The 57,671-nt window shown below is 44.4% G+C and carries 55 protein-coding genes, 1 riboswitch and 1 other annotated feature (2 of these 57 only partly in view); of the genes, 46 read left to right on the forward strand and 9 right to left on the reverse strand.

Annotation, left to right across the window (positions count from 1 at the left end; all coding sequences use genetic code 11):
- The 12 genes from ENLAB_RS11015 to ENLAB_RS11070 all read left to right on the forward strand — a co-directional run.
- Positions 1 to 4,388, forward strand: the 3' portion of a protein-coding gene (locus ENLAB_RS11015; RefSeq protein ID WP_244351119.1) for a WxL domain-containing protein. 496 nt of this gene lie to the left of the window's left edge; only the last 4,388 of its 4,884 coding nucleotides appear in the window; the start codon falls outside the window, past its left edge; the stop codon is at positions 4,386 to 4,388.
- A gap of 14 nt (positions 4,389 to 4,402) precedes the next feature.
- Entirely contained in the window at positions 4,403 to 4,771 is a 369-nt protein-coding gene (locus tag ENLAB_RS11020) for an EF2685/EF0750 family sortase-dependent surface protein (protein ID WP_077453992.1), read from the forward strand.
- Positions 4,704 to 5,426 (forward strand): WxL domain-containing protein, encoded by a 723-nt coding sequence (locus tag ENLAB_RS11025; RefSeq protein ID WP_081118260.1) that lies wholly within the window; start codon positions 4,704 to 4,706, stop codon positions 5,424 to 5,426. The genes ENLAB_RS11020 and ENLAB_RS11025 overlap by 68 nt, the downstream gene beginning before the upstream one ends.
- Before the next feature lie 37 nt (positions 5,427 to 5,463).
- Positions 5,464 to 6,264, forward strand: a complete 801-nt coding sequence (locus ENLAB_RS11030) for a WxL domain-containing protein (protein ID WP_096742140.1) — start codon at positions 5,464 to 5,466, stop codon at positions 6,262 to 6,264.
- 11 nt (positions 6,265 to 6,275) lie between these two features.
- On the forward strand, positions 6,276 to 7,016 hold the full coding sequence (locus ENLAB_RS11035; protein ID WP_244351122.1) for a WxL domain-containing protein: 741 nt from the start codon (positions 6,276 to 6,278) through the stop codon (positions 7,014 to 7,016).
- Between the two features lie 67 nt (positions 7,017 to 7,083).
- Positions 7,084 to 8,166 (forward strand): WxLIP family cell surface protein, encoded by a 1,083-nt coding sequence (locus ENLAB_RS11040; RefSeq protein WP_244351125.1) that lies wholly within the window; start codon positions 7,084 to 7,086, stop codon positions 8,164 to 8,166.
- Positions 8,156 to 8,950 carry a class A sortase gene (locus tag ENLAB_RS11045; protein ID WP_244353423.1) on the forward strand — a complete coding sequence of 265 codons (795 nt, stop codon included), beginning with the start codon at positions 8,156 to 8,158 and terminating at the stop codon, positions 8,948 to 8,950. The genes ENLAB_RS11040 and ENLAB_RS11045 overlap by 11 nt, the downstream gene beginning before the upstream one ends.
- 43 nt (positions 8,951 to 8,993) lie before the next feature.
- Complete coding sequence (locus ENLAB_RS11050; protein ID WP_077453987.1) at positions 8,994 to 9,485, forward strand: hypothetical protein; 492 nt, start codon at positions 8,994 to 8,996, stop codon at positions 9,483 to 9,485.
- Positions 9,463 to 10,923 (forward strand): AcpB/EbpR/MafR family transcriptional regulator, encoded by a 1,461-nt coding sequence (locus tag ENLAB_RS11055; RefSeq protein ID WP_086293836.1) that lies wholly within the window; start codon positions 9,463 to 9,465, stop codon positions 10,921 to 10,923. Before ENLAB_RS11050 ends, ENLAB_RS11055 begins: the two co-directional genes overlap by 23 nt.
- A gap of 209 nt (positions 10,924 to 11,132) precedes the next feature.
- Complete coding sequence (locus ENLAB_RS11060) at positions 11,133 to 11,702, forward strand: TetR/AcrR family transcriptional regulator (RefSeq protein ID WP_077453985.1); 570 nt, start codon at positions 11,133 to 11,135, stop codon at positions 11,700 to 11,702.
- 3 nt (positions 11,703 to 11,705) lie between these two features.
- Positions 11,706 to 12,164 (forward strand): low molecular weight protein-tyrosine-phosphatase, encoded by a 459-nt coding sequence (locus ENLAB_RS11065; protein ID WP_200125853.1) that lies wholly within the window; start codon positions 11,706 to 11,708, stop codon positions 12,162 to 12,164.
- A 106-nt stretch (positions 12,165 to 12,270) separates the two neighbouring features.
- Positions 12,271 to 12,624 carry a hypothetical protein gene (locus tag ENLAB_RS11070; RefSeq protein ID WP_077453983.1) on the forward strand — a complete coding sequence of 118 codons (354 nt, stop codon included), beginning with the start codon at positions 12,271 to 12,273 and terminating at the stop codon, positions 12,622 to 12,624.
- Positions 12,625 to 12,688: 64 nt separating this feature from the next.
- Here the strand turns inward: ENLAB_RS11070 and ENLAB_RS11075 are convergent, their stop codons facing one another.
- From ENLAB_RS11075 to ENLAB_RS11100, 6 genes are all read right to left on the reverse strand, one after another.
- Entirely contained in the window at positions 12,689 to 13,048 is a 360-nt protein-coding gene (locus ENLAB_RS11075; protein WP_200125855.1) for an iron chaperone, read from the reverse strand.
- A 360-nt stretch (positions 13,049 to 13,408) separates the two neighbouring features.
- Positions 13,409 to 14,914 carry a helix-turn-helix domain-containing protein gene (locus ENLAB_RS11080; protein ID WP_140965123.1) on the reverse strand — a complete coding sequence of 502 codons (1,506 nt, stop codon included), beginning with the start codon at positions 14,912 to 14,914 and terminating at the stop codon, positions 13,409 to 13,411.
- Between the two features lie 118 nt (positions 14,915 to 15,032).
- Positions 15,033 to 16,385 carry a branched-chain amino acid transport system II carrier protein gene (brnQ, locus tag ENLAB_RS11085; protein ID WP_200125857.1) on the reverse strand — a complete coding sequence of 451 codons (1,353 nt, stop codon included), beginning with the start codon at positions 16,383 to 16,385 and terminating at the stop codon, positions 15,033 to 15,035.
- 204 nt (positions 16,386 to 16,589) lie between these two features.
- Positions 16,590 to 17,324: an amino acid ABC transporter ATP-binding protein gene (locus ENLAB_RS11090; protein WP_005227196.1), complete on the reverse strand. Its 735-nt coding sequence runs from the start codon at positions 17,322 to 17,324 to the stop codon at positions 16,590 to 16,592.
- A gap of 11 nt (positions 17,325 to 17,335) precedes the next feature.
- Positions 17,336 to 18,925, reverse strand: coding sequence for an ABC transporter permease subunit (locus tag ENLAB_RS11095; protein ID WP_244351128.1), 1,590 nt, complete (start codon positions 18,923 to 18,925; stop codon positions 17,336 to 17,338).
- Positions 18,926 to 19,040: 115 nt separating this feature from the next.
- Positions 19,041 to 19,214: riboswitch (Lysine riboswitch) on the reverse strand.
- Positions 19,215 to 19,361: 147 nt separating this feature from the next.
- Complete coding sequence (locus ENLAB_RS11100) at positions 19,362 to 19,664, reverse strand: hypothetical protein (protein ID WP_005227198.1); 303 nt, start codon at positions 19,662 to 19,664, stop codon at positions 19,362 to 19,364.
- 318 nt (positions 19,665 to 19,982) lie between these two features.
- Here ENLAB_RS11100 and ENLAB_RS11105 point away from each other — a divergent pair, with 318 nt between their 5' ends.
- Together ENLAB_RS11105 and ENLAB_RS11110 are read left to right on the forward strand one after the other, a co-directional pair.
- Positions 19,983 to 20,900 (forward strand): ABC transporter ATP-binding protein, encoded by a 918-nt coding sequence (locus ENLAB_RS11105; protein ID WP_244351130.1) that lies wholly within the window; start codon positions 19,983 to 19,985, stop codon positions 20,898 to 20,900.
- Between the two features lies 1 nt (position 20,901).
- A complete protein-coding gene (locus ENLAB_RS11110; RefSeq protein ID WP_200125861.1) occupies positions 20,902 to 21,663 on the forward strand; it encodes a DUF2705 family protein in 762 nt (253 codons plus the stop codon).
- Positions 21,664 to 21,736: 73 nt separating this feature from the next.
- On the opposite strand, the gene ENLAB_RS11115 is transcribed toward ENLAB_RS11110, so the two are convergent.
- On the reverse strand, positions 21,737 to 22,642 hold the full coding sequence (locus tag ENLAB_RS11115) for a sensor histidine kinase (protein ID WP_200125862.1): 906 nt from the start codon (positions 22,640 to 22,642) through the stop codon (positions 21,737 to 21,739).
- A gap of 14 nt (positions 22,643 to 22,656) precedes the next feature.
- Positions 22,657 to 23,325, reverse strand: coding sequence for a response regulator transcription factor (locus ENLAB_RS11120; protein ID WP_200125864.1), 669 nt, complete (start codon positions 23,323 to 23,325; stop codon positions 22,657 to 22,659).
- Positions 23,326 to 23,482: 157 nt separating this feature from the next.
- Between ENLAB_RS11120 and ENLAB_RS11125 the strand changes: the two genes are divergently transcribed.
- The 7 genes from ENLAB_RS11125 (at position 23,483) to ENLAB_RS11155 (ending at position 30,193) form a co-directional block, all read left to right on the forward strand.
- A complete protein-coding gene (locus ENLAB_RS11125; protein WP_140965120.1) occupies positions 23,483 to 24,175 on the forward strand; it encodes an NAD-dependent protein deacylase in 693 nt (230 codons plus the stop codon).
- 13 nt (positions 24,176 to 24,188) lie between these two features.
- Complete coding sequence (locus ENLAB_RS11130; protein ID WP_081118266.1) at positions 24,189 to 25,037, forward strand: chorismate mutase; 849 nt, start codon at positions 24,189 to 24,191, stop codon at positions 25,035 to 25,037.
- Complete coding sequence (locus tag ENLAB_RS11135) at positions 25,034 to 25,558, forward strand: transcription repressor NadR (RefSeq protein ID WP_200125866.1); 525 nt, start codon at positions 25,034 to 25,036, stop codon at positions 25,556 to 25,558. The genes ENLAB_RS11130 and ENLAB_RS11135 overlap by 4 nt, the downstream gene beginning before the upstream one ends.
- Positions 25,559 to 25,678: 120 nt before the next feature.
- Positions 25,679 to 25,917, forward strand: a binding site (T-box leader).
- Between the two features lie 359 nt (positions 25,918 to 26,276).
- Positions 26,277 to 27,353 carry a methionine ABC transporter ATP-binding protein gene (locus tag ENLAB_RS11140; RefSeq protein WP_086293864.1) on the forward strand — a complete coding sequence of 359 codons (1,077 nt, stop codon included), beginning with the start codon at positions 26,277 to 26,279 and terminating at the stop codon, positions 27,351 to 27,353.
- Complete coding sequence (locus ENLAB_RS11145; RefSeq protein WP_010748680.1) at positions 27,354 to 28,034, forward strand: methionine ABC transporter permease; 681 nt, start codon at positions 27,354 to 27,356, stop codon at positions 28,032 to 28,034.
- A 52-nt stretch (positions 28,035 to 28,086) separates the two neighbouring features.
- A complete protein-coding gene (locus ENLAB_RS11150; RefSeq protein ID WP_081118269.1) occupies positions 28,087 to 28,926 on the forward strand; it encodes a MetQ/NlpA family ABC transporter substrate-binding protein in 840 nt (279 codons plus the stop codon).
- A 58-nt stretch (positions 28,927 to 28,984) separates the two neighbouring features.
- Positions 28,985 to 30,193 carry a M20 family metallopeptidase gene (locus ENLAB_RS11155; RefSeq protein WP_081118270.1) on the forward strand — a complete coding sequence of 403 codons (1,209 nt, stop codon included), beginning with the start codon at positions 28,985 to 28,987 and terminating at the stop codon, positions 30,191 to 30,193.
- Between the two features lie 92 nt (positions 30,194 to 30,285).
- On the opposite strand, the gene def is transcribed toward ENLAB_RS11155, so the two are convergent.
- Complete coding sequence (gene def, locus ENLAB_RS11160) at positions 30,286 to 30,849, reverse strand: peptide deformylase (protein ID WP_005227211.1); 564 nt, start codon at positions 30,847 to 30,849, stop codon at positions 30,286 to 30,288.
- A 246-nt stretch (positions 30,850 to 31,095) separates the two neighbouring features.
- Between def and ENLAB_RS11165 the strand changes: the two genes are divergently transcribed.
- From ENLAB_RS11165 to ENLAB_RS11285, 25 genes are all read left to right on the forward strand, one after another.
- Complete coding sequence (locus ENLAB_RS11165; RefSeq protein ID WP_244351132.1) at positions 31,096 to 32,160, forward strand: DUF871 domain-containing protein; 1,065 nt, start codon at positions 31,096 to 31,098, stop codon at positions 32,158 to 32,160.
- Complete coding sequence (murQ, locus tag ENLAB_RS11170) at positions 32,153 to 33,061, forward strand: N-acetylmuramic acid 6-phosphate etherase (RefSeq protein ID WP_244351134.1); 909 nt, start codon at positions 32,153 to 32,155, stop codon at positions 33,059 to 33,061. The genes ENLAB_RS11165 and murQ overlap by 8 nt, the downstream gene beginning before the upstream one ends.
- Positions 33,061 to 35,076: a glucose PTS transporter subunit IIA gene (locus tag ENLAB_RS11175; protein ID WP_244351136.1), complete on the forward strand. Its 2,016-nt coding sequence runs from the start codon at positions 33,061 to 33,063 to the stop codon at positions 35,074 to 35,076. Before murQ ends, ENLAB_RS11175 begins: the two co-directional genes overlap by 1 nt.
- A gap of 128 nt (positions 35,077 to 35,204) precedes the next feature.
- Positions 35,205 to 36,236 (forward strand): LPXTG cell wall anchor domain-containing protein, encoded by a 1,032-nt coding sequence (locus ENLAB_RS11180; RefSeq protein WP_077453959.1) that lies wholly within the window; start codon positions 35,205 to 35,207, stop codon positions 36,234 to 36,236.
- A 265-nt stretch (positions 36,237 to 36,501) separates the two neighbouring features.
- Positions 36,502 to 37,170 carry a TetR/AcrR family transcriptional regulator gene (locus ENLAB_RS11185; protein ID WP_077453958.1) on the forward strand — a complete coding sequence of 223 codons (669 nt, stop codon included), beginning with the start codon at positions 36,502 to 36,504 and terminating at the stop codon, positions 37,168 to 37,170.
- Complete coding sequence (locus ENLAB_RS11190; protein WP_200125873.1) at positions 37,163 to 38,890, forward strand: ABC transporter ATP-binding protein; 1,728 nt, start codon at positions 37,163 to 37,165, stop codon at positions 38,888 to 38,890. Before ENLAB_RS11185 ends, ENLAB_RS11190 begins: the two co-directional genes overlap by 8 nt.
- A complete protein-coding gene (locus ENLAB_RS11195) occupies positions 38,887 to 40,767 on the forward strand; it encodes an ABC transporter ATP-binding protein (protein ID WP_200125875.1) in 1,881 nt (626 codons plus the stop codon). Before ENLAB_RS11190 ends, ENLAB_RS11195 begins: the two co-directional genes overlap by 4 nt.
- Positions 40,768 to 40,971: 204 nt before the next feature.
- Entirely contained in the window at positions 40,972 to 42,117 is a 1,146-nt protein-coding gene (gene argD, locus ENLAB_RS11200; RefSeq protein WP_200125877.1) for an acetylornithine transaminase, read from the forward strand.
- 146 nt (positions 42,118 to 42,263) lie between these two features.
- Positions 42,264 to 43,286, forward strand: a complete 1,023-nt coding sequence (gene argC / locus ENLAB_RS11205) for an N-acetyl-gamma-glutamyl-phosphate reductase (RefSeq protein WP_200125878.1) — start codon at positions 42,264 to 42,266, stop codon at positions 43,284 to 43,286.
- Positions 43,287 to 43,364: 78 nt separating this feature from the next.
- Complete coding sequence (argJ, locus tag ENLAB_RS11210) at positions 43,365 to 44,555, forward strand: bifunctional glutamate N-acetyltransferase/amino-acid acetyltransferase ArgJ (RefSeq protein WP_200125880.1); 1,191 nt, start codon at positions 43,365 to 43,367, stop codon at positions 44,553 to 44,555.
- Positions 44,556 to 44,590: 35 nt separating this feature from the next.
- A complete protein-coding gene (gene argB, locus ENLAB_RS11215) occupies positions 44,591 to 45,352 on the forward strand; it encodes an acetylglutamate kinase (protein ID WP_200125881.1) in 762 nt (253 codons plus the stop codon).
- Positions 45,353 to 45,527: 175 nt separating this feature from the next.
- A complete protein-coding gene (locus ENLAB_RS11220) occupies positions 45,528 to 46,349 on the forward strand; it encodes a VOC family protein (protein ID WP_086293878.1) in 822 nt (273 codons plus the stop codon).
- A 410-nt stretch (positions 46,350 to 46,759) separates the two neighbouring features.
- The gene (locus tag ENLAB_RS11225; protein WP_081118282.1) at positions 46,760 to 47,674 is read left to right on the forward strand and encodes an ABC transporter permease; all 915 of its coding nucleotides are present in this window, start codon (positions 46,760 to 46,762) and stop codon (positions 47,672 to 47,674) included.
- 22 nt (positions 47,675 to 47,696) lie between these two features.
- A complete protein-coding gene (locus ENLAB_RS11230) occupies positions 47,697 to 48,590 on the forward strand; it encodes a carbohydrate ABC transporter permease (protein WP_081118283.1) in 894 nt (297 codons plus the stop codon).
- A 62-nt stretch (positions 48,591 to 48,652) separates the two neighbouring features.
- Entirely contained in the window at positions 48,653 to 50,284 is a 1,632-nt protein-coding gene (locus ENLAB_RS11235) for an extracellular solute-binding protein (RefSeq protein WP_096742161.1), read from the forward strand.
- Positions 50,285 to 50,321: 37 nt separating this feature from the next.
- The gene (locus ENLAB_RS11240) at positions 50,322 to 51,023 is read left to right on the forward strand and encodes a YesL family protein (protein ID WP_200125885.1); all 702 of its coding nucleotides are present in this window, start codon (positions 50,322 to 50,324) and stop codon (positions 51,021 to 51,023) included.
- Between the two features lie 119 nt (positions 51,024 to 51,142).
- Positions 51,143 to 52,159, forward strand: coding sequence for a serine hydrolase domain-containing protein (locus ENLAB_RS11245; RefSeq protein ID WP_200125887.1), 1,017 nt, complete (start codon positions 51,143 to 51,145; stop codon positions 52,157 to 52,159).
- A gap of 45 nt (positions 52,160 to 52,204) precedes the next feature.
- Complete coding sequence (manA, locus tag ENLAB_RS11250; RefSeq protein ID WP_170920124.1) at positions 52,205 to 53,158, forward strand: mannose-6-phosphate isomerase, class I; 954 nt, start codon at positions 52,205 to 52,207, stop codon at positions 53,156 to 53,158.
- 199 nt (positions 53,159 to 53,357) lie between these two features.
- The gene (locus tag ENLAB_RS11255) at positions 53,358 to 54,497 is read left to right on the forward strand and encodes a cysteine desulfurase family protein (RefSeq protein WP_244351138.1); all 1,140 of its coding nucleotides are present in this window, start codon (positions 53,358 to 53,360) and stop codon (positions 54,495 to 54,497) included.
- A 68-nt stretch (positions 54,498 to 54,565) separates the two neighbouring features.
- Complete coding sequence (locus ENLAB_RS11260) at positions 54,566 to 54,907, forward strand: DUF1831 domain-containing protein (protein WP_005232263.1); 342 nt, start codon at positions 54,566 to 54,568, stop codon at positions 54,905 to 54,907.
- A 177-nt stretch (positions 54,908 to 55,084) separates the two neighbouring features.
- The gene (locus ENLAB_RS11265) at positions 55,085 to 55,930 is read left to right on the forward strand and encodes an aldo/keto reductase (protein WP_244351140.1); all 846 of its coding nucleotides are present in this window, start codon (positions 55,085 to 55,087) and stop codon (positions 55,928 to 55,930) included.
- A 41-nt stretch (positions 55,931 to 55,971) separates the two neighbouring features.
- Positions 55,972 to 56,577 carry a metallophosphoesterase gene (locus ENLAB_RS11270; RefSeq protein WP_081118289.1) on the forward strand — a complete coding sequence of 202 codons (606 nt, stop codon included), beginning with the start codon at positions 55,972 to 55,974 and terminating at the stop codon, positions 56,575 to 56,577.
- Positions 56,578 to 56,782: 205 nt separating this feature from the next.
- Positions 56,783 to 57,346, forward strand: coding sequence for an alkaline shock response membrane anchor protein AmaP (gene amaP, locus ENLAB_RS11275; protein WP_005232260.1), 564 nt, complete (start codon positions 56,783 to 56,785; stop codon positions 57,344 to 57,346).
- 11 nt (positions 57,347 to 57,357) lie between these two features.
- Positions 57,358 to 57,552: a DUF2273 domain-containing protein gene (locus ENLAB_RS11280; RefSeq protein ID WP_005232259.1), complete on the forward strand. Its 195-nt coding sequence runs from the start codon at positions 57,358 to 57,360 to the stop codon at positions 57,550 to 57,552.
- Between the two features lie 56 nt (positions 57,553 to 57,608).
- Positions 57,609 to 57,671 carry the 5' end (the start) of an Asp23/Gls24 family envelope stress response protein gene (locus ENLAB_RS11285; protein WP_005232258.1) on the forward strand. 456 nt of this gene lie beyond the right edge of the window, so the window shows 63 of its 519 coding nt (coding positions 1–63); the start codon lies at positions 57,609 to 57,611; its stop codon lies off the right edge, out of view.

Genomic DNA, 57,671 nt, shown 5'->3' on the forward strand with positions numbered 1-57,671 from the left:
TTTTTAAACCGACTGTTAAGGCAAGAGCAGCGAACATCACGTTAGCAGAACAATCGATCAAAGAGATCATTGCAGAAGCCGATAAAACGAAAGTGATCGCTGTACCAAGTCCAGCTGGAGATGGTTTAGCATATGCGGAATATACCAATAGTGCTGAAGGGATTCGTCAAGCGTTGTTTGATATGTATCAAAACGGCAATGGCCAAGAATTTGCTTTGTATGTCGGCTCTGGCTCAGCTTTAGCGACTTTGCCAACAAATCTGACTTCAAAAACGATTCCAGCCACAGTCGATAATACAAACATGACTTTTTATGCACTACAAGGAAAAATCAGTCGCTTGATCATCACAGGACATAGTGATGATCCCATCACAGATGCAACAACGTTGACTTCGGGTAGTCGAGCAGTCGCACTTGGCACGGACATCTACTTCGGTTCTGATGTAGTGATTCGAAACCTCAACTATACGGGGACGAGAATGTACATGAATGGGCATAGTCTTTCCTTGAACGGTGGTTCCACCGGGGATGGCCTTGCTATTTATGGGGGAAGCAACAATGGCGACCTTACTGGAAATCCGACGATCACTGTAAATGCGACAGGTTCAGGAACTTGGAGCATCTATGGTGGGAATCAAAGCGGTGGTACATTGACTGGGAATACAGCGATTGTCGTAAATAATACGGTGGGCGGCATCAGTACGATTGCAGGAGGTGCCAGTATCGGTACGATTGATGGGAATACCAATGTTACCATCAATCGACTAAATGGCACATTGACCGATTATTATGGGGGCGGTGTCGGAACCACTACTTCAAATACAGCCAATGTTACCGGTAATGTCGCAACAGTCTTTCAAACAACGAACACCAATTTCCGTTTAGGAACCTATTATGGCGGTGTTCAATACGGGAACATTGGTGGAACAGTCCACAATACTCTCACAGGAGTGGGGGGTTGGACCGGCACAGGATTGAATTATTATGGTGGTTCCAGAGAAGGAAATATTGGACAGACACGAGAGCAAACAGCGATTACGAACCAAGTAGACACTAGCACCTATTCTACAGGAGCAGCCTATTTTATTGGTGCCAATCGAACCAATGGAACGATTACTGGGAGTATTGAAAATACGATTAAAGCAGGTGACTACAATCAAGGGTCATTCAATCGTGTCGATGGCGGAGCAGGAATGGACGTGAGTGTTACAAGTTTGCAAACTGGATCCGATAGTGTGTATGATGCGATGACACCGGCTGATCGCCGAGCTTACGCTGAAACCACTGCTCGCTTTAAAGTATACGGCGATATTACGACGAAAATCCTAGAAGGCTGTGTCAGTTATGGAGGAGACAACTTATCCTATACGCGGGCAGCTGGGTATGGTGGCTTTATTGACGGTAGCACAACTGTCGAGGTCGGCGTATTAAATGATTCTCGCACGGTCGGTGGTTCTGGTTTCGTCTACAGTTATGGGGGACGATCTTATAAAGATGGTATTCCCTATTCAAATAGCTTGAATTCACGAGCAAATGGTGTCGGAACGTTTGATATCGTAGGCGGAGGCGGTACCAATGGTGTGCAAGCAACCAACCTTTATATTTATGGAGATACCAAAACAGTCCTAAACAATGTAGTCGCTCGTTGGACCTATGGTGGTGGTTTTTCAGGAATCATCGAGGGAAACACGGCAAACATCTTGAATGGCGGGATCGTTGATACGTTGGAAGGTGCAGGATATACCGGTAAACGTGTATTCGGTGATTCACATGCTGAAGTAAATTACGGTCAAGTCGACTGGTTTCTCAGTGGCGGCGGTTGGGGGGATGCCAAAATTACTGGGGACGTTTCAGTGACTGTTCATGATGGTATCATCAACGCCTCCATGGGGGCCTCATATGGATATTTTTCAGGACACACGATCAATGGAAATTCTGATAATCGAATTTACGGCGGAGATTTTTCTGGAGCACCTCGGACAGGTCCAAGTGCTTTTTCTGGAGGAATCACGAATGCAGGTTCGCTGCTAGGAGATGCCCAATTAACAATCGACCTAAGGGACTATGAAGGGGAATTTAAGCTTCCTTCTGGAACAAACATCTCAGGCGGCAATCCATTTAACAGTACGAATATCGTTGGGACCGATAGCTCCAATACGATTACATTGAACATATACACAAAACCAGGGTCAGATGCGCTGAATGGGGCAACGATCTATGGCGATGGTGGACGGACTGCTAGCAATACGAGAAGCGGCAAAATTTATATGAATATCCAAGCGGAAGGATCAAGTATCGGAAATTTATACACCACGTACTATTCCAATATTTCTTCCAGTCAAATTTTAAGAGATGTCGAGATGCGGGTTCAAGGAGCCAAAAGTATCAATGGGATCTCAGGCGGAAACGCGTCAGATAACTTTACGAACACGATCGTAGCCAACAGCAGTAATCAAGTGAAGATGAACTTTGGTGAAAATGTCGATGGGACAGCTTCTTATCAAACTGATCCGATCGCTGTGACGGGTCTGGGGATCGTCAACTTTACCGAATTGAACGTGACAAACGGCATCAAGCTAATGGCCAATGGGGGAGACATCAAAAATGGTCGTTCAGCTACTGCTGCCAATCACGCAACGACCTATCATCAGTTCGGTGATATCCATCTTTCTAAAAATGCCGGTATCGGTATTTCTTCCGCAACGAATTTGATTTCAGGCGCGAAGTTAACGGTGGAAGACGAAGGGACTATCGAATCGCCGCCGGGAACGGGGCGAATCAATCTCTCAGATTTCGCAACACCAGATACGGATAAAGATCACTTAACGTGGCTGAAAACGACGACCAATGATGCAGGTTCTCGAGTCAATAGTCAAGGAACGTGGTTTGGTGCGGTTAGTGCTTACCAAGTGTTGACCATAAATCCAACTGCTGCTAATGCGGCAGCGATCACCCCAATCAATTTCAGTGGGATCGAAAAAGCGACTGGGAAAACCTTCATTGGGGACAACGATGTGACCAATGCAGCCAACGGGTACGGTATTGCGATACCAGGGTCGATCATTAACTACGAAGTTGAAACACCGGGAGTCGCGAACGGGATCGGGGCTATTAGTCACAATGTAACAGCAGTCAAAGAGAACAATACACCGCTGACCTTGCAAGCCTGGGGGACGGAGCAAGCAGGGACACAAGTGCAAAAAGGGCGTTTATTGATTCCTTATACGGTCACAGAATTGCCAACATTGACGTTTACACCAGAAACCCAAACGTCCGGTTCATGGTTATATGCCGGTCAAATCAAATCCAGCAAGCTAGATAGCACGGATCAGCAGTTGACGGAACAACCAGATTCAGAACCAGTTGATTGGACGAGTCCTGATGGGGAATATAGTTACGATATCAGCGTACGCTACTCAAATAAGGCGGAAGTTCAAGCCCGCAATGTGATCCTTACAGAACAAGAGGCACAATCGCTGACCAAAGAACAAGCCGTGACATATCTCGAAGCCAGCGGGCGTCCTTTCTTTAAGGACACGCTGACAGAAGAGGTCTTAGCTGCAATTCAAGAACCGTTAGAAACAGCGGTCTATCGCAAACAAGCGATCACTTTCTCGGTAGGTGAAAACGATCAGAATCAGGCAGAAACCACCGTTAATTTGGTGGTGGTCAAAAATGAGAGTGTCATTTCTGACGACCGGCAATTTGCCGTCTATGCAAAAGATGTCCGTTTGACCTTACCGGAAGCAACGGCGCTGACCGATGAAGCAGCTCTGGCAGACTATACCCAAGCAACCACGATTTTTGCAGATAATCGCGAAAATGTACCACCGACTGTCGATCCGCAAGCTTTTACCGCGATCCAACAAGCAACGGAAGATGAGTTGTTGAAAAATGTGTCAACGGCTTACCATTATGAAGCAGGCAGTCAACGGGCAGAAAAAGTCGTCAACGTCGCAGTTGCCGGCGAGCTTGTTTTAAGCAGTGTGCCGACAGCCTTTGATTTTGGGCAGCAAAAAGTTGCCACAGAAACACAAGATTATTGGCCAACGATCACAGGAGAACTAGCGGTGAAAGATACCAGAGGATCCGAACGAAGTCCATGGCGCTTGACGGTCAAAGAGCAACAGCCATTAACGGATGGAACAGATCAATTAACCGATGTCTTCCGCTTTGTGAAAAACGGTCAAGAACAGATGATAACTAGTGGGGAAATGATCATCGAGGAAACGGAATTGACAGAAAATGGCACTTACGTCGTGAATCAGCACTGGGGCGAAAGTGAAAATGAAGGCATCAAACTTACTGTTCCAGTCGAACAGCAAAAAGTTGGGGACTATCAAGGAACCTTGAGCTGGCAGCTGGTTTCGGCACCTGGCAACCCATAAAGGCAGGAAAACAAATGAAAAAAATCATGATCGGTGTTATTACTGGCTATCTATTATTGTTCCCTCAACTCGTTTCAGCAGCTGAAGCAGGTGCCTATGACAGCAATGGTGTCACTTCCTTTTTCGGCGTCTATGAAGAACCCGTTGAGGAGCCAGAAGAGCCCATAAAAGAACAGCCAGGGAATAAACAAGTTAATCAAAAAGGCAACAATATTTTGCCAGCAACAGGGTCAGATCACTTTAATCGCTATCAAAGCAGTGGTCTTGTCGTTTTGTTGGCAGTAGGAATCATTTTAATCAAAAGGAGAACAAAAAATGAAAAAACTTTTCTTGACGGCAGGCATTCTATTGATGAGCACTGCTCTGTTACCAACAACCGTTAATGCCGCTGAATACACCTCAAATGGAGCAATCACTTTTGAAGCGGACCCGAATCCAACCAATCCAGTTGATCCGACCGATCCAGAAAAACCAGTGGATCCCGTCGATCCAACCGATCCCGATGGACCAAACCCTGGAACAGCTGGACCATTATCGATTGATTTTGCTTCAAGTTTTCAATTTGGCAACCAACTGATCACTTCTGAAACAAAAGATTATTACGCACAGCTACAAGAGTTCACAGCTGGCGCTGCTGGACCAAACTATGTGCAAGTAACTGATAAACGAGGAACACAAGAAGGTTGGTCATTGAGCGTTGTGCAAAATGGACAATTCAAAACGGCTGATGACGAAGAACTGGTAGGCGCTTCATTATCGATCGCCTCTGGCGCTACAACTTCGGTTACCGATATGCAATACGCACCAACGGTTACGACAAGTCATACCTTTGTACCAGATAGTGAAGTCACATTGGTCAACGCACCTGTTGGAAAAGGAATGGGTACTTGGATCTACAAGTTTGGGACCGATGCAACGGAAGGAGCAACGGCAGTAAAATTAAACGTGCCAGGTAGTTCTGTAAAATTAGCCAAAGAGTATCGGACGACATTGACTTGGAATTTAAAGAATGTCCCAGATAATATCGGTAGTAATTAAGAAACGATCTTTAAAATAAAAGGAGTGTTATATATTAATGAAAAAAACAGCGTGGGTCTTTGTAAGTCTTGCCGTATTGGCAGCAGCGAGTGCAGCAACCGAGGTTTCAGCAGCTGAAGCTGCTTCTTACACATCAAATGGGGCGGTTGATTTTATTCCGAATACTGATCCGACGAACCCAGTCAATCCAGAAAATCCAGATCCAGAAAATCCGGTCAATCCTGTGGATCCAACCGATCCCGATGGACCAAATCCTGGAACGAATGGCCCATTATCGATCGATTATGCCTCTAGCTTAGATTTTGGTGTCAATAAAATCTCAAATAAAAACGAAGTCTATTATGCACGAGCACAAGGATACTTGAATGACGATGACACAGCTTCTACATTAAAAACGGCCAATTATGTCCAAGTTACAGATAATCGCGGTAGTAATGCCGGTTGGCGGTTGTCTGTGAAACAAAATGGGCAGTTCAAAAATGAGTCAACGTTGAATCAAGAATTGACAGGTTCTGTCATCACCCTAACAAGTCCGACAGTTAGATCCAATGCGGTAGGTGTCACAGCTCCTGTGGCGGAAGCAACGATCACATTGGATGCAGCAGGTGCTGAATCAGTGGTGATGACTGCAGCAAATCAAACGGGGGCTGGAACATGGGTCAATGCTTGGGGAAGCGTTGAAACGGTCACTGAAATAGATAAAGATGGCCAAGAAGTACAAGCAGATGTTACCAAAGCGGTCGCACTTTCTGTACCTGGCAGCACACCAAAAGATGCCGTTAGCTACACGACTACACTAACTTGGGTATTATCAGATACACCAGGAACGGAAGGATAAGGAGTATAGATATGAAAAAGACACTAGCATTTCTCTCAGTATTAGGCTTAAGCCTAGCAGCACCAGTGCTGGCACAAGCAGCAGACAGTGCAGAATACAACTCAAATGGACAAATCACCTTTGAACCAAATACGGATCCAACCAATCCAATCAGCCCAACGGATCCAGATCCAGAAAATCCAATCAAACCAGTTGATCCAACAGACCCAGATGGACCAAATCCGGGAACCAACGGACCGCTATCGATTGATTTTGCTTCAAGCCTTTACTTTGGCACACAAAAAATCACCTCGAAAACAGAGATCTATCATGCGGAAACCCAAAAATACGTGGATTCAGCAAATGAAAATCAAGAAGGCCCCAACTTCGTCCAAGTAACAGACAATCGGGGAACAGAGAGCGGTTGGACATTGAATGTTCGCCAAAATGGCCAGTTCAAAACAGCGGAAGACCAAGAATTGACTGCTGCGCAAATTCGTTTGACAAAGGGAACTGTGGTAACACCGTCATTGTCACCAAAACCATCAAATGTGAGCACAACGATCACATTGAATCCAAACGGTGCCCAATCCTTAGTGATGAGTGCCCAAGATGGTGAAGGAGCAGGAACCTATCTAATGAGTTGGGGCGATAGTTTAGCCGCAGCCATGGATAGTATTGAGTTGGAAGTTCCAGGCTCAACGACGAAATATGCCAGCCAATACAACACCACGTTTACTTGGTTACTAACAGACACACCAACCAACCCATAAGTACCAGCTTTCTCCTTGAACCCTTTCGAGGTTCAAGGAGAATACATAGAAAGAAGGGACATCCATCATGAAAAAAATCAACCAGCTTTTGGCGCTCCTATTCGCGAGTATTTTCTTTTTCGTACCAACTATAGGAACCGCTTCTGAATTTAATTTTGCCGTCAATCCAGTGATTCCAGAGAACCAAATCGATAAAGAAAAGACTTATTTTGACTTGAAAATGGCACCGGGGACGGTCCAAACTGTGGAAGTCCAATTGCGTAATGATACCGATCAAGAGGTAGTCATCGCACCAGTGATCGCTTCAGCTACCACAAACCTAAATGGAGTCGTGGAATATGGCGAAAACGACATCGAAGCAGATGAAACATTGCCTTATGATATGGCTGACTTGATTGAAGTGGAGAAAGAAATCACGATCCCGAAACAATCCCAGATCACCTTGCCTTTAAAGATCACTATGCCTTCGGAATCCTTTGAAGGAGTCATCGCAGGTGGCTTGACCTTAAAAGAAACGACAGAGGAAAATGCTACGGCTGACAGTGAAAAAGACCAAGGCTTAGCCATCAAGAACGAGTATGCCTATGTCGTTGCGATTTTATTGCGTCAAAATACAGCAGAAGTTGCGCCGGATCTGAAACTACTAGATGTTGGACCGGGACAAGTCAATTCTCGTAACACCATCAATGTCACCCTCCAAAATCCTGAAGCAGCGTACTTGAATTCATTACGCCTGATCAATGAAGTGAAGAAAAAAGGCGATAGCGATGTTTTGTATTCTTCGGATACTTCCCGGATGCAAATGGCACCTAATTCCAACTTCTCGTACCCAATCTCATTAGAAGGGCAACGTTTAGAAGCCGGGACCTACGTGTTGACTTCCGTTGCCTATGGTGGGAAAAGTGAAGAAGGACAATACAAAGTTGAAAATGAAGAAGGCGAAGAAGAAAGCTATCTTTATAAGTGGACCTTTGAGAAAGAATTCACAGTGACTGGCGATGTCGCACGTGATCTGAACCAGAAAGATGTGACGATCGAAACAGATTACACGTGGCTTTACTTCTTGATCGGCGGTCTGTTGTTATTGCTCGCCTTCTTGCTGCTTTTATGGTACCGACGAAAGAAAAAAAATGAAACGGATGAAGCGTGAGCACCTTGAGAAATATTTGATCGATGGCTTGATCATCGCAGGTATCCTCTTGTTGGCACTTCCTTTTCTAAAAGAAAGCATCGTCAGTTGGCAATTACGCACAAGCGAATTGACGATAGCGACCCAGCTGCCGACAACGATTCCAGAAGAAGAAACCATTCAGATACCGACTCTGGAGGACGTCTTAGCGCCACAGCCAGCAACGATCACCGGGTACGGCTTTGTTGCAATTGAAGCGATCGAGTTCCAGCAGCCGCTATTGGTGGGGATAACCAATCAGCAGCTACTGAAAGGCGGTGTCGTGATGTTTCCTCAGCGTTTGTTAAAAAATAGCAATTTTGTCGTTTTAGGGCATCATCTCGGTAGACAAAGTTTGTTATTTGGTCAATTGCTAGAAGCACAGGTGGGGATGGAAGTGTCAGTGAGCTATCTCGAGGAAAATCAACAGTATATCATCATCGATAAAAAAATCGTGGAGGAAACAGACTTGTCGGTTTTAGCGGATGACCAAGGGCCAAGGCTGACCTTGATCACTTGTCCAACACCAACGCGAACGGACGAACGTTTAGTGCTGACAGCGATTCCTGTTGAGCAGACAACTGCCCAGCAGTCGCAAAAATCGTCGAGCAGTACGCCACAATCATCGGATGGGATGATTGAAAAACAAGAAAAGCAATGGAAACAACAATCTAAAAAAAATTGGTTTCTTTTATTTGTTATTTTATTTATAATTAGTGGATGCCTGCTAAGCGTTCACAAACTGTTGGAACGTTCAGCGTCATAGAAAGATCATCAGAAAGTGCGCGGATGATAAGGAAGGTGAAGAAATGAAACGCAGATTTGGCTTTGTCATTGGTGCCTGCATGTTTATTGGATTGATTGATCTTGTTACAGAACAAGTCGTTTTTGCCACCATCTATAATCCGCTGGACCCCTCAGAAGAAATCGTTCCGACAGATCCTCCGGAAGAAGTACCAGAAAAAGTGAATGAACCACCTGCTGAAAAAAAAGAACCAGAAGAGCAACCAGCTCCTGAACCGGAAACGGTTCCGAAGAAAGAACAGGAGCAATCCATATCTCCAGAAAGTAATTTTTTGGACAAACAGAAACACTTTGGACAACGAGTCATGCTAGAAGATGTTTTCGTATCGGATAGTTTAAAAGTGGATGTAGCACTCCCAGGAAATAATACGGATGGCGATGGGGATGATAAACCTTCGTATCTTGCCAGTCTCTGCTATTTATTTTCAGGAAACGTTCTTTATGGCCAAAAAAATAATGGAGGCTTGAAAACGCATGTTTGTGACATTTTTGAATAAAGCGGACAAACGAAAATTGGTCCTGTTACAATATTTGGAAAACGCCATCGCTCTTTCTGAAACGAAAGAAACCTTGATGGATCAATTGACCATGTCGGAATTTCTAATCAACAAAACCGTTCAAGAATTGAATCTTGATTTTTATGAACTAGGGTTGAATGAGGAATTTGAGATCGTGACCGATGGGACGGTCATTAAACTCAATGCGTCCGGGCTGGCAACTTCCGATACGCTATTGACTTATTATTTGGATCAAGCGTTAAAATTTTCCATGTTGAAAGAATGTTTTTTTGAACAATTGTCTTCGCTATATGAATTTGCCACCAATCATTATTTGAGTCACAATCCTGTCTATAAAGAATTTAAACAGTTTAAACTGATTTTGAAGGAATACGACATTGATGTGACGAAAGAGTTTCAGCTGGTGGGGGAGGAAAGTGAAATCAGAGAATTTATTTTTCTCTTTTTTATGAAGGAATATTATTTGGATCATTCTCCCTTTCCAAAAGAGATCCTCGAAAAAGAAAAGTCTTTTGCGCGATTCAATGAGAGTAATTGGCTTAATCACAAACAGTCTGCTCGCATGCGAATTCGCAAGAAACACTATTTAGGCATTATTTTGTCCCGCATGGATAAAGGGCATTACATGCAAAATACGCTAGAAAATGATTTGATCATGCCGAAGCACTTGGTGATTATTGATGAGTTGAAAAGCTGGTTACAAGAGATTTTAGCCATCACAGATCAAGAAGTGCTAGAATGTGAGGCACGGGATATTTTACGCTTTTTGATCGTTGAAGGGTGGTTGATCGACAATAACAGCTACATTGATCAAGAACAAACCTATATTCAGCAATTAAACACGGATTTTATTCAATCGGTCCAACAGCAGTTCTCATTAACGGCTGAAACATTGACACTCCTTCAGACCGAGACGACCACGATCCATTACCAGCTCTTATCGTTTTCCTTTAGTTCCCGCTATGAATACCAATATATGGATGTGACGTATTTTCTTGAGACGTACCCCGAATATGCAGCCTTTTGTCGCAACTATTTAGAAGAAAACCGCAATCGCCCAATCTTATGGAACAACAAGGAATTTTTGTTTTTCAGATACCTGATTTTATTAGTTTCTACGATTCCTTTAAAAGAGATTTTGGTTCCCTTGTATGTCTGCGTTGATTTTTCTTTTGGTGATTCTTATAATCAGATGATCCAAAAGAATATCGAAAAAATTCTCGATTTGAATGTGCAATTCCAGAGTTACCCAGATGATCATACGCATTTGATTCTTTCAAACCTCCCCTTTTATGGTGCCTTAGGAATCGACCATATCTTATGGTTGGCCCCTCCTAGACCTATTGATTGGGCCAATTTCACAGAAAAAGTCAGCGCGATCCGCAGGGAACAGTTTCAAAACAAAACGGCACAATGAGCATCTCGCTGTTTTAATAATAAAGCGTCGTCTGTCCTCTCAAGGAGGCAGGCGTTTTTTTTGCAGAGAATCACATTGCCAAAAGAACAATCATGAATCGGTCATCTTTGTAATGTATCACTTATTGGTTGTGAAAAAGGAACATTTGATAGGATTTTTTTTTGCTAGAAAATTTGGTATGATAGAAAGAGAAGAAAAAGAGGTGCCCTATGATGGATGGGAAACAAACGAAGGCTGTGATTGGCCAGACATTGATCACCCTTTGTGAGACCAAAGAAGTGAATAAGATCAGCGTGCAGGAGATCGCCGAAAAAGCGCAGGTCAATCGGCAGACGTTTTACTATCATTTTCCTGATAAGAAAGCCTTGATCCAATGGATCTATCGGCAAGATGCGCTGATTTTTTTGACGACTGAAGATGTCGCCCTTGATAATTGGGAAGAGGCCGCCTTACGCATGCTGAAAGCAATGAAACAAGCGCCGGCCTTTTACCGCAAATCACTGGCTTATGACCGCGAGATCTTAATGAACGGTTTTTTACAGATCACAGAACCGCTTTTTCAGCGCTTATTCTTGGAGGTCGATCAAGAGCAGCAATTGACGAAACAAGACATTCTATTTTATAGCCGGTTCTTTTCCTACGGCTGCGGAGGCATTTTGGAAAATTGGATTCATAACGACTTTCCAGAGACGCCATTAGAGATTGCAACGCAATTGTTTCGTTTGGCGAAGGATGTAGAATTTTTTGGCCACCAAATCTATGAAAAAGAGGAGCAGTGAGCGATGACGAAAGTTTTATTTGTTTGTTTAGGTAATATCTGCCGTTCCCCCATGGCAGAAGCCATTTATAGAGCAGAAATAGCAAAACGCAAATTGGATTGGCAGATCGATTCGGCAGCGACTAGCTCTTGGGAAGTCGGACACTCAGCTCATCCAGGAACTCAGAAAAAGCTCCGTCAAGTAGGTTTATCAAGCGGAGGTCTTATCTCCCGCCAGATCACAGAGGCAGATTTTACAAAATTTGATTGGATCATTGGCATGGATGAGAGCAATGTTGAAAACCTGCATGGGCTGGCACCGGCCAATACGACAGCCAAGATCCGTTCGTATATGAGTGTCGTTCCCGGCAAGGAGACTGAGGAAGTGCCAGATCCTTATTATACAGGGGATTTTGAAGAGACCTACCAACTGCTACAAGAAGGAATTCCTTATTGGCTAGAGAGTATTTCTTCGGAGAAATAAGACGTGTTCGCTTGTATTTTATCAAAAATTTGCTAAAATAGGATTATGAAATGCGAACGTATGTGTGGTTTTATAAACTGCTGTAACGCGCAGAAAGGAATGTCCAATGGAAAAGAAACCATCGCCCATTAAACAGTTGGGTAAACTCATTGTGATGACATCCACAACCTTGCTAGATACCTTTTTCAGTGATGATGCTGACAAGAAGAATCAGTCTGAAAAAGTGAAAGAGATCCAGCGAACGCTGCAAGAAGCAGCTGCTGCGAAGCATCTGGTGGTGTTGCAAGTAAAGACAGAGAAATTGGGTGGTTTTGAAACCGTTACCGGGTGGATCGTCGGTAAAACGGTAGCAAAAGAACAAGTTGTCTTGAAATTACAAAGTGACCGTCAGCAGCTGCGAATTATTCCCCTGAATCATGTGCTAAAAGTCAGCACCTTGAATACAAAACCCGGCTTGTAATCAAGCCTGTGCATAGCAAAAAAACCGCTGGGTCATTAGACATAGCGGTTTTTTTAATTGCTAATTAAGCGTGCTTGTTTTTGACTTCAGCGAGTCGCCAAGCAGTCATCATAGCGATCAGTTCATAAGGGATCGGTTGCGCAAAAGGGAACTGGACCGCACCTTTACTAGTCTTGTAGGGTTGTAGAGCCTCTTGGAAGGCCGTGATCGCAGAAGGCGTAGGATAAAAGCCGAGATGCTGTTTGGCGCAGGCAAAATGCACGATATTTTCTTCCTGATGATAGGTGGGCATTTGGTAACTGATTTTTTCAACCGCTTCTGGCAAGACAGCCTTAATCGTTTGGCGGACAGTTCTTAAAATCACTTGTCGTTCTGCTGGAGCTGCTGCAATGTATTGGTCAACTGTCGTAATGTCTTTTGTCATGGGACACCTCCTGCCTTTAGTATACGGTAAACTCCGTAAGAAAAAAAGGAGCCTGTCAGTGGGTGGCTGACAGGCAAGGAGTAAAAATGAAAAGTGTTAGTTAGGGTTGTTTGTTGGGTTATGTATACTATACTGCCCAAATATGAATTTTTTGTGGAGAAAAGATTGGAAAGTGTTTAAGTTTACTACCTAAGAAAATACCCCAAAAAAGACCCGTCGGTGGGTGGCCGACGGGAAGGAGTTAAAAATGAAAAAGTGTTAGTTAGGGTTGTTTGTTGGTATACATAAAGTATACGAGATAAATATGAATATTCTGTGACAAATCTTTTCGGAAGTTCTTAAGAAACCGTAACGGTTTGATTACAAGGAAAGATTCTTTTCGTCAAAACGATTTTTTAAGGTACGGTACAAATCAATGTATTGCCGATCATCTGCCGCATAATCCCAAATATAACTCATTTTTTCTGGTTTAAGCTTTTTCATCAATTGGTTGGAACTAACGATAACATCATAATTTTCTTGCTGATTCAGATCATAAGGCTCTGCTGCCACGAAGGTCAAGTCATGCAAGAATTGATTTAAACCTTGAACAACTAAGAAATTATCTTCTAAGGCAACCCCAACCCGTAGACGATTCGAGTAACGGATTTGATCATAAAATGGCAAGAGGGCATGAGTATACATCGTTGCCATCTGCTCTTGATTTTCATCATTGATATAATCTACTGCTGATTCTTCACGGTAGCTAGTCAAGAAATCGTCGATTTTTTGTTGTAACTGTTCTTCAGCAGATCCGCGATTGATCGATGGTGTCAGCAAGCGATAGATGTTAGGAAATGGCTGACGAAAAACATAGTTGCCGAAGGTCACATTAATCAAATTCCCCACAACTAATGGCTCGTCTAACAGGCCAGGTTGTGAAGCAAAAAAAGTTGCTTTCATTTCTGCTAAAAGGTCTGCCACAAGCGGATAGACCGGATTTTGTTTGTTTGAGAAGAAATGGATCGTTTGTTGTAAGGCTTCTTCTTCCGGACTTAAATAGAATGGGAAGATTTGCGCCATCAAATAAATAAAGCCAGATTCACCTTTCAGTTGTTTGTCCGTCATTGAAACTTCAGGATCAACGACTTGCGTCAAACGCTCAAAATCGAAGTATGGATTATTTTTCATCAAGAAATTGTACCGTTTGTCGTATTTGGCAAAATTTTCTTTTTTGATTCGTAAAAGGATCAGGGCAGCAAAATACTTCAACTCTAGTCGACCAAGATAAGAGTGAGTCATTGGGAAGTATTCCGTGAAACGATCCACTACTTTTTCTGCTTCGCTTTCCGCGATCGCAAAAGGCCATTCAATGCCACGGGTACCTAACCAAATAATGTTGAATAAGGAGAGCCGCACAAGACGCTCATCGCCTACTAAGTTTGATTCAGTGTAAGTAAAGCGAAGCTGGAATTGTTTCAAATGTTTTTTTAGATGTTCAAATTTGCGAGACACCGTTGAACGACTGACATCGTATTTTGCACAAAAATCCGTGATCGTTGGATTGTCTTCATTCAGCATGTAAAGAACATATAAGAACGGAACGCTTTTATTCAATAAATAGAAGCGGTATTCATCGATCGTTACCGCGATATTCTGAGGCTGTAATTTACCGCCACGACCGAGTATCGACATATGATCCGGAGTCAACTCAGCTAGATCTTGGTCGATCTCAGTCAACTCGATAAAAGCTTGTTGGTAGCTCAACTCCATTTCCTTTGCCAATTGTGCGATTGGGTGGCTAGGGTTTTGCAGAGTTAGCATACGCCGGAATATTTTAAATTTAATTAATGTTTGCGGGTCCATCATAAGTTCTTCATAAAACATAGGTATCCTCCTTTGTGGCTCTATTGTATCTTTTTTTTACGAAACTGTCAGTCTTTTTAATCAAAAAAATAGCCTACCTTTTAAAAAAAGGTAGGTTATTTTCGTCTTTTTAACTAATTTAGGCCGAAATAGGATCTTTTTTGAACCATGACCATAGCAAACCAATCAAAAATCCGATCGCCGCTGGTATGACCCAACCCATCCCGATTTGGAAAAATGGCAGATAATTAGACGCAAAAGACAAAATTCCTTGCACAAACGCATTATTGGTAATCAGTGCAGGACTAGCATTTAAGCCGTCGATGATTGCAGCGATCAACGTGAAATACGTCGTCATTCGATAGACACTGGCACGATGATGAAACAAGGGACTGATGATCGCCAACAAAATCAAGGTGATCGCCAGTGGATAGATAAACATCAAGACTGGAATGGAGAATTCAATGATATTAGTCAAGCCAACGTTGGCGAAGATCGCTGGTAAGATACTTGTCAATGCGATAAAGAAACCGTAGCTTTGTTTTGGAAACAACCCAGCAAAGGTCTCAGAAAAGGCTGTGATCAAACCGATGGCGGTTTTTAAGCAGGCAGAGATGACGATCAATGCCAATAATAGACTGCCGATGGTGCCAAGGTAGTGGTTGGCGATTTGTGCCAAAGCGATCCCACCGTTTTCGCTGATGGGAAACTGACCTAAACTTTTGGTTCCCATATAAGAAAGTAAGGTATAGATGATCCCCATCAACACGATACTGACAGAGCCGGAAAGAATCGTGTCTTTTGCGACTGTCGTAGGTTTCTCAACCCCCATATTGCGAATCGTTGAGACGATGATGATCCCAAATGCTAAGGATGCCAATGCATCAAGGGTATTGTAACCATTGGTGAAACCAGTGAAGAAGGCATCGTTTTGATAGCTAGGATAGATCGGCGCATCGCTGATCGTTCCTAGGGGTTGCCAAAAGGCGAAAAATAGCAGAACACCTAGTAAGACCAGAAACAAGGGATTTAAAAACTTCCCGACATAATCAAGAATTTTGCTTGGTTTACGTGAAAACCACCAAGCAGCACCAAAAAATAGGGCAGAAAACAAGGCCAATAACCAAGTTTGCATATCTGATGAAACGTGGGGAGCGATCCCGATCTCATAAGAAGTAGTGGCCAAACGGGGCAGAGCAAAGAAAGGCCCAATCACTAAGTAAAGCAAAATCGTAAATATCATTGCATAGCGTCGATTGATCCGAGAAGCTAATTCAAAAACTCCGCTACTTTGGGACACCCCAATGGCGATTACTCCTAAAAATGGCAAGCCGATTCCGGTCACTAAAAAGCCAAGATTGGCTAAGCCGACATTCGCACCAGCTTCTTGTCCCATGTGAACGGGGAAGATTAGATTTCCGGCACCAAAGAACAGACCGAAAAGCATTGATCCAACATACATATAATCCTTAAACTGTAACTTTTTTTCCATAAATGAAAGCTCCTATAATTCCTTAGTTTTTAAAAAAATAACAAATTTTCCGACAAATAGCAATGTTTTTTTGTTATTTTTTGGTAAATTCTGACGATTCTGTTTCCCATAATAAAAAAACACTTAGCATTGAATTCTTCCAAGCTTACTGAAAAAAGGATAAAAAGCTCGGAAGAAGAACACTAAGTGCTTCAAGACAGAGAATTAATTCAACACACGGGAAAGGAATTCTTTGGTGCGCTGCTCTTTTGGATGAATAAAGATATCTTCTGGTGTTCCTTGCTCGGCAATGACGCCTTGATCCATAAAGATGACCCGATCAGATACTTCTTTGGCAAAGCCCATTTCGTGGGTAACAATCACCATCGTCAAGCCAGTATGAGCTAAGGTATTCATGGTCTTCAACACTTCACCGACCATTTCTGGATCCAATGCAGAAGTCGGCTCATCAAACAACATGACATCTGGATTCATCGATAAGGCACGGGCAATGGCTACCCGTTGTTTTTGTCCACCTGAAAGCTGGGAAGGCTTGGCATTGGCATATTGAGCCATACCGACTTGCTCCAGATTTTCTTTGGCAGTCGCTTCCGCTTCTTTGCGATCGCGTTTTAAAACAGTGACTTGTCCAGTCACGCAGTTTTCTAATACATTCATATTGTTGAACAAGTTAAAGGATTGGAAAACCATCCCTAGATGTGTCCGGTATTTCGGCAAGTCATAGCCTTTTTCTAGCACATTTTCACCTAAGTAGATGATTTGTCCACTGGTTGGTTTTTCTAATAAGTTGATGCAGCGAAGAAGTGTGGATTTTCCTGAACCAGAAGAACCGATGATCGTGACAACTTCTCCTTTATTAACAGACAAACTGATGTCTTTTAAGACTTCGTTGTCGCCAAAACTCTTTTTTAAATGGTCAATTTCAATGATTGCTGACATGTTCTTCCTCCTTATTCGTTCGGGTTGATGTCTTCTAATTTGACATACGCACTGGGACCATCCATTTTGCGTTCAACAAAGCGCAAGATCTGGGTAGCACTGATGGTCAAGACTAAGTAGATCACACCGATGATCGCAAATGTTTGGAAGTATTGGAAGTTCGTTCCAGCGGCTGATGTACCTTGGAAAAAGAGGTCCGCAACACTGATAACACTTAAGACGGCAGTATCTTTGATATTGATAATGATCTCATTCCCGGTAGCAGGTAAAATGTTGCGCATCACTTGCGGCAACACGACTTTGATCATGGTTTGCCAATGGGTCATACCGATGGCTTGAGCTGCTTCAAATTGACCATCATCTACAGCAAAGATCCCACCACGAACGATCTCAGACATGTAGGCACCGGTATTGATAGAAACGATCAGCACGGCTGCCAGCGTTCGATTCATTGAGACGCCAAAAGCCAAAGCGGTTCCGTAGAAAATAACCATAGCTTGAACCATCATTGGGGTCCCGCGGAAAACTTCGATATAGATGGTTAGTAAGCCATTAACGATCCGTTGGAGGAAACGTCCTACTGGATTTTCTGAAAGCGGCAATGTCCGGAAGATACCGACTAAGAGACCAATGATCAATCCGATGATCGTTGAAAGGATCGCGATGAATAAGGTCAAGCCAGCACCTCGCAAAAAGAGCATGCCGTAATCATCAATGATTTTTTTGAAATCAGCGATCAGACCTTGATCCGCTGTTTCTCCGCTGGCATCTGCAGGCTGATCCAAGACTGCTTGATCCATCAGGGAAACCCGTTCTTCTTCAGAGATTCCTGCAAGGATCTCATTGACTTTTTCAACATCCGGATCGCCTTTGCGCATCCCAACTGCTACTTGGACGTCTTCTGGATTGGTTTCAAAACCGGCCCCTTCATCGAACTCGACAATCTTCAAATCAGGATTTGCACCGACGGCAGTGACGCCTTCTGGTCGTTCACTGACGTAGCCATCAATGATTCCCGAAGCTAAAGCAACGCGCATGGAGGAGAAGTCTCGCATGGCTTGTTCTTTTTGGACCTCAGGGATTTGATCAATGACGGTATAATGGAAAGTATTCAGCTGAGCAGTGATTTTCGCTCCAGCAAGATCAGCGAGGCTTTTAGCATCGGCGTACTCGCCATCTTTACGAACCACTACCACCAAATCTGATTCATAGTAAGGATCGGTAAAATCGATTTGCTCGCGACGTTCGGCAGTTGGTGACATCCCGGCGATCACGGCATCGATAGTCCCCGCTTGTAAAGCTGGCGGTAGGCCGTCCCATTGGGTTTTAACGATCACTAATTCCTTGCCTAAGCCTTCAGCGATTCGTTTGGCGATCTGGACATCGTAACCGCCGGCAAATGCCGAGCCTTCTTCCCCAGAAATTGGCACGGCACCATTGGCGTCAGTGGTTTGCGTCCAGTTAAATGGCGCATAACCCGCCTCCATGCCGACACGGAATTGTTCTGCAGGTGTTTGGTCATCCGCTTGCACAGTTAAGGGCAGCTGAATGAGGGTTAGACAGAGGGCGAAGACCGCCCAGATCCAATTATTTTTTTTCATTTTTTCTCTTTCCTTTCACGAGTTGGACAAGCAGGTAAGGATGAAAAAGCAAAAAAACAGCCGTACTCCATGATTGGAAAACGGCTGTTGACAAGTCATCGTCGACAAACCTTTCACAAAACATAGCGCAACTTAGACAAGCTAAGACAGTCCGCAAATTATTCATTTGCGGCCCAACAAAATCGATGCAAGCAAAACCGATCTTGTTTCGGCGATGTTCCCTAGCTCTGCTGTAAACGTGTTGCTTCACTCAGCAGGATTAATGAACCTCGCGACCTCTACCTAAATGTTAAAGGGTACTCGTATTTAATTTGATTCTTCTCAGAGTTTAGAAGAAAAGCACCCAAATGTCAATTCTTTTTAACAAAAAAACGACCATTTCCCTATTTTTATCAAAGAGAAAGCGGATCGTTTTTACGAGTGTCTATTGGAACCCTTAAGCGACTTTCGCTTTTGGTTCACGGCCTAAAACAGCTTGGATGACTGTCAAACCAAGCAATAAGCCAAGTGCTAGATAGATGAGGCTTGAGTATTGTGTAACGCCCCAATCTTGTCCTAAGGTACGGTACACCACAAGGACGATGGCTTGAATGATTGCTGTGATGACATTTAAAAAGCCAAATGCCCATAGATTGCCATTTTCTTTACGTGCTAAATAGAAGATAGAGAAATATAAGCTGACTGCCAACCAACCGAAACTGATAATGATCATTGCCCAATAAATAATAGCTGCTACCAATGTATTTCACCTCACTTTGATTCGTGACTAGTTTACCACGTTTTTTGTTCCTTGTCATGAAGGAATCTCTTTCTTTGTGAGGCAAAAAACAAAGCGCAAAAGCAGTAATGAAAAGATCGTCTGCTACATTTGCTATTGGTGGGTTTGCTGAAAAAGGGACGATTTTTCTAGATTGGTTCATTTTCAGCTGTGTATAATAGAAATAAACTGTTTTTTTTGCAGAAAACTACGAGTTAAGAATCAATTAATAATTAGTTAATAGCTGATTTAGATCTGCTTGCTAGAATGATCACAGAAGCAAGCAAGGAGGAAGTAAAAATGGAAAATGTTCTAACAATCAAAGGATTAAACAAATGTTACGGCAAACAGCAGGCGCTGCATGATGTCGATCTAACGATCGCGAAAGGAGATATTTATGGATTGGTGGGGAGAAATGGTGCTGGGAAGACGACCTTATTAAAAGCAATCGTTCAGTTGATCCAACCCACTGGTGGCAGTCTACAGTTGTTTGGTGTCGAAGGCGGCAAAGCGTACACCCAGATGCTGAAACGCGTCGGCAACGTGATTGAGACTCCAGTCGCTTACGACCAATTGACCGCTAAACAAAATCTAAACTATTATTGCAAAATCAGCGGGGTGGTGGAACCTGATGCCGTTAGTAAGGCACTGTCGTTTGTTGGTTTGACCAATGTCGGCAACAAGAAATACCGTGATTTTTCTTTGGGTATGAAACAAAAGCTCGGCTTAGCCATCGCTTTATTGAACCAACCGGATTTTCTGATATTAGATGAGCCGATCAATGGCTTGGATCCTGTAGCGATCGTTGAGTTTCGGGAGCTGCTTTTACGATTGAATCAAGAACGCGGCATGACGATTTTGATTTCCAGCCATATTTTAGAAGAGTTGTACTTAGTGGCTACACGTTTTGGGGTCATTAGTGAGGGGCGTCTGATCAAAGAGATGACCAAACACGAATTCGATCTGATGGCGAAACGGTTTATTCAATTAGAAGTAGATGATGTAGCCACAGCTAGCCGCTTACTGGACAGTCAGCTGATTTCTGAATATAAAGTTGTCAGTGACCACAAAATTCATATTTATCAAGAGAATGTGTTGATTCGGGACCTGGTCCGTCAGCTGGTTTATGAAGGGATCGCTATTGATCGGATTTCTTTTGAAGGGGAAAATCTAGAGTCGTATTTCAAAGAGTTAGTAACAAGTGAAGGGGGAAAGTAAGATGTTGAATTTTATTCGAGCCGATTTGTATCGTTTATCAAGAAGTAAAAGTTTTTGGATCACAGAAGGAATTATTTTATTGTTGGTGATTTTATCCGTTGTTTCCAAGGGTAGTGTAGGGGTCACTCTTGGGGATAGTACGCAAACAGCAGGTAGCCTTACGGAAATGACTGGCTTTCTGGCGATCCAGACCAGTCTGTCTTCCATGTTGCTGTATTACTCCTTGCCATTGGTGATGCAGGTCTTAGGCAGTGAGTACACGAAAGGGACCATGAAGAATATCATTACCGTCGGTGTCTCTAAACCCGCTTATCTTTTTGGGAAATTCTTGGTATATGCGTTGGTACTGGTCTTACAGATCGTCGCGATTTGTGTGGTGAGCTTTGTAGCGGGAACGGTTATTGGGGGGATTGGTTATAATGACCTTTCACAGATAGAAAACTTGTTGTATTATTTCGTTAGTTTTGTACTGATTTTATTAGCGACGTCCTCTTTTGCAGTGCTAGTTCTGTATTTAACCAAAAATACAGCAGTCAGCGTATTGGCGACGATTTTTATTCCGATGGCCTTTGCGATTGCCCGAATCTCCTTACCCAACTGGAAGTTTTTAGAATACTTGGACTTTCAAGGTGGGTTAGAGATGGTGACCATGACTACTTTCCAAACATGGAAAACAGTCCAACCAATTTTTCTTGGGAGCCTAATCAGTTTGCTGCTTTGTCTTTTGGCTGCGCATCTGGTGTTTAAGAGACAAGAATTGTAAGAGCAGAAAAATGCCCAACCGTATCGACTAGTGAAGGTCGAGCGATTGGGTGTTTTTTGTGTATAGCTATGAGTTAGTAGGATTCAACGGACTGCTGCCAAAACAAAGTCAAACGAAACGTCTCTTCGGTTGTATCCAATTGGATTTTGCCGTCTAATGCATTAGTCAATGCCGCGATGATATACAGACCAAGTCCGGCTTGCTGTTTATGCCGCGAAAGGTCTTCCGTATAAAAGCGGTGGGTCAATTTTTCTGGGTGCTGGATCGGTGCCTTCAGCTGATTTTCCTGTTGGAAAACGATGCGCTCTCCTTGCTGATTCAAGCGGATCGTCCCCGTTTCAATGCCATGTTCCAGCAGGTTACCAAGGACATTTTGGAAAATTCGTTGCCAGCTTTTTTTATCTGAAATGATCATGATGTTGGGTTGGATCGCAACCGTCAGTGATAAATGGTTTTCCTCAAAAGAAGGATAAAGCTGGAGTAGTTCTTCTTCCAATAAACGAGAAAGATCGAATTCTTCCAAAGTCAAAGCCAGTTGATTGTCTTTGAGACGCTGATAGGTCAATAACTGTTCCAGATGATTTTCGACTTTTTCTAGGTTGCTGCTGACTTTATCCAGCAGCTGTAGTTGTTGCGGGGTGAGGGTCTTATCGGCTTGCAGCAGTTGTGTGTAGCCGCTGGCGACCGTTAAAGGTGTGCGCAAGTCGTGAGAGATATTTTGAATGGCTTGTTCCAACTGCTGGTTTTCTTGCAGCATTTGATAGTGTTGCTGCTTATTTTTTCTAAGTATCTGATTGTTTAGCAAGGCGATCGCTTTTAAAGCGGGGATGCGGGTCTGCAGATGGATCTCTTGATTTGTTTCGATTTCGCTGATTCTTGCTAATTGCTGGTGGTACTTTTTTAGATCATATAGTAAGAAAAACCAATAGCCCAACAATAACACAACGATCAAAGCGGCGAAAAACTGAAGTATATGCATGGGGTTCCTCCTTTTTAAGCTAGCTTGATGCCGATGCCCCAGACAGTATCGATATACGCTTCATCTGGATCGAGTGTTTTGATTTTGCTGCGTAAATGGCTGATATGGACATTGATCGTGTTTTCTTCACCGTAATAAGGTTCCTGCCAAACCGCTTCATAGAGCATTTCTTTCGTATACACTTTTTTGGGGTTGGTTAAGAGCAGGGAAAAAATCTCAAACTCCTTTTTCTTTAACTGAACCGTTGCTTCTTCTCGTTGCAGCTGAAACGAGTCAGGCAACAGTTGAATGTTTTTATACGAGTGGCTGCTGGCAACTGGAGGGGTTTGTTTATTTGTGCGCAATTGAACAATGATACGGGCCTTTAATTCTTCGACATTGAAGGGTTTGGTCAAGTAATCATTGGCACCCGCCAGCAAAAGGGTGGAAACATCGGCTGGTTCATCTAAGGCAGTCAAGATAATGACGGGGACCGTGGAGGTTTGGCGAATTTCTTGCAAGACTTGTGTCCCATCTTTACCGGGGAGCATTCGATCTAGCAAAATCAAGTCGAAAGCATCTTGCTGAAAAAGCAGCAGACCTTCCGTGCCTGAATAGGCTTGCTGGACGGTATAGTCAGCTGCTAAAATAGTAGCCAACATTTCGCTGATCTCATTGTTGTCTTCGATAATCAAAATTTTCATTTGGTTTTCCCAGTCTCCTTGCATTTATTGCATCTATTATAAGCAATTCCGCAAGAAAAAGCATTAGTTGCTTTTAAAAAAGAAAATGGCTGATTTTTCGCAAAAACGGTTCTTTTTCGGTTAGAATAAGAGAAAAGCCATAAAGGAAGTTAGAACGATGAAGGTATCTATTGAGCAAGCAATCGCAGCGGTCACCGCCGCATCATCGGTGACCTTTTTGACGGGTGCCGGTGTTTCGACCCCATCGGGCATTCCTGATTACCGTTCCTTAAAAGGGGTCTATCAAGGAGTGGCCCAGCCAGAGTATTTGTTAAGCCATGACTGTTTAGAAAACGAACCGGAAACATTTTATCAGTTCGTCAAGCACCTCTACCATCCTCAAGCACAGCCTAATATTATTCATCAAAAAATGGCTGAGCTGCAAGCGAAGAAAACCGTCTGGGTCGTTTCGCAAAACATCGATGGCTTGCATGAAAAAGCAGGCAGTCACCAAAGAATCGATTTTCACGGCTCCTTGTACAACTGTTATTGCCGAAAATGCGGCAATCCGGTACCTTGGCAAGCATATTTGCAGGATTGGCACCATGCAGGATGTGGCGGTCAGATTCGGCCAGCGATCGTGCTTTACGGGGAAGGATTTACGGATGAAACCATTGAAGGAGCCATTCAAGCCGTTGCTCAAGCCGACCTGACGATGGTCGTGGGGACTTCGCTGCAAGTCTATCCTTTTGCAGGGTTAGTCGATTACAGCCAGCAGGTGTTGGTCATCAATAAGGAACCATTGGCGATCCCGAATGAATATGGCATGTTGACCGCAGCAGCCGAAACGTTTTTCCAGAAAATTGAATGAAGGAGTTTATGATATGACACAACGTACCGAAAAAGAGAAAATGATTGCTGGCGAATTGTACTTTTCCCCAGATCCAGAATTGGTGGCAGATCGAAAGTATGCCCGTGAACAAATGAACCTAATCAACCAAGAAACTGATACAACAATCAAAGAGCAGTTACTAAAAGAAACTTTCGGCTCTGTGACTGGACGAATCTATATCGAACCGAATGTCCGCTTTGATTATGGCTACAATATTTCTGTGGGCAAAAACTTCTATGCTAACTACGACTGTGTGCTATTAGATGTTTGTCCCATTACCTTTGGCGACAACTGTATGCTGGCACCCAATGTTCGGTTGTTTACGGCGACGCATCCATTACATCCGGTCAAACGAAACAGCGGCTTAGAATTAGGGGCCCCGATCGTGATTGGCGATAACGCATGGATCGGTGGTGCGGCCACGATTTTGCCAGGGGTCCGCTTAGGCAACAATGTCGTGGTGGGGGCTGGCAGTGTCGTTACAAAATCATTCCCAGACAATGTTGTGCTGGCGGGAAATCCGGCACGGGTCATCAAGACGATCGACTTGGAAGAAGAAAACAATCAGCAAGATCCTTTGGCTGTTCAGCGGGCAGCGATCGATGACATTGATTGGCAACTCACGCATCTTTTGGAAAAACGTATGAGCACGGTCAATGAAATCGTGCAATTGAAGAAAAGCAGTCAACTGCCGGTATTAGATGAAAATCGTGAAGAGAAAGTGCTGGAAAACATTCGGCAGGCAATTTCTAATCAAGCCTACGAAGAAACGATTTTGGCTATGTTTCAATCAATTATGAACCACTCAAAAACCTATCAAGAGAATCAATTGGAGGAATGAGTATGGATGGAGCAACACGTCGAGAAAACATTTTAGCGGCATTGAAGCAAGCGGACAAAGCGATCAGTGCCAGCAAACTGGCAGAATCCCTCGGAGTCAGCCGTCAAATCATCGTTGGGGACATTGCCTTATTGCGAGCAGCTGGTGAAGCAATTGTGGCTACGGCTCGCGGCTATCGTCTGCAAGCGCTGTTGGATGAGGCAGGACATGTCAGTAAGCTAGCGGTACAGCATCGACCTGAACAAACGGAAGAAGAATTGCGCATCTTTGTCGCTTGTGGTGTGGAAGTGGTCGATGTCATCGTTGAGCATGAGATCTATGGAGAGATCACTGGCAATTTGCAGATTCAAACAAACCAAGACGTGACTGATTTCATCAACAAAACCAAACATGCAGAGGCCCGCTTGCTCTCAGATTTAACCAATGGGGTACACTTGCATACGTTGCGCTACACTGATCCTGCGGCTCTGGAAAAAGCCAAACAACAGTTAGCAGAAAAAGGCATGCTCTACCAAAATTGAGGCGTAAACCATTCTGGCAAGGACGCTATCGGCAGTCTTGGGGAACACTTAGATGAAAAAATTGTGATTTTTTGTTGACAAGGCGTTCATTTTCCAGTAAAGTACAACTCAACAAGAATAATGAATCTGTTGAGAAGGAAAGTAACCGCGGATACTTTAAAGAGAGACTCTGGTTGGTGGAAAGAGTCAAGTCAGAAGCGATGAAAAATGGCCTTGGAGGATTGATTGTCGATAAGTAGGCAATCACGGATGCGCACTACCGTTACAAAGTGCACCAATCTCTAGCACGACTAGACGTTGGGTTGAGGGAAGGGAAACCTTCTAAACAAAAGGTGGTAACACGAGTATTCGTCCTTTTACTAGCAAACGCTGGTAAAAGGATTTTTTTTATACCTAAAAATCAAATAGCACCACACACGAAGAATTGGTAAGTACAAAAGCACGTTTTTTCAACAGAGAGCTTCGGTAGCTGAAAAGAAGCATCAAACGACTTTTAGAAAATGGCCAAGGAGTGATTCGTTCCGAGCAGTAGTTTGCAAGGCGACGACGGTAGCGACCGTTATCTGGCTAGAGTATGATCGTACTCGAAAAGGAGCTGTATGCGAGTGCAGCTTAAACTGAGGTGGTAACACGCAAAAAGGCGTCCTCAAACAAGTCACAAGTGACTTGTTTGAGGATGCCTTTTTTATTGAAAAAGACAAGAACTAGGGGGAAGACGATGATTTCATTAAAAGACATATCAGTAACATTCAATCAACCAAAGAAACCCGCGATCCAAGCGGTCAAAAACGTATCGATCGAGATCGACAAAGGGGACGTGTACGGCATCGTGGGTTACTCAGGCGCCGGGAAAAGTACACTCGTCCGTGTAATCAACTTATTGCAGCGACCAAGCAGCGGCAGCGTCGTCGTCAATGGCACGGAGCTGACCACGCTTTCGGCGAAAGCTCTGCGAGAAAAACGGAAAACGATCGGAATGATCTTTCAGCACTTCAACTTGATGGACAGTCGCAATGTTTTTGATAACGTGGATTTTTCCTTGAAATATGGGGGACGGTCCAAACAGGAACGTCATCAAAAAGTTACCGAGCTGCTGGCGCTTGTTGGATTGGAAGAAAAAGCCCAAGCGTTTCCTAGCCAACTATCTGGAGGACAAAAACAGCGGGTCGCCATCGCCAGAGCTTTGGCAAATGATCCAGAGATCTTGTTGTGTGATGAGGCAACTAGCGCCCTTGATCCGAAAACGACCTTACAGATATTGGCTTTGTTGAAAAAATTAAATCGAACCCTCGGCTTGACCATCGTGATTATTACCCATGAGATGCAAGTTGTCAAAGAAATCTGCAACAAAGTGGCAGTGATGGAAGACGGCGAAGTCATCGAGCAAGGCTCAAGCGTTCAGATTTTCAGCCAACCAGAAAAACCTTTGACCAAAGATTTCATCCGAACGGCGACACACATCGACCAAGCCTTAGAAACGATCCTTGGCAGTTCGAAATTTTCTTCCTTGGCACCGAACGAATGGCTGGTGGAGCTGTCCTATGTGGGGGATCAAACCAATGAACCACTGATCGCCCAATTGTACAGCCGCTACAAAGTGACCACCAATATTCTTTACGGCAACGTGGAGATCTTGCAAGAAGTGCCGATCGGCAGCTTAGTCGTTAGCTTATCCGGCGAATACCAACAGCGTAAACATGCCTTAGAATATTTGAAGTCTCAAGGGGTTTACACCAATATTTTAAAAGAAAATCATGCAGAACCATTAAACAATGTAATTAAAGGAGGATTTTAGATGGCTGCCTTATTAGAAAGATATTTTCCCAATGTTGTTGCGATCCAAGATGAATTTGTGACAGCAACGATCCAAACCTTGTATATGGTTTTTTGGACCTCTTTGATCGCGGGCATCTTAGGCATCTTGTTAGGGATCGTTTTGGTAGTGACTCGACCGAATGGGATTTTAGAAAATCGACCGCTCTTTGAATTTCTCGATAAAGTCATCAATGTGGTGCGCTCGATCCCTTTCATTATCTTATTGACGTTACTAGGAACCTTTACCAGATTCCTTGTCGGAACGACCATCGGCGAAACAGCAGCATTGGTTCCTCTGATTGCTGGGATCATTCCTTTCTTTGCTCGGCAGATCGAGATTGCCTTGCTAGAAGTTGACCCCGGTGTCGTGGAGGCAGCTGAAGCGATGGGCACCAGTCCTTTCGGTATCATTTTTCGGGTCTATTTGCCAGAAGGCGTGGCGGGAATTATTCGGGTCTCTGCATTGACCGTGATCAATGTGATCGGATTGACCGCCATGGCAGGAGCAGTCGGCGCTGGCGGTTTAGGAAACTTAGCCATCACCCGCGGGTACAACCGATTCCAGACCGATGTTACGATCATGGCGACCTTGATCATCTTAGTATTCGTTTTTATCAGTCAATTTGTCAGCAACCTACTCATTAAACGAGTATCACACTGACCACCACTTACGTACAAATAAAAAAACAAGCAAGTCTATGGAGGAAGAAAAAATGAAAAAATTCGTACAATCAATCGTCTTAGGGGCAGCATTATTATTTATTACAGGATGCGGAAACAATGGCAGTGCCGCAGCCAATGATCAAGAAGAAGTCACGGTGAAATTAGGGGTGATTGGTGCAGACACCGATGTCTGGGATGATGTCAAAGATCGTTTGAAAGACGAAGGCATCAATTTAGAATATGTCCAATTTTCTGATTACAACCAACCCAACGCAGCCTTGGCTGATGGTTCCATCGACCTCAATTCATTCCAACACCAATTTTTCTTGGACAACTATAATGAAGAATTTGGTACTGATCTCGTATCGATCGGCAATACAGTCAATGCACCATTAGGTATTTATTCCGACAAAGTGACGGATGTCAACGACTTGGCTGAAGGAGCTAAAGTTGCGATCCCTAATGATGTGACCAATGGTGGTCGGGCATTGCTTTTGTTACAATCAGCTGGATTGATCAAAGTGGATGAAGCAGCCGGACAAACACCAACGGTCGCGGATATTACAGAAAACCGTTTGAACTTAGAAATTTCAGAACTTGATGCAGCGCAAACCGCTCGGGCACTTTCCGATGTCGATGTTTCGGTCATCAATAGCGGCATGGCGGTAGATGCAGGATTTGTACCAACCGAAGATGCGATCTTTTTAGAGCCTGTTGATGAAACGGCCCGTCCTTATGTCAACATCATTGCCGCCCGTAAAGAAGATGAAGACAATGAAGTATACCAAAAAGTGGTCGCTGCTTACCAAACAGAGGATACGAAAAAAGTCATCGAGGAAACGTCAAAAGGATCAAGTGTTCCTGCTTGGGAAACCTTTGGAGCAAAATAAGCACCATGTAATTTGATAAAAAACTGAAAAAGCATGTATAAAAAGGAGAGATTTGATTATGACAACAGCAACTATTACAAAAGCAACGATTAAACCATTTATCCAAGAGCGTTTAGCCGCTTATCAAGCCTTGGCATTAGATATCCATAATCACCCAGAAGTCAGCAACTATGAGTTTTACTCAGCCGATGCCCTGATCGCCCAATTAGAAAAAGAAGGCTTTGCTGTCAAAAAGGATGTGGCAGGCCATCGCACCGGCTTTGATGCCCGCTATGTCAGTGGGAAACCTGGTCCGACGATTGCCTTTTTAGCCGAGTATGATGCGTTACCTGGCATCGGTCATGCCTGCGGACACAATCTCTTCGGGACTTATTCCGTCTTAGCTGCCAGTGCTCTACAACCTTTCATCGATGAGCTCGGCGGGGAGATTCGAGTCTATGGGACGCCAGGAGAAGAAGGTGGAGAAAATGGTTCCGCTAAAGGTAGTTTTGTCCGTGAAGGGTTCTTCAATGATGTCGATGCCGCTCTTTGTGTCCATCCAGCCCATCGCTATGGCAAAACGACAGCGTCATTAGCCAATGATCCAGTGGATATCAAGTTCTATGGTCGAGCTTCCCATGCGGCAGCAGCACCAGAAAAAGGCATCAACGCGTTAGAAGCATTGTTGCAAGTCTTTAACGGGATCAATGGGTTGCGCCTGCATTTACCAAAAGACGTCAATATTCATGGTGTGATCACCGATGGCGGCGTGGCAGCCAATGTCGTGCCAGAATATGCAGCCGGTCGTTTTTATTTACGAGCAGCCAATCGAGCAACCTTGAATGATGTCTACGAGAAAGTCGAAAACATCGTCAAAGGAGCCGCTTTAGCCACGGGAGCGACCTATGAATTCGGCTTGTTCCAAAACTCCGTCGATGATGTGATCGTGACACCAAGTTTTGATGAGATTTTCTTCGCCCATGCCCAAGAAGCGGGCGTACCTGCCGATGAGATCGATACGGAAGCAAAAGCAAGTCTTGGTTCTTCTGATGTCGGCAATGTCAGTCAAGTGATCCCGACGATCCAACCCACCGTTTCGATTTCAGATGACTACATTGCGGGGCATTCGGAAGAATTCAAAGCCGCTGCTAAGAGTGAAAAAGGCTTGCAGTCGATCGCTATCGCGGCTGAACTTTTAGCCCTGACAGCGTTAGATCTTTTTGAGCAACCGGCGTTATTAGAAAAAATCAAAGCCGATCATCAAGAAAGTTTAGCGAAAGGCAATTAATGCCAAAATCGTGAAAGAAGATATCCAGAGGATACTCAATAATATAGAAGAAAAAAAGTCTCTGCCGCAAAATGTCGGTAGAGACTTTTTTGTTAGTCGATGACTAAAATGCCTTCTTTTAATGAAAAAGGATTTTGCTGATTGATATGATCGTAGAACATGACCCCGTTCAAATGATCGATCTCATGCTGAACGACGATCGCAGGATAGTTCTTCAAACGAACTTTTTTCTTTTTGCCGTTAATGTCGTAATAGCTGATCGTGATCCGGGCATGGCGCACCACGTAGCCGGGCACTTCACGGTCCACGGACAGACAGCCCTCGCCTTCACCCAGACAAGCTTCTTGCACGGAATGACTTAAAATTTTGGGATTGTATAGAACATCTTTAAAATCAGGTTCAGTTTTTTCTGGGTCGCTGCTAGGGACGAGGACCGCTGTGATTCGTTTTGAAATATCTAATTGAGGAGCTGCTAGACCAACGCCGCCTCTTAATTCAAGTTCTTCTGCCTTGACTGGGTCTTGGCTGTTTTCTAAAAAGGTCATCATTTCTTTTCCCAGTGCGATATCTTCTTCGCTTAAAGGAAAAGGTACTTCTTTTGCTACTTCACGCAAGGTTGGATTGCCTTCGCGAATAATATCATCCATTGTAATCATTGATGATGTGATTCCTCCTACTATGTAAAAATGACGAAAGCAAGTTTCGTTCCTAATAAAGTGTACCATAACTGTAGAAAGAAGGGCATAAGAAAGTTTAAAGGGTAAAGCTTTCTTATTAAATGAAACGATATTTCTATATTTGTGATTTTATTATGAAATATAGTTGCGAACGAGAAAGGAATCAGTTATAATGCTTTTATAGAAAACGGTATCACGAAAGTGACTCACCAAGGAGGCAAAGAGATGTTCGGCTTTTCTGTATTTATGAACGAAGACTTGACGGCAGCAGAACTTGAGCAGATGACTGCGATGGCATCAGGCTTTAAAGGGATTTTCACCTCCATGCACATACCAGAAGACGATCGCAGTACCTATCGGCAGCGTCTGACGGACTTGGGAGGTTTCGCAAAAGACCATCAGCTGTCTTTAATGGTAGATATTTCTGGAAACGCCTTAGCAGAAGCGGGCTTTTCCATCGACAATCTGGCGGAACTAAGGGAGATCGGTGTCACTGGTTTACGAATGGATTATGCGATCGACAATCAGCAAATCGCTGCTTTTTCAAAGGAAATGACCATCAGTTTGAATGCCAGTACATTAACGGAAAAAGACATTCGAGAGCTGCAGGCGTATGGAGCCGATTTTACTCGATTGGAAGCTTGGCACAATTATTACCCTCGACCAGAAACGGGACTGGATGCTGACTGGTTTCAGGAGAAGAACCGCTGGTTGAAAGCACAAGGCTTTTTTGTCCAAGCCTTTGTTCCAGGAGATGCCAAGAAACGCGGACCGTTATTTCAAGGATTACCCACACTGGAAAGACACCGCAACTGGTCGCCGTTTGCCGCAGCGATCGACTTGTTGGCTACCGGCTCAGTTGATGCTGTTTACATCGGTGATGGGATGGTTTCTGCAAAAAGTGCGCAGCAGTTTGCGACGTATCTGCAAGAAGCGCGGATCGTTTTGCGGGTCAAAGATCTTGGTTCGACTTACTTTGAACACGTACTAGGGAATCACCAAAATCGTTACGATGAAGCTCGAGATGTCTTGCGTAGCGCCGATGCCCGTTTCAATGCCATTCCAGAAGTCAAACCTGAACTTAGTCAAGAGCGGCCAATGGGTGCTGTGACGATCGATAACCAAGAGTACTTGCGCTATATGGGAGAGATCCAGGTGTGCAAACGATCATTGCCTGCAGACCCCAAAGTCAACCTCGCCGCTCAGGTGATACCAGCCGATCTGCCTTTGATCCAACAAATCAAAGCAGGGATGCGATTTAAATTAGAAAGAGATGATTCCAATGAATAAAATCAATTTAGACAAATTAACGACCGAACGACGCAATAGCGAAACGAGCAATTTAGATGAAATGACGATTTTAGAAGCGTGTCAAAAAATGAACCAAGAAGATCAAAAAGTTTCCTATGCAGTGGAAAAAGAAATTCCTAGTATTGAAAAAGTCATTGAACAAACTATCGCTGCTTTTAAAAAAGGCGGACGCTTGATTTATCTTGGCGCTGGTACGAGTGGTCGATTAGGCGTCTTGGATGCGGCCGAATGTGTCCCAACCTTTGGGGTATCACCAGAGATGGTGGTTGGTCTGATCGCCGGTGGCGAAGAAGCGATGACGGTCGCTGTCGAAGGAGCAGAAGACTCCTTAACGCTAGGGAAACAAGACCTTGTCGATCTGAAGTTGAACTCAAATGATATGGTGATCGGGATCGCTGCCAGTGGTAGAACTCCTTACGTGATTGGGGCTCTTGATTACGCCAATGAGCTTGGTGCCACAACGGCTACGATCGCTTGTAACAAAGATGCGGAGATCTCTCAACATGCCAGCTTTCCAATTGAAGTCGATTGTGGCCCAGAGTTTCTGACGGGTTCGACTCGTTTAAAATCTGGGACGGCCCAAAAATTGATTTTGAATATGATCTCGACGTTATCGATGGTAGGGATCGGCAAAGTCTACAATAATTTGATGGTCGACGTGAAAGCGACCAACGAAAAATTGGTGGAACGCTCAAAACGGATCATCATGCAGGCAACTGAAGCTGATTATGAAACAGCCGCCGCGGCATTTGAAGAAGCAGATCAGAATGTCAAATTGGCGATCGTGATGCTGTTGACGGATAGCACGAAAGACGAAGCACAAGCAAAACTTGCCACGGCACAAGGGTTTGTCAAAACGGCGTTAGGAGGAGAAAAGTAATGGCAAAAGAAACACTGACGGTAGAAGAGTTAGCGGAGAAGATTTTTCAAGAAGCCGGCGGAATGGACAACGTAGAAACAGTCAATCACTGTATGACTCGCGTACGAATGACCGTCCGCGACCACGACAAGGTCGATCAACAAGGGTTAAAAGAGATTCCCGGTGTGATGGGGGTCGTCAATGACGAGCAGCTGCAAGTCATTATCGGACCAGGGAAAGTCAACAAAGTAGCCAACGCAATGGTGGCAAAAGCCGGTGTTGATTTAGGGCAAGAGATCCCGCAACAAAAATCAGGCAAAGAGGCGTTATCAGAAAAAACGGCAGAAATGAAAGCAGCCCAAAAAGCCAAACAAAAATCATCACCATTGAAGTCGCTGCTGAAAGACATTTCAAATATCTTTGTTCCAATGATTCCAGCCTTCGTTGGTGCAGGACTCGTTGCAGGGATCGCCTCCGTTCTGACCAACATGATCACGGCTGGGCGATTAGATGGAGACACTTGGAATTATTATGTCATGATTTTAAACGTCCTCAGAAATGGGATGTTCACCTATTTAGCGATCTTTACTGGGGTCAATGCTGCGCAGGTCTTTAAAGCCAATCCAACCCTTGGTGGAGTGATCGGTTCGATCATCTTGCTGACAGGTATGAACCCAGAAGCCCCGATCCAAAACTTGTTCACTGGCGAAGCGTTAGCTGCCAACCAAGGGGGGATCATCGGTGTGATCTTCGCTGTATGGCTTTTGGCGAAATTAGAGGCAGTGCTGCATCGAGTGATTCCTGAAGCGATCGATATTATCGTGACCCCGACGTTGTGTTTGTTGATCATCGGTTTGACGGAGATTTTTTTGATCATGCCATTGGCCGGCCTGATCTCTGACAGCTTAGTCGGTTCGATCACTTGGGTCTTGAATGTGGGCGGGGCTTTTTCTGGGTTTGTCTTAGGGGCGGCCTTCCTACCAATGGTCATGTTTGGTTTGCATCAAATTTTGACCCCGATCCACATCCAAATGATCGAGGCAACAGGCAGCACGCAATTATTACCGATTTTAGCCATGGCTGGTGCCGGTCAAGTCGGAGCAGCTTTAGCCTTATGGGTACGACTACGTAAAGACAAAGAGCTTTCTGAAATGATCAAAGGTGCATTGCCAGTTGGGATTTTAGGCATTGGCGAACCATTGATCTACGGAGTGACATTGCCATTAGGTCGACCATTTATCACTGCTTGTATTGGTGGTGGGATCGGTGGTGCGGTCATTGGCGCTTTGACAAATATCGGCGCAACGGCGATTGGACCATCAGGGTTAGCTTTGATTCCATTGATTGCCAACGGCCGTTGGATGGGCTATATTTTCGGCTTGTTAGCAGGCTATGCTGGCGGCTTCGTTGCCACCTACTTCTTTGGGATTCCGAAAGATCGCTTAGAAGCAGTCAAAGAAAGCGAGGCAGAGGAGGCAAAATCAGCTGCAACCGTCACTTCCGTGCAATCGCAACCAAAAGAAACGAGTGAAACGGCGGCAAAGGAAACGGCAGCAAATTCATCAGCAACAACGATCGATACCCCCTTATACGCAGTAGCAACAGGTACGACAAAATCGATCAGTGCATCAAGTGATCCGGTATTTTCGCAAAAAATGATGGGCGACGGGTATTTTGTCTTGCCAGACAATGGGGCGATCTTTGCACCAGTAGCAGGGACCATCACGACGATTTTTCCAACGAAACATGCATTGGGGATCAAGACTGCCAGCGGGCTAGAGATTCTGCTGCACATGGGGGTCGACACCGTCGAATTGCAAGGAGCACCTTTTGAGATCCTGGTGGAGGAAGGCCAAGCCGTGACACCAGCCACCCAAGTTGCCCAAGTCGATTTGGCGCAGTTGACAGCCAAAGGCAAAGCTACTGAGATGCTCGTGATTATCACCAATATGGACCAAGCAGCCAACGTTGAACTGTTACCGATCGCGGAAACAAAAGCAGGTCAAGCAGTCATGCATGTGGCAACGATAAAATAATGGTAAAACCTCTATCTGATAAAGATAGAGGTTTTTTTTAAGAAGTTACTAAATTGATTGCGGAAACGAGGTCTTTATGTTACAGTTTCGTTACAAAGGGAGAAATCCCATTCGAGGAGGCAATGACGATGAAAAAAATAATTTGGTTCGGACTAATGACGCTGGCATTTTCACCATTGATGGTTCATGCAGATGAAACGGCTACGAGTGGAAGTGACAATCCGGTTGCCGTTAGCGAGACGCTTTCATCAGAAGGGCAAACAGATAGTGAGCAGATCCAAAATTCTGCCCAAGAAAGTACAGCGGAAGACCAAGAAACGGATCAATCCGCTACTTCAGAAACTACAGCTGACGAGAATCAAGAGCCAGTCGATTCCGAAGCCGTTATTGCCTCGATCCAAGCAGAGACAGGGACGCAAAACGTCAATGAGATCAACACGTTAGCTGATGAACCTAGTTCGCTACGTAGTGCCTTAACTCAAGGGATCACTGAAGGCAGTGTGACCGCATTTACCCAAGAACAGTTGGACCAGTTGACAGATGAAGAATTGATCAATGGCAATCGCCTAGCACTACGTTATTCTAGTGATGCGATGGGCTTTGATATTGCTTACTTGGCAAAAATCATCGGTGCCTTGTTTGTCGATCAGACGTTATCCTGGGAAGCCATTGAGCCACAACTGGCTTTTGATGCGAATAGCTACGCCAGTTTTGCTGACCTGATTCCTGTCGTGGATCAGTTGCAGGAATATTTACGGGTCGTCTATCCAGCAGACGGAGTCTTTTTACATTTGAATCAAGCCGTTTCCAACGAATGGATGATTTCGATTTTAACCAATTTGAATCAGATGGAACAAGAGATGCAAGTCGATCCAGGTGCCTTTGTTCCAGGACGGATCTCTTATATCATTCAAGCGGCAAATGATTCCATGTATCTGCCTACAGGCACGCAAACGAGTACGACTGAAGAAGCGACCGCAACATCGACGACCGCTCAAGAAACAGCGACAACGACTTCTTCGAAAGAGGCCAACGCTACTGCCGATGGCGAAAAAACATTACCTAAAACCAATGAAGCGCCAAGCTATACCTTATTGATCGCAGGGATCATCCTGCTGCTGATCGTTTTCTTGATTTTATGGCGCCGAAAGAAAAAATGAACGTTATTTATAATAGGCAGAATGAAAAAATAGCAACCTTCGTTTTCCATCAGGGAAACGAAGGTTTTTTGTTTTCAGAAATTTCATTTATGATTTCTTTTCAAATAACGCCTTTTATAAAAAGACCAGAATCGATTCCTTCATAAAAAAGTCAAATTTAAATTCTTGCATTCTCTGGTGAAGGGTGTATAATGACACAGTGTCATATGACATCGTGTCATATTGAGAGCTGTGATTTATTTTAATTAGAAAGGAGATGCTTGTGATGCCGACAGATACATTTTTTCACTTGCCGCCGGAAAAACAAAAGCGCATTTTAAATGCGGCGAAAAAAGAATTTTCCAGGCTGCCTTTGAAAGACGCCTCGATCGCCAACATCATCAAAGATGCCGAAATTCCTCGGGGGAGTTTTTACCAATACTTCGAAAACAAAGAAGATCTTTACTACTATTATTTCCATACGTTGAAAAAAAATAGTCAGCGAGACCTGCTGAAATCGATCCAACATGAAAATGGGGATCTATTTGCGGGGTTCGAATGGTACTTTTCACGGATGATCGCCGAGGTTTTTAAAGGCAAAAATGCAAACTTTTACCGCAATTTATTTATGAGTATGGATTATCGTTCCTTCCATAAAGTCGTGCCAGAGATGCAGCACAAGATGCATCAAGAACACAAAGCCGATCGGCAGAAGCAGCAAGCCATCTTTTTGTCAGAAATCGACAAAGATTTATTGAAAGTAAAAGACGACCATGAGTTGAAAATGTTGATCCAGCTGCTGATGCATACCGTCTTTTCGACGATTGCCGAAGCCTATCGCCAATCAGCGTTTGATCCAGACTATGATCCTGCCGAAGCGATCGCTGATTTCAACAGTAAAGTCCGCTGGTTAAGAGAGGGCGCAAAAAAAGAAAGAGGGGAAACCTATGATTAAGCTGATAAAACGCGTATCCGTCATTTCCATCATCATGGCAGTGGTGTTTATGGTGATCCAAGTCGTTTCTGATTTGTATCTACCGACATTGACTTCCAACATTATCAACAATGGTGTGGCGACAGGCGACATTGATTACATTTGGAAAACCGGCTTTTACATGATCGGCTTTTCATTGATCAGTATCATCGCCGCTTTAGGAAATACGTATTTCGCAACAAGAGAATCACAAAAATTAGGACAAAAACTACGTTCGGACATTTACCAAAAAGTTGAGAATTTTTCTTCTCGTTCTTTCGATAAATTCGGGACCGCATCATTGATCACACGGACCACCAACGACGTCAACCAAATTCAAATGGTGACGCAAATGTTTTTACGTATGATGATCAATGCACCGATCACACTGATTGGGGCGAGCTTCTTGGCCTATCAAAAAGATGCCCAATTAACGAGAATCTTTTTAGTCGTTATTCCTATCATGCTGGTATTGGTCGGCGGTATTATGTATTTTGCCGTTCCTTTATTCAAAAGTATGCAAAAGAAAACCGACCGTTTGAACTTAGTCTTTCGTGAAGGCTTGACGGGGGTCCGGGTCATTCGGGCATTTGACAAAACGGATTATGAAGCAAACCGCTTTGATGAAGCCAACAAAGATTACACCCACACCGCGATTAAAGTAAATACCATCGTGGCCTTGATGATGCCATTGATGACGTTGATCATGAGTGGGACGAACATTGCCATCACGTGGTTTGGCGGTCATTATATTGCAGAAATGACCTTAGAAGTCGGAAACTTGATTGCGTTTATGACCTATGCAATGCAAATTTTGATCAGCTTTATGATGCTGTCAATGATCTTCGTGATGGTGCCAAGAGCCCAAGCTTCGGCTGACCGGATCAACGAAGTCTTAAATGAAGAAGATGAAATTCTCGATCCCAAAACACCAGCGACATTGAGCTTACAAGGGGATCAAGCAACCTTGGCCTTTGACCATGTGGCGTATCGCTACCAAGGCGCTGAGAAATTGGCGTTGGAAGATATTGATTTTCAAGCAAAATCTGGTGATTTTGTTGCCATCATCGGTGGGACGGGCTCAGGGAAAACGACCTTAGTCAATCTCTTGCCTCGTTTGTACGATGTGGAATCTGGTGCAATCAAAATCAATGGGGTCAATATTGCAGAAGTCACCCAGCACAATCTACGAGAAGTCGTGGGCTTTGTTCCACAAAAAGCGGTACTGTTTTCCGGTACCATTCGTGAAAATATGAAATACGGAAAACCCGATGCGACAGACGAAGAAATCTGGCAAGCCTTAGAGATCGCCCAAGCCAAAGATTTTGTCTCCGAACTGGCAGATGGCTTAGATAGCCGTGTAGAACAAGGCGGCGGCAACTTCTCTGGTGGACAACGTCAACGTTTAGCGATCGCTCGTGCGTTAGTGAAACATGCAGATGTCTATGTCTTTGATGATTCCTTCTCCGCACTGGACTTCAAAACCGATGCCAACTTACGTGCAGCGCTGAAACGCGACATGCAAGACAGCATTATGGTCGTGGTTGCCCAACGGGTCAGCACCGTCATGGATGCCGATACGATTTTAGTATTGGATGAAGGACAACTCGTAGGAAAAGGAACCCATGAATCATTAATGGCAGACAATGAAACCTACCAAGAAATCGTTTCTTCACAATTGAGAGAGGAGGATCTTGCATGAGTGAAAAGAAAACAACAACACAACACCGTGGCGGACCAATGGGTGGCGGTCCGGGCCGTAACATCGGTGCCAAAGGACCAAAAGCCAAAAACTTTTGGGGAACGGTCAAACGGCTTTTCGGGTACATGTCGAAACGCTCTATCGCTATCATTGCCGTCTTCGTTTTAGCGATCGCAGCCGTGATCTTCCAAATCCAAACACCGAAAATTTTAGGGGAAGCGACCACTGAAATTTTTAAAGGTGTCATGATCGGTGCACAACAGATGCAAGCCGGCCAACAGGTGACAGAATTTCCTATCGATTTTGAGAAAGTTGGTCAAATCATTTTGATTGCGATCGGCATGTATGTGATTTCAGCCGTCTTCAACTTTCTACAACAGTTTATTATGACTCGTGTCTCGCAACGAACGGTTTATGAGCTGCGTCGTGACTTAGATGAAAAAATGAACCGCTTGCCGATCTCTTACTATGATACTCACTCAAATGGGGATATCATGTCACGGGCGATCAATGATATGGATAATATCGCAAGTACCTTGCAACAAAACTTGACCCAATTTATTACGAGTGTCGTGACCTTTATCGGGGTTTTGTGGATGATGCTGACGATCAGTTGGCAACTGACTTTGGTTGCTTTAGCAACGGTTCCTTTAAGCTTGATCGTCGTGATGATCGTCGCACCAAAATCGCAAAAATTCTTTGCGGCACAACAAAAAAGTTTAGGATTGCTCAATGACCAAGTCGAAGAAACTTACGGCGGTCACACAGTTGTCAAAACTTTCAACCATGAAGCCGCCGATCAAGTCGTTTTTGAAGAAGAAAATGACCGTCTGTATTCTGCTGGTTGGAAAGCCCAATTTATTTCAGCGATCATTATGCCTTTGATGAACTTCATTAAAAACTTGGGCTATGTCTTCGTGGCTGTCCTTGGTGGGATCAAAGTGGCGAATGGGAACATGACGTTAGGGGATGTGCAAGCATTCTTGCAATACACCAATCAATTCTCCCAACCGATCACTCAAATCGCTAGCTTGCTAAACACCATCCAATCAACCGTTGCATCTGCCGAACGGGTCTTTGAAGTCTTGGATGAAGAAGAAATGAATGATGAGCCTTCTGGTTTACCAGTGGAAGACAGTGAATACAAAGTTCGTTTCGATCATGTTCAATTTGGTTATTCTCCAGATAAATTATTGATGACTGATTTTAATCTGGATGTCAAAGCTGGTGAGATGGTGGCTATCGTAGGACCAACTGGCGCTGGGAAAACCACGCTGATCAATCTCTTGGAACGTTTTTATGATGTTTCTGGCGGCAGCATTCGTTACGATGGCAAAGATACCCGAGACTTGACTCGTGATGAGTTGCGTAGTAATATCTCGATGGTGCTGCAAGATACGTGGTTGTTTACCGGCTCCATCTATGACAACATTCATTATGGAAATGAAAAAGCGACCAAAGAACAAGTGATTGCTGCGGCGAAAGCTGCCCATGTGGATGATTTTGTTCGCAAATTGCCAGAAGGCTATGATACGGTCTTGAATGAAGAAGCCAGCAATATCTCCCAAGGTCAACGTCAGCTGATCACAATCGCTCGTGCCTTCTTAGCGGATCCAGATGTCTTGATTTTGGATGAGGCAACTTCCAGTGTCGATACGCGGACAGAGATTTTGATCCAAAAAGCAATGGGTCGTTTGTTAGAAAATCGGACCAGCTTTGTGGTTGCTCACCGTCTATCTACGATTCGTGATGCTGACAATATTATCGTGATGAATCACGGGTCTATTGTTGAGACTGGAAATCATGAAGAATTGATGGCACAAAACGGTTTCTATGCAGACCTGTATAACAGTCAATTTTCAGAAGAAGTGGCGTGATCCACTGTTTGTAATGAAAGAAATTCTTCCCCAAATGATAATAAACAGACCGCCAAAGGTTGACTGAAAGAAAGCAGTGATTGTCACTGCTTTCTTTTTTTTATGAATTTTTCCCGCTTTATTTTAAATATTTATTGCAATTATCTGGATTAAAATGTATATTAATACATAATTTCGAATGAACCAAGACAAGGAGTGAAACCAATGAGTCATCTTTTTCCTAATTACAGCCGTTTGCCCATCGATATCCAGCAAGGCAGCGGCAGCTATGTGGTAGATTCGCAAGGTAACCAATATTTAGATTTAACAAGCGGCATCGGGGTCGTCAATCTCGGTTATGGACATCCCAAAGTGCAAGCTGCTTTGATGGCACAAGCAGAGCAGATTTGGCATGTGCCGAATTTGTATGATAGCCAGCTGCAAGAAGAAGTTGCTCAAAAGCTGACCCAAAATCAAAAGAACGCATCAGACGAGCCGTATCTGGCTTATTTTTGTAATAGCGGTGCTGAGGCGAACGAAGCTGCTTTAAAGCTGGCTCGCAAAGCGACGGGACGTAGTAAGGTTATTAGTTTTGAACAATCTTTCCATGGTCGGACCTTTGGGGCGATGTCTTTGACTGGGCAAAGTAGTATCCATGATGGGTTTGGACCGTTAGTACCAGAGATGGTGTATGTACCCTTTAATGACCTTGAGGCATTGCAATCCGTATTAGATGAGCAGACGGCAGCCGTGTTTTTAGAATTGATCCAAGGCGAAGGCGGCGTGATCCCTGCTGAGGTGGCATGGGTCCAAGCGGTGGCAGCCCTTTGTCAGGAGCAGGGAGCACTGCTAGTGGTGGATGAGATCCAAACCGGGATGGGACGGACAGGAACACTGTTTGCTTTTGAAGGATATGGCATTGAACCTGATCTTTTTACTGTAGCAAAAGGGCTTGGTAACGGGATCCCTGTCGGAGCGATGCTAGGCAAAAGCCACTTGCAAACGGCTTTTGGACCCGGTAGTCACGGTTCGACCTTTGGTGGCAATAAATTAGCGATGGCCGCTGCTAGTGCCGTTTGTAGTGTGTTGAAAGAAGAGGACATTCAAGTCAATGTTCACTTGCGTCAGCAGCAGTTTTTCGACGGATTGCAAGGACTATCTAAGGTGCAGGAGATACGTGGGAAAGGACTGATGATCGGTATCGAATTAGCCGATTCGGAAAGCTTGCAATCCGTGTTGACCCAACTGCGGAACCAAGGCCTCCTTGCATTAAAGGCGGGTACCAAGGTTTTGCGCTTGCTGCCACCCTTAACGATCTCGCAAGAGGAAACGAAAGCAGCATTGGCGATTTTACAAGCGATCTTAGCATAATTGTATAAAAATAGATTTTTTGGGCATTTTTCCTTATAAAAACCGAATAACAGGGAATTTATTTTGAATATCTTTATAAATAACCATTGACAGAGCGATGGGAGTTTCTTATAATCTTAAGTAAATTCTTTTGAGGAGTGACGTGTTTGAAGGCAGCAATCGTTGGTGTAACAGGGTATACCGGAATTGAATTGATTCGTTTGATCCAGCAGCATCCCCAATTGGAGGTGGGCACCTTGCATAGTCATTCTATGCATGAAAATTCATCAGTTTTGTATCCTCATTTAATTGGACTGACAGAGCAGCTGATCGAACCTTTTGATGCAGAAAAAATCCAAAAGGAAAATCAACTCGTGTTTTTTGCGACTCCTGCTGGAATCAGCAAAGAACTCGCAGCGACTCTTGTCGCAAATGACTTTCCAGTGATTGACCTTTCTGGTGATCTGCGATTGAAGGATCGGGATAGCTATCAAAAATGGTATCACCAAGAAGCTGCACCTGCCGAGTTGTTGGCACAAGCGACCTATTCGCTGCCTGAGTTTGCACCGACTCCTGGCAATTTGATCGCCAATCCAGGCTGTTATGCGACTGCTGCCATTTTAGCGGCTGCGCCGTTGGTTCAGCAAAAACTATTCAGCGGTACGTTGATTTTTGATGGCAAGTCGGGTTTGTCGGGTGCTGGTAAGAAATTGACGGACAGCAGTCACTTTGCAACCGCTGCGGATAACATGACGATGTATAAGCCAAATCAGCATCAGCATATTCCAGAGATCATGCAGCAGTTTCAGCAATGGGATCAAGCAATGCCGCCGATCCAATTTTCTACCAGCTTACTGCCTGTCAAAAGAGGGATCTTTATGACGCTTTATGCGCCTATCAAAGACGCGATTTCGCAAGAGGACATCTGTGAGCAGTACATAAAAACGTATCAAGACCATCCATTTGTCCGAGTGCAACCGTTAGGAAAGCTGCCCGAGCTGCGGCAAGTGACGGGAACGAATTTTTGTGACATTGGCATATGTTTCAATCCGCTGACCCAAGTGTTGACCGTTGTCGCAGTGATCGATAATTTAGGCAAAGGGGCTGCTGGCCAAGCGATCCAAAACTTCAATCGATGGGCAAAGATACCAGAAACGACTGGTCTTATGCAAGCACCGTTATATCCATAAAATAGCCAACAGACGCGTGAGGATACTCGTGTCAGCCAGTGGACAATCCGCAAAAAGGTGGCAGTAGGAGGAAAGAAAATGAAAGAAATCGAAGGAACGATCGCAACCCCCAAAGGTTTTTTTGCCGACGGTCTGCATTGCGGTCTGAAGAAAGAGAAAGTCGATCTTGGTTGGATCGTCTCTGAAGTGCCAGCCAGTGCTGCGGCAGTCTTTACCACCAATCAAGTACAAGCGGCACCCATTCTCGTTACAAAGGAAAAAATGCAAGCAGGCACCTTGCAAGGCGTGATCGTCAATGCGGGCAATGCCAATGCTTGTACCGGGGAGCAAGGTTTAAAAGATGCACAAGAGATGGCAGAATTGGCAGCAGCCCAGCTGCATACGAGTCCCGAAGCCTTTGCGGTAGCCTCCACCGGGATCATTGGTAAGAGCTTACCGATGGAAAAAATCACTGCAGGGATTCAGCAACTAAACAGGCAAGGGGATGCCCACCGATTTCAAAGAGCGATTTTGACGACGGATCTGACTGAAAAAAGCAGTGTTATCCAATCAACGATCGCTGACAAAACGGTGACTGTTGCGGGCTGTGCCAAAGGGTCTGGTATGATCCATCCCAATATGGCCACGATGCTGGCATTTGTTACGACCGATGCGGCGATCGCTCCAGCACTCTTGCAAGCACTGCTGAAAGAATTGACCGACGTTACCTTCAATCAAATCACGGTCGATGGCGATACATCCACCAATGATATGGTGTTAGTTTTAGCCAACGGGTTAGCCAAAAATCCAACGATCGAAGCCGATACGCCAGCTTATCAGGAGTTTAAAGGGATGCTCAAAGCAGTTCTGACCACACTAGCCAAAGCAATTGCGAAGGATGGAGAAGGCGCCAGCAAATTGATCGAAGCTCACACGAGTGGAGCGGTGACGGATGAAGCAGCCCGAATGATCAGCAAAACCATCGTCGGTTCCCCGCTGGTCAAAACAGCCCTCTTTGGCAAAGACCCAAACTGGGGGCGTATCTTATGTGCAGTAGGTTATAGTGGGCAACCCATCGATCCAGCAACGGTATCGATCGCATTAGCCGACATTCCCGTCTTTGTCCAAGGGACACCGGTAGCTTTTGACGAAACCATCATGCAAGAACAGTTGGCGGAAAATGAAGTCAAAGTCGCTGTTGAGCTGAAAGAAGGGGCTGGTGTTGGCACCGCTTGGGGCTGTGATCTGACGTATGACTATGTGAAAATCAACGCACTATATCATACCTAATACAAATCAGGTACTAGACAAAAAGGAGCGAGTAGATGGAAACGATCGTAGTAAAAATCGGCGGTGTCGCCTCAGACAATTTAACCCCGTCATTCTTTGAGACTATAGCAGATTGGCAAGCTGCGGGCAAAAAAGTGGTCATCGTCCATGGCGGTGGTCACTACATCTCAGAAATGATGGAGAAAATGGCGTTGACAGTCACGATCAAAGACGGCCTGCGGGTGACCGATCCCAAGACGCTTGAAGTAACTAGAATGGTCCTTCTGGGACAAGTTCAACCGCTGATCACGACCGCTTTCCAGCAAGCCGGCTTCCATGCCGTAGGACTGAATGCCGGCTGTGATCAACTGATTCAAGGAGAAGTTATCGATGAGGAGAAATTAGGGCAAGTAGGGAAAGTTCAACAAATCAACGCTGCTTTCCTGCAGCTCTTGACAGAGAAAAAACATGTTCCGATCTTGGCACCGCTAGGAATTACCCCAGAGGGTCAATGGCTGAACATCAATGCCGATGAAGTAGCGTGTCAGGTTGCTGCTAGCTTGCAAGCCGAAAAGCTGTATTTGTTGACGGATGTTCCTGGCATCAAACAAGAAAGCAAGTGGTTATCAGTTGTTCCTTTTGAAGAGATCCCCCAACTGATCACCGAAGAAGTAGTCACAGGCGGCATGTTGCCCAAACTAAAAAGCGCCGAAAAAGCGTTGAAAGCAGGGGTCGCCTCTGTTTGTATCACGGATCGTGTCGACCGTTTGGGCACTCAGATCTTAGCTGCAACTCCAGCAGCAGCTGTTTGCGGTTAAAGCCTTTAGCGGCAATCCAACGCCTGTCTTCCCCTCGTAAGATTGCAAAATTCTGACTTTTCTGCGCTTTTCTTCTTGTTTTCTCCAAAAAAAGAATAAAAGAGGTAGGGATTTCATTTGCTAGAATTTCGTTTTATCAGTACAATGAGTACATATGTAAGTAGGGGGAGAAACAATGACAGATTTCTTATTGGGGAGCAGTACGAAGTTGCTGACTGTTGCAATTCGGGTAAAAGACCGCGATCAAGCGATTGCCTTTTATCGAGATGTACTTGGCTTTGAGCTGAAAAGAGAAGAAAATGAGTTGGCCATTTTTGGTCTAAAAGGATTAGATAGAGAAGTTTTATGGTTGGAAGAAAGCCCACGTGCCAACGATCATTTCGGTGAGATCAAAAAGATGCAGCGCATCGTCTTAGCTGTATCCTCGCTAGAAGAAGCGGCAACTATCGCGAGCAATGCCCAACAAAAAGCGATTGCTTTCGAAGAAGCTCGTTATGAAGCGAATCAATTAGGCTTCCTGATAGCTGATCCAGAAGGGAACAAAATTGAAGTCTTATTTACAGCACCCGCAGGAACTGCGTTACCAAAAGACGAAGCAGAATTGATCAAAGCGGCACCTGCAAAAGCGGCTGGCTTATCAAAAGAGGCTCATTTTGGCAAGCTGTATTTAAACGTCAGTGATCTAGCCAAAGAGCAGCTTTTCTTAGAAGAAAGCTTAGGATTGAAAACAAAAGAAGCCGAAACAAAGGAATTTATCCTCAATGATGGTGACTTCCAAGTTGGCTTGACTGAAGCACAAGGTGGTACGATCGACTTACCGAGCCATGAGGTGCTTGGCTTAGACTTCTTGAAAATCTCTATCAGTCAAGAAGATATCGATACATTGGAAAAACACTTGTCTGAGAAGAATCAAGCGTTTTTCATCGACAAAAAACGGAAATTGTTGACGACCTACGATGCGATCGGTATCGAATGGTGGTTTATCGTTAAAAAATAATAGATTATGAAAGAAAAAGCAGAGAGGTCGATTCTCTGCTTTTTCTTTTTTTTGTCAAAAAAAGAAACTTTTGTTTTTATTTCGCACGAAAGAGTGCAAAAACCTGTTACATCGATTTGAAGACCAATCATTGAAAAAACGGTAGTTTATCTGTATTAGCAGAGCAGGTCCAATCTATTTGGATTTTCTTTTTTTGTTATTTATTGATTGGGTGACTTATTTTAAAACTTAATATAATAGCCATTATGATTCAAAAAAAGAAAACATTATATTGAATTGTGGTTATTCTTAATTTATAATAAAAAAGAATCGAGATTCGATGGACTCTGGACGCAGAGGTTGTTTGTTGTTTTAATGTATGCGGTTTCTTTTGGTGGTGAGCAGTAACGGGAAGACAAGGAGTAGATGTGATGAAAAAAAAGGGGATACAGCGGTATTTTGCTCAATGGGATCTTCAGCTTATGGTGCTGCCGGCGATCTTACTGGTAGGTATCTTTAGTTATATCCCAATGTACGGGATTTTGATGGCGTTTCAACAGTACAATATTTTTGAGGGAATGGCAGGAAGCCCTTGGATCGGTTTTGACAATTTTCGTCGCTTTTTTAGTGAACCACGCTTTTGGGAAATCTTACGCAATACCATTATGATCAGTGTGTTAAAGATCGTCATTTGTTTCCCGGCACCGATTTTGCTGGCATTGATGCTTAACGAGGTCAAGAATGTTGCCTTCAAGCGTGTGGTGCAGACGATTACTTATCTCCCACACTTTTTATCATGGGTGATCGTGGCAGGGTTTACGATGTCGATTTTATCGATGGATAACGGTAGCTTAAATATTGCTTTGGAGAGTTTAAACCTGATCGATGAACCAATCAACTTTTTATCGATCCCCCGTTATTTCTGGACGATCATCGTTACGACAAATCTTTGGAAATCGATTGGCTTTGGCTCGATCGTCTATATGGCAGCCATTGCTGGGATCGATCCGCAGTTGTATGAAGCAGCATCCTTAGATGGTGCGACAAAATTTCAGCAAGTTTTTTTGATCACGTTGCCTTCGATCATTCCAATCATTACGATCTTCTTGATCTTAGAAATCGGCAACTTGTTAAATGCGGGCTTTGAAGATTTGCTTTTACTGGGGAGCAATCCAGCTCTTAGGAATGTGGCGGATGTCATTGATACCTATGTGTATCGGGTAGGGATCAGCAATTCTCAATATTCATATGCAACAGCTGTTGGTTTGTTCAAAGCAGTCATTAGTGTCACGCTTTTGAGCGGAGCAAACTTTTTCGCACGCAAAGTCGGTCACAGTCTATGGTGAGTAGCAGAGGAGGAAATGAGCAATGAGGAAAAATTGGGGCGACCAAGCGATGATGGTATTCATCTACGTATTTTTGATAACGCTTGCATTTCTAACGTTTTATCCCTTCTGGAATTCGCTGGTGATTTCCTTTAATTCTGGTCGTGATACGGTAACTGGCGGCATCACTTTTTGGCCAAGAGAATTTACGTTGGAGAACTATCAAATCGTCTTTCAAGACCAGCGCTTGATGAATGCCTTTTTCATCAGTGTCTTGCGGACCGTGATCGGGACATTTTCATCGATCATGCTGACAGCGATGGCGGCTTATGGGATGTCAAAAAGAGAATTGATTGGACGGAAATACATTACGATCTTCTTCATCCTCACGATGTTCTTCAGTGGCGGCTTGATCCCAACCTTCTTGGTGGTACGTTCACTAGGATTAATGGATTCTTTTTGGGTAATGATCATTCCTGGATTGATCAGTGTTTGGAATATGATCATCTTCCGAACGTTTTTCCAGCAACTGCCGAAAGGATTGGAGGATTCAGCGAAAATTGATGGTTGCGGGTATTGGGGGACATTTTTCCGGATCATTTTGCCACTATCAGGTCCAGTTATTGCCACACTCTCGCTGTTTACCGCAGTTGGACACTGGAATGATTGGTTTATGCCAAGTATCTATATCACTTCGGATCATCTGATTCCCTTGCAGACGTTTTTGCAGCGAGTCTTGAATTCGAACACGGTGAGTTCGCAAATGAGTCAAATCGATTCTGGCTCAGCTGCTCGTTTGGCAGATATGACTGGTGTTACCGGAAAATCCTTATCAATGGCAATTATGATGGTGGCGACCTTGCCGATCGTAATGGTTTATCCGTTTGTTCAAAAGTATTTTGTAAAAGGTGTTTTGATTGGTTCATTGAAAGATTAGCATAGCAGGTGGCCCCTTTTGATAGAAGGGGAGAGCAGTAAGAGTTGAAAGGGGATAAAAGAATGAAAGCAAGGCTATTAAAAGGAGTACTGTCAGTGACTGCAATGAGTCTTTTGCTGGCAGCTTGCGGCAATGAGTCCGGAACAAGAGAAAGTGATGCAGCGGCACCGAGCGAACGTGACAGCTCGGAAGTATTTGAGCTTGGTAGTGAACCGCTGGAAATCACGATGTTTGGTAATTATGATTGGTATACGATGGATCGCTGGGGAGATGATCCTGCAACTGCTGCCATCAAAGAGCTGACCAATGTGGATATCCGGGCGATCGACGGCGGCGGGAATGCGGCACAGCGGCTAAGTACAATGATCGCCGGTGATGATCTGCCTGATTTTATCTGGCTTGATCGTGGGTCAGATGTGGAACGGTTGCGAGAAGCGGGGGCCTTAGTACCGTTTGATGATTACTTGGATAAATACCCGAACTTGAAAGAATGGGCCGGCGAAGAAATCCTCAACATGTTGCGTTCAGAAGATGGTAAGCTTTATCAATTTCCAAACTGGTATAGCTCTGAGCCTTTTGGCAATGCGGGTTATGTCGTCAATAAAGAGATTCATGATGCTTTAGGAGCGCCAGAATTGAAAACAACCGATGATCTTTATGAGTATTTGAAAGAAGTTCAAACAGAGTTTCCTGATGTCATTCCATTTGAAACAGATGTCAGCGGACAAGGGATCAATGTCTTGTACTCTGCCTTTGCGGAAGGGCGTTCACCAGCAGATATCCGCATTCGGGCTGTCCCTCAAGGCGATGCTTTGACCTCGATCTTTGCCAATGAAAACTACGTAGAATCGATTGAATATGCGTCAAGATTGTACCGTGAGCGCTTAATGACCCAAGATACCTTAACGCAAGATGCAGATATGGTGGCAGAAAAAGTAACCAGCGGTCGCGTAGCAGTTTATGCTGCTGCCAGTCCATCGAATCATGCCCGCGATGCCCACTACATCTTGCAAGAGCAAAACCCAGATGCGGGGTATTTCTATATCGAACCAATTGCTAAACCAGGACTGGATCCTGACAATATCTTCCCAGGTTCCTATGAAATGCTAGGGTGGAATGTCAGTGTCATTACTAGAAATGCAGAAGACCCAGAAAAAGTCTTTGCCTTCTTAGATTGGTTAACAGGGCCATTGGGTCAGTCGATCCTGATGTTTGGACCAGAAGGGCAGTATTGGGATGGCTTCGATGAAGAAGGTTATACAAAGTTCACAGATGCCTACGCAGAAGATGCTGCCGGTGTTTCAGAAATCGAGCAAGCAACATCAAGTTTCCAATGGAACGGCAACTCCGCCTTTTTAGACAATACTAAAACAAAATTTGAATTAAATCTTCCCGAAGATCAAATGAACTGGGCAACGAAATGGCAGCATGCCATTACTTGGGACACGCAAAAAGATGACACAGAATTTGCGGCGATCAACCCGATGCCAGACTCACCAGAAGGAATTATTCAGCAACGGATCAATGATATTTTTGAAGAAGCCAATGCTTCAGCGATCTTTGCTGATAGCGATGAAGAAGTGCGAGCGATCTTTGCTGAGGCAGAAGAACAAGCACAAGCAGCCGGCTACCAAGAGTTGCTGGATTATCAAACTGCGAAATGGCAGCAAAATCTACAAAACTTAGCCCGCTAGAGGATAAATCAGCTGATTAGAGAAAGGAGCCGGACTGATGGGAAATGAACGATGGTATCGTTGGTATGGTGCCAGTCAAGCGATAGCTAGTATGTTGCTTGTGAATGGCTACTGGTTACTGTTCAATCTGCCCGTTCTATTGCTAGCTTTGGGGCTGATTTTCCCCAGCTCTCCTCGTCAGTTTCTTTTCTCTTTGATTGGTTTGATCATTAGTTTTCCTAGCATTCTTTTGCCAGCGACCTTTGCTTTATTTGGCGTCATGCGGCGCTGGTTGTACTATCAAGAAACACGACAGGCCATCGGAGGGACCTTTTGGCGGCTCTATCGGGAAAATTATCGGCGCAGTGTTGCCGCAGGCCTCTTTTTCGGTAGCCTCGCTTTGCTGCTGTTAGGTTCTTTTCGGCAAATCGATTCCTTTCAGCTCCCCTTATTGGCTGTCGGCTATTTGTTTTTAAGTATCATCTTGCTCCTGTGGTTACTGTATTTTATCTGCGACAGTGTGCATTTGGCGGCACCCTTGCGGACTGCGTTGATCAAAAGCTTTTTCATCATCTTTTGGGCACCGTTCCAGACGCTGATGTTGCTAGGAATGTTGAGTGGACTCGCTTTACTGCTTGTCTTGATCCATCCCTTACTCGCTGGATTGATCGTAGGGGGACTAGGCAGCCAATGTGCTTGTTACAGTTATTTGAGAATTATTCAAAAGGCGCAAGCAAAAGCCGCATCAGCCGATGAGTAATCTATGTAATACTGATTAGAAAAAAATCTGAAAACTATCCTTAATGGGTAGTTTTTTTCATTGGCGAAAAGTGCTAAAGTTAGAAGCAAGACAAGCCTGAAAGGAGCGAGTATGGAACGATGACAATGTACCCAGAAACAGTACAGTTCATACAAGAAAAAATGCCGACGGTTTTCCCAGGAGCGGTGCTGCGTTTTATCGCCGGTGAAACCCAAGAGACCCATGTATTCGGACAGGCAGCGCTTCTTCCTAAAACCGAACCTATGACAAAAGATCATTTGTTTGATTTAGCCTCATTGACGAAAGTCATTTGTACAACCACCGTCCTGCTAAGACTTTGGGATCAAGGGAAAATCGAGATGGAGGTACCGCTTACTCGTTGGTTGCCAGCGTTTAAAGACGATCGGGTAACGATCAAGCACTTGCTGACGCATACGGCAGCCATCAACACGTGGATTCCTCATCGAGACCAGTTGGGTGCTGCTGCCTTGCGTAAGGCGTATTTGCAGCTTGAAAGCAGTGATACGATCGGTCAAACGGTCAACTACACGGATACTGGTACGATTTTGCTGGGCTTTTTATTGGAGGAGCTGTATCAAAAACCAGTGACCGAGATTTTTCAAGAAGAAGTCTTGACGCCTTTAGGCATGAAGAACAGCGGCTTTCCGCCTTTTCCTCCTTCACAGCTGCCATTGATCGTGCCTACCCAGCAGCAGCCAGACGGCAGTATCCTTAGAGGAATCACCCATGACCCAAAAGCACGAGTGCTGGGAAACCATGCCGGCAACGCCGGGTTGTTTTCTACCGTGGATGATTTGACGCTGTTCGTTCAACTGTTACTGGCAAATGGTCAGCAGCAAGGGGCGCCGTTTTTCTCAGAAAAAGTGATGCAGGCGCTGGCTCAGAGGCAGACGCCTGAAAGCACAAAGCCCCGCACCTATGGCTGGGACTTATTGGGTGCACCATACCAATTATTTCATACAGGCTATACAGGCACGTTTCTCGCAGTAGATATCCCTAACAAAAAAGCGTTTATTTTCTTATCGAATCGGGTCCATCCAGTGGATCATCGAGAAAGCTACTTGGGTCATCGTGACGAAATCCTGCAATGTTACTTAAAAGAATCTGCCGAATAAGCGGATTCATGCTATAATATGCACGAACAACTAGAGAGGGGAACAATTATGGAACCATTGTTTATGAAACCTGTTTTTCAAGAAAAAATTTGGGGCGGCAGTCGCCTGCATTCTGTTTTTGGTTTTGATTTACCGAGTGACAAAATCGGTGAAGATTGGGCGATCAGTGCGCATCCTCATGGGGTGAGCGTCATTGAAAATGGTCCGTTTAAAGGCAAAACATTGGCGGATCTTTGGCAAGACCATCAAGAACTGTTTGGACATTCAGACGAACCAGTCTTTCCATTATTAATTAAAATTCTAGACGCGGAAGATGATCTATCCGTTCAGGTCCATCCTGATGACACGTATGGGCTAGCCCATGAAGGGGAATTAGGGAAAACGGAATGCTGGTACATTATTGATGCCGAACCAGGTGCGGAAATCATTTATGGCCACCACGCACAAACCAAAGAAGAACTTGCGGAAATGATCGAAGCGGGTCGTTGGGATGATTTGTTAACAAAAGTCCCGGTGAAAAAAGGGGATTTCTTCTACGTGCCAAGTGGGACGATCCATGCCATTGGGAAAGGGATCATGATCTTAGAAACCCAACAAAGCTCGGATACGACTTATCGGGTGTACGACTATGATCGTACCGATGATCAAGGACAAACTCGGGAGCTGCATATCCAACAATCGATCGATGTGACGACGATTCCTGCACGGACGCCAGAATTATCGATCCGTGAAGTCAAACAAGGACAATCAGCAGTCGTTACCTATCTTGAAACGCCATTTTTCAATGTGTATGAGTGGGAAGTACGTGGAAAATTATCGTTGGCACAAAAGGCTGATTATACCTTGATGACCGTGATTGATGGGTATGGGCATTTGATGATCGACGGTCATTCCTATGAACTAAAAATGGGCACGAGCTGCATTTTGCCAAACCCGATCAAGAAATGGGAATTGGTTGGTGAATTGACTGTCATTGCCTCTGAACCTGGAAAAAAATAAAACGATCAGTAAGTGACGTGATTCGCACAAGCAAAACAGCATACGTTCCTGATTTTTCGTAAGGCTGAACGCGTTCAGCTGCCTGTCATCATTGGCGATTTTTCCGCTTTTGACTGACAGGTTTTTTCGTATGGACACTCACGATAGACGTCTGAGGAAGATTTGTTATAATGGCAGTAATGAAGGATAGGTGAAAAGAATGGTTTACTTAGATCATGCAGCAACGACACCGCTGCACCCAGAAGTGATCAAAGTGATGAGTGAGACGATGCAGACATTTTTTGGCAATCCATCAAGCATTCATCATTATGGGCGAGATGCCCACACTCAATTAGAATTGGCTCGTCAAGCGATCGCTCAGCAGCTAGGGGTCAAGGAACATGAGATCATTTTTAACAGTGGAGGTACCGAAAGCGACAATACAGCGATCATCGGTACAGCCCTTAGCAAACAAGCACAAGGCAAACATATCATTACGACCCAGATCGAACATCCGGCGGTCATTGAGAGTATGCGCTATTTAGAAGGCTTAGGCTTTGAGGTGACCTATTTGCCCGTAGATCAAAAGGGGCAATTGGCCGTCAGTGAAGTTGAGGCTGCCTTACGTCCCGATACGATTTTAGTATCCATAATGACGGCAAACAATGAAACGGGCAATTTGCTGCCGATTGCAGAAATTGGGGCCCTTTTACGGGAGCATCCCGCCGTGTTTCATACCGATGCTGTGCAAGCTTATGGCAAGATCCCGCTTGAAATCAATGAAAACAGTATTGATCTTCTAAGCATTTCGGCTCACAAAATCAACGGACCAAAAGGGATCGGCTTTTTGTATAAACGAGATGGCTTGTCGCTGCCTGCGCTACTCCATGGCGGCGAGCAAGAAGAAAAACGGCGAGCAGGGACGGAAAACTTAGCAGCCATCATGGGAATGGCCAAAGCAGCGTCTTTGCATACCCCCGAAGCACAGCAAGCAGCAGCGGAACAATATCAAACGTTTGCCGATGTACTGATGGATACCTTAGCAGCACAAGGCGTCGATGTTCAGTTGAATGGTGATCCAGCACACAAATTGCCGCATATTTTGAATCTGCGTTTCCCAGGTGTCAGCAGTGACTTGCTGCTGATGAAATTGGACTTAAAAGGGGCCGCCATCTCCACAGGCAGCGCTTGTACGGCGGGCAATGTGGAACCCTCCCATGTGCTAGAAGCGATGGTGGGCAAAGAGCATCCAGCTATCCGGGAATCAGTCAGAGTCAGCTTTGGCTATGGCAACACATTGGCGGAAATCGAAGCATTTGCTCAGCTATTAGCAGAAACTGTCTTAGCAACGAAAAAGTAGGAGAACAGCTAGCAATCTCGCTGAAAACTATTTATAATGAAAGAAATGATGTTAAAGAGGTGAAGAACATGGCATTTGAAACAACAGCAACCGTTTTAGGCGCAGCAACCCAATACCGCATTGCTCCTGAAGCAAAAAAATATACGTTGCGGGACAATGGCTTTACAGAAACGAACGGCGGCAACTTCCAATTGATTCGTGGCCTTGAAGCAACACCCCAAAGCAAAGAAGGCTTTAAATTAAAAATCACTGTTGCAAAAGATCTGCAAACCTTCAAGATGTCGATCACGACAGCCAATGGATTAAAAGCAGTCAATATTTTCAAAGATGAACAGCACAAAATGCTGCAAGAAAAATTTTACTTTTTAATGGATGGTTTTATCAGCCGCGGGTTGTTTGTCAAAGCGTAAGCTTTTGTCAAAAGCAGCTATACCGTTCAAAGGGCAAGAAGTGTGTCACTCCGCCAAACAGGCAAGGGATTGATACACTTCTTTTGTATCTTTGCCGGTTTCTTTTTATACTAAAGAAAACAAACCTAAGCCGTTCTCAGAAAGTGGATACGTTGAGACGAGAAAGAAGGAATCCAGATGAAACGAACCTTAAACAAGCAATCAGTGTTAGCCGTTGGAATGGGGACTTGGCATATGGGGGATGACCCAGCTAAGGAAAAAGCCGAGATCGATGCGCTGCAAGCGGGCATCAAAGCCGGAGCGGCTGTCATCGATACCGCAGAAATGTACGGCGAGGGAAACGCAGAAACGCTAGTTGGCAAGGCGATCCAGCCCTTTACACGAGGGGATCTTTATTTGATTTCAAAAGTTTATCCCTGGAATGCCTCCGCAGATGAATTGCCGAAAGCTTTAGACCGTAGCTTAGCGCGTTTAGGCACCGACTATCTTGATCTGTATCTGCTCCACTGGCGAGGAGATGTGCCGTTAGCAGAAACAGTTGACGCACTAGAAGCTGCCAAAGCCTCTGGAAAGATTCGTGCATGGGGCGTCTCTAATTTTGACGTGGCAGATATGGAGGAGCTGTTGCGGTTAGAAAACGGCGATCAATGTGCCGCCAACCAAGTACTCTATAATTTAGGTGCCCGGGGGATCGAATACGATCTTTTGCCTTGGCAGGCAGAGACTGAGATTCCGGTGATTGCCTACTCACCCATTGCCCAAGGCGATCGGCTAGGGCATCACTTCAAAAATGATGAAGTCTTGAAAGAGCTGGCAGAAGCCAAAGGCTGCACGATTTTTCAGCTACTTTTGGCATGGACCCTTCGACAACCCCACGTCTTAGCGATCCCCCAAACCAGTGACTCGCTGCATATGCTGCAGAACATTGAAGCTACCAAAATCGTTTTTTCCAAAAGCGAATTGGCGACAATCGATGCGCGTTTTCCTGCACCGACGAAAAAGCAGCCGTTAGCGATGATTTAAAGACGCTGATCACAGAAAAAGCACCAAGGTAAGGAGCGACTATGAAATTTTTTACGTCTGATACCCATTATTTTCATGCAGCCTTGCTCGGGGACAATGACTTTGCCCCACGCCCCTTTGAGACAGTGACGCAAATGCATGAAACGATGATCGCCAGCTGGAATGAGGTCGTTGCGGATAAAGATGTCGTCTATCATTTAGGGGATGTCGCGATGCACCCTGATTACGAAGCGGGCTTTCCAGAAATTGCGGCGCTGTTAGCACAGCTGCAGGGCAAAATCGTTTTTATCAAAGGCAATCATGATACCCGGGCTTTCTTTGCGTACTTGCGCAAGCATGATCCTGGATGTTTGGGAGCCCAAAAGTATGCGTTTGAAGATGTCGGTGTCTTGCTGAAGTTTGCTCATCAGCAATTTATACTGACCCATTATCCTATGCTGCTGGGGATCACCAAAAACAGTCGCAATCTGCATGGGCATATCCATCATCACAGTGTACCAATCGCTGAGAATCTCAACGTAGGAGTCGATGCGCCGGAATTGGCGTTTCTGCCGCAGCCGCGTCCCTTCGGTCGACCAGTTTCCGAAAATGAACTGGCGGTGCTGTACCATGCCAAACAACAAGAACTTGCCAAGCTAGCTCGTTAACAGATAACAAGAAAAGCAAGCGTCAAGACAACGTCGGACGGTTTGCTTTTTTTGTGATGACTTTGACAGCAAGCTTTGATTAAGGAAATTTTTTTGATAAAAATAAACTTTATATGTAAAAAATAATCGATTCCAAGAGTTATTATTTGATGGATATTTAAGAAATGTGTATGCTTTAAGTAGAAAGCAGTAAAGGAGGTTGCCAATGCGTAAGATTTCTAAAGTGATTTTTATCATCGGATTACTTTTACTCTTACTTGTCTTTTATTTTGGGATCATCGCCAATCAGCAAGCGGCTTCATTGCCTGTTTACTTGATTCCTTTGGATGAATATCCTTGGGTCGGATCTTCCATGAGTATGCTGCTCTTTTGGTTATCTGTTGGCTTTGCTATTTTTACAGTGATCGCACTCTTTGTCGTTTTGTTTTATCCAAAACGCTCAGACCGCTTGATCATTCCCCATAAGACAGGCGATTTAGTGATTCAGAAGAAGGCCTTAGAGCATTTTGTGCTCGAGCGGGTGAAACAAGCAGATTTCATCCATCAGCCATCGGTAAAAATCAAAATCGTCAAGAATAAAGTAGCGGTAAAAATCGATGGAGAAATGAAACAAACAGCAGCCATCCCGCAAAAACAAGAAGCTTTGGTTGGTGAGATCAGCAGCAGTCTGCAGCAGCTTTTCGGTATCGAAAGCAATATCCAAACGGAAGTTGTTTTAAAAGATACGCAAGAAACGCCAGCAGCCCATGACCAACCGCGTGTAGTTTAGGAGGAACAGGTATGAGTGAATGGTTCTACCACTATAAGATCCCGCTTATCTTTGCAGGTTTCGGTTTGATCCTAGCGATCCTGTTTCTAACGATCGGCTTTTTGAAAACCATACTGCTGGTGCTGTTTACGGCACTAGGTACGTATCTGGGATTTTATCTCAAAGAAGTCGGATTCTTTGAACAATTTCAAAGACCGCGCCGTTAACTTTGGTAACATTATTAGTTTAATTTATATCAAGATTATAGTAGGAGGAATGTACGATGGAAAACCAAACAAAACCAACAACAGGTGTTAAAGGAGAATTAACTTACGAAGATAAAGTG

Source organism: Enterococcus innesii, from assembly GCF_022846515.1.
GTDB lineage: Bacteria > Bacillota > Bacilli > Lactobacillales > Enterococcaceae > Enterococcus_D > Enterococcus_D innesii.

What these genes read in the sequence shown, in the direction of transcription:
- ENLAB_RS11020 (WP_077453992.1), top strand. Translation starts at nt 4,403, where the DNA reads ATGAAAAAAATCATGATCGGTGTTATTACTGGCTATCTATTATTGTTC.
- ENLAB_RS11025 (WP_081118260.1), top strand. Translation starts at nt 4,704, where the DNA reads ATGAAAAAACTTTTCTTGACGGCAGGCATTCTATTGATGAGCACTGCT.
- ENLAB_RS11030 (WP_096742140.1), top strand. Translation starts at nt 5,464, where the DNA reads ATGAAAAAAACAGCGTGGGTCTTTGTAAGTCTTGCCGTATTGGCAGCA.
- ENLAB_RS11035 (WP_244351122.1), top strand. Translation starts at nt 6,276, where the DNA reads ATGAAAAAGACACTAGCATTTCTCTCAGTATTAGGCTTAAGCCTAGCA.
- ENLAB_RS11040 (WP_244351125.1), top strand. Translation starts at nt 7,084, where the DNA reads ATGAAAAAAATCAACCAGCTTTTGGCGCTCCTATTCGCGAGTATTTTC.
- ENLAB_RS11045 (WP_244353423.1), top strand. Translation starts at nt 8,156, where the DNA reads ATGAAGCGTGAGCACCTTGAGAAATATTTGATCGATGGCTTGATCATC.
- ENLAB_RS11050 (WP_077453987.1), top strand. Translation starts at nt 8,994, where the DNA reads ATGAAACGCAGATTTGGCTTTGTCATTGGTGCCTGCATGTTTATTGGA.
- ENLAB_RS11055 (WP_086293836.1), top strand. Translation starts at nt 9,463, where the DNA reads ATGTTTGTGACATTTTTGAATAAAGCGGACAAACGAAAATTGGTCCTG.
- ENLAB_RS11060 (WP_077453985.1), top strand. Translation starts at nt 11,133, where the DNA reads ATGATGGATGGGAAACAAACGAAGGCTGTGATTGGCCAGACATTGATC.
- ENLAB_RS11065 (WP_200125853.1), top strand. Translation starts at nt 11,706, where the DNA reads ATGACGAAAGTTTTATTTGTTTGTTTAGGTAATATCTGCCGTTCCCCC.
- ENLAB_RS11070 (WP_077453983.1), top strand. Translation starts at nt 12,271, where the DNA reads ATGGAAAAGAAACCATCGCCCATTAAACAGTTGGGTAAACTCATTGTG.
- ENLAB_RS11075 (WP_200125855.1), bottom strand. Translation starts at nt 13,048, where the DNA reads ATGACAAAAGACATTACGACAGTTGACCAATACATTGCAGCAGCTCCA.
- ENLAB_RS11080 (WP_140965123.1), bottom strand. Translation starts at nt 14,914, where the DNA reads ATGTTTTATGAAGAACTTATGATGGACCCGCAAACATTAATTAAATTT.
- brnQ (WP_200125857.1), bottom strand. Translation starts at nt 16,385, where the DNA reads ATGGAAAAAAAGTTACAGTTTAAGGATTATATGTATGTTGGATCAATG.
- ENLAB_RS11090 (WP_005227196.1), bottom strand. Translation starts at nt 17,324, where the DNA reads ATGTCAGCAATCATTGAAATTGACCATTTAAAAAAGAGTTTTGGCGAC.
- ENLAB_RS11095 (WP_244351128.1), bottom strand. Translation starts at nt 18,925, where the DNA reads ATGAAAAAAAATAATTGGATCTGGGCGGTCTTCGCCCTCTGTCTAACC.
- ENLAB_RS11105 (WP_244351130.1), top strand. Translation starts at nt 19,983, where the DNA reads ATGGAAAATGTTCTAACAATCAAAGGATTAAACAAATGTTACGGCAAA.
- ENLAB_RS11110 (WP_200125861.1), top strand. Translation starts at nt 20,902, where the DNA reads ATGTTGAATTTTATTCGAGCCGATTTGTATCGTTTATCAAGAAGTAAA.
- ENLAB_RS11115 (WP_200125862.1), bottom strand. Translation starts at nt 22,642, where the DNA reads ATGCATATACTTCAGTTTTTCGCCGCTTTGATCGTTGTGTTATTGTTG.
- ENLAB_RS11120 (WP_200125864.1), bottom strand. Translation starts at nt 23,325, where the DNA reads ATGAAAATTTTGATTATCGAAGACAACAATGAGATCAGCGAAATGTTG.
- ENLAB_RS11125 (WP_140965120.1), top strand. Translation starts at nt 23,483, where the DNA reads ATGAAGGTATCTATTGAGCAAGCAATCGCAGCGGTCACCGCCGCATCA.
- ENLAB_RS11130 (WP_081118266.1), top strand. Translation starts at nt 24,189, where the DNA reads ATGACACAACGTACCGAAAAAGAGAAAATGATTGCTGGCGAATTGTAC.
- ENLAB_RS11135 (WP_200125866.1), top strand. Translation starts at nt 25,034, where the DNA reads ATGAGTATGGATGGAGCAACACGTCGAGAAAACATTTTAGCGGCATTG.
- ENLAB_RS11140 (WP_086293864.1), top strand. Translation starts at nt 26,277, where the DNA reads ATGATTTCATTAAAAGACATATCAGTAACATTCAATCAACCAAAGAAA.
- ENLAB_RS11145 (WP_010748680.1), top strand. Translation starts at nt 27,354, where the DNA reads ATGGCTGCCTTATTAGAAAGATATTTTCCCAATGTTGTTGCGATCCAA.
- ENLAB_RS11150 (WP_081118269.1), top strand. Translation starts at nt 28,087, where the DNA reads ATGAAAAAATTCGTACAATCAATCGTCTTAGGGGCAGCATTATTATTT.
- ENLAB_RS11155 (WP_081118270.1), top strand. Translation starts at nt 28,985, where the DNA reads ATGACAACAGCAACTATTACAAAAGCAACGATTAAACCATTTATCCAA.
- def (WP_005227211.1), bottom strand. Translation starts at nt 30,849, where the DNA reads ATGATTACAATGGATGATATTATTCGCGAAGGCAATCCAACCTTGCGT.
- ENLAB_RS11165 (WP_244351132.1), top strand. Translation starts at nt 31,096, where the DNA reads ATGTTCGGCTTTTCTGTATTTATGAACGAAGACTTGACGGCAGCAGAA.
- murQ (WP_244351134.1), top strand. Translation starts at nt 32,153, where the DNA reads ATGAATAAAATCAATTTAGACAAATTAACGACCGAACGACGCAATAGC.
- ENLAB_RS11175 (WP_244351136.1), top strand. Translation starts at nt 33,061, where the DNA reads ATGGCAAAAGAAACACTGACGGTAGAAGAGTTAGCGGAGAAGATTTTT.
- ENLAB_RS11180 (WP_077453959.1), top strand. Translation starts at nt 35,205, where the DNA reads ATGAAAAAAATAATTTGGTTCGGACTAATGACGCTGGCATTTTCACCA.
- ENLAB_RS11185 (WP_077453958.1), top strand. Translation starts at nt 36,502, where the DNA reads ATGCCGACAGATACATTTTTTCACTTGCCGCCGGAAAAACAAAAGCGC.
- ENLAB_RS11190 (WP_200125873.1), top strand. Translation starts at nt 37,163, where the DNA reads ATGATTAAGCTGATAAAACGCGTATCCGTCATTTCCATCATCATGGCA.
- ENLAB_RS11195 (WP_200125875.1), top strand. Translation starts at nt 38,887, where the DNA reads ATGAGTGAAAAGAAAACAACAACACAACACCGTGGCGGACCAATGGGT.
- argD (WP_200125877.1), top strand. Translation starts at nt 40,972, where the DNA reads ATGAGTCATCTTTTTCCTAATTACAGCCGTTTGCCCATCGATATCCAG.
- argJ (WP_200125880.1), top strand. Translation starts at nt 43,365, where the DNA reads ATGAAAGAAATCGAAGGAACGATCGCAACCCCCAAAGGTTTTTTTGCC.
- argB (WP_200125881.1), top strand. Translation starts at nt 44,591, where the DNA reads ATGGAAACGATCGTAGTAAAAATCGGCGGTGTCGCCTCAGACAATTTA.
- ENLAB_RS11220 (WP_086293878.1), top strand. Translation starts at nt 45,528, where the DNA reads ATGACAGATTTCTTATTGGGGAGCAGTACGAAGTTGCTGACTGTTGCA.
- ENLAB_RS11225 (WP_081118282.1), top strand. Translation starts at nt 46,760, where the DNA reads ATGAAAAAAAAGGGGATACAGCGGTATTTTGCTCAATGGGATCTTCAG.
- ENLAB_RS11230 (WP_081118283.1), top strand. Translation starts at nt 47,697, where the DNA reads ATGAGGAAAAATTGGGGCGACCAAGCGATGATGGTATTCATCTACGTA.
- ENLAB_RS11235 (WP_096742161.1), top strand. Translation starts at nt 48,653, where the DNA reads ATGAAAGCAAGGCTATTAAAAGGAGTACTGTCAGTGACTGCAATGAGT.
- ENLAB_RS11240 (WP_200125885.1), top strand. Translation starts at nt 50,322, where the DNA reads ATGGGAAATGAACGATGGTATCGTTGGTATGGTGCCAGTCAAGCGATA.
- ENLAB_RS11245 (WP_200125887.1), top strand. Translation starts at nt 51,143, where the DNA reads ATGACAATGTACCCAGAAACAGTACAGTTCATACAAGAAAAAATGCCG.
- ENLAB_RS11255 (WP_244351138.1), top strand. Translation starts at nt 53,358, where the DNA reads ATGGTTTACTTAGATCATGCAGCAACGACACCGCTGCACCCAGAAGTG.
- ENLAB_RS11260 (WP_005232263.1), top strand. Translation starts at nt 54,566, where the DNA reads ATGGCATTTGAAACAACAGCAACCGTTTTAGGCGCAGCAACCCAATAC.
- ENLAB_RS11265 (WP_244351140.1), top strand. Translation starts at nt 55,085, where the DNA reads ATGAAACGAACCTTAAACAAGCAATCAGTGTTAGCCGTTGGAATGGGG.
- ENLAB_RS11270 (WP_081118289.1), top strand. Translation starts at nt 55,972, where the DNA reads ATGAAATTTTTTACGTCTGATACCCATTATTTTCATGCAGCCTTGCTC.
- amaP (WP_005232260.1), top strand. Translation starts at nt 56,783, where the DNA reads ATGCGTAAGATTTCTAAAGTGATTTTTATCATCGGATTACTTTTACTC.
- ENLAB_RS11280 (WP_005232259.1), top strand. Translation starts at nt 57,358, where the DNA reads ATGAGTGAATGGTTCTACCACTATAAGATCCCGCTTATCTTTGCAGGT.